Origin of the sequence: Sinomonas sp. ASV486 (assembly GCF_030908215.1) — a bacterium.
Taxonomy (GTDB): domain Bacteria; phylum Actinomycetota; class Actinomycetes; order Actinomycetales; family Micrococcaceae; genus Sinomonas; species Sinomonas puerhi.
On the sequence record NZ_JAVFJK010000015.1, the window covers coordinates 1 to 55917 of the forward strand.

General features: G+C 70.0%; 57 protein-coding genes (1 of these 57 only partly in view). 45 read left to right on the forward strand and 12 right to left on the reverse strand.

Annotation, left to right across the window (positions count from 1 at the left end):
• The first annotated feature begins 144 nt into the window (after positions 1–144).
• The 8 genes from truB (at position 145) to RBS60_RS18145 (ending at position 7853) form a co-directional block, all read left to right on the forward strand.
• On the forward strand, positions 145–1032 hold the full coding sequence (gene truB, locus RBS60_RS18110; protein ID WP_307958942.1) for a tRNA pseudouridine(55) synthase TruB: 888 nt from the start codon (positions 145–147) through the stop codon (positions 1030–1032).
• Positions 1033–1034: 2 nt separating this feature from the next.
• Complete coding sequence (locus RBS60_RS18115; protein ID WP_374049309.1) at positions 1035–1403, forward strand: hypothetical protein; 369 nt, start codon at positions 1035–1037, stop codon at positions 1401–1403.
• The gene (locus RBS60_RS18120) at positions 1400–1840 is read left to right on the forward strand and encodes a hypothetical protein (protein WP_307958943.1); all 441 of its coding nucleotides are present in this window, start codon (positions 1400–1402) and stop codon (positions 1838–1840) included. Before RBS60_RS18115 ends, RBS60_RS18120 begins: the two co-directional genes overlap by 4 nt.
• A 63-nt stretch (positions 1841–1903) precedes the next feature.
• A complete protein-coding gene (locus RBS60_RS18125; protein ID WP_307958944.1) occupies positions 1904–2953 on the forward strand; it encodes a bifunctional riboflavin kinase/FAD synthetase in 1050 nt (349 codons plus the stop codon).
• A 10-nt stretch (positions 2954–2963) separates the two neighbouring features.
• On the forward strand, positions 2964–3578 hold the full coding sequence (locus RBS60_RS18130; protein ID WP_307958945.1) for a hypothetical protein: 615 nt from the start codon (positions 2964–2966) through the stop codon (positions 3576–3578).
• A gap of 155 nt (positions 3579–3733) precedes the next feature.
• Positions 3734–4003, forward strand: a complete 270-nt coding sequence (gene rpsO / locus RBS60_RS18135; RefSeq protein WP_307958946.1) for a 30S ribosomal protein S15 — start codon at positions 3734–3736, stop codon at positions 4001–4003.
• A gap of 231 nt (positions 4004–4234) precedes the next feature.
• Positions 4235–6487: a polyribonucleotide nucleotidyltransferase gene (locus tag RBS60_RS18140; protein WP_307958947.1), complete on the forward strand. Its 2253-nt coding sequence runs from the start codon at positions 4235–4237 to the stop codon at positions 6485–6487.
• A gap of 4 nt (positions 6488–6491) precedes the next feature.
• A complete protein-coding gene (locus RBS60_RS18145; RefSeq protein ID WP_307958948.1) occupies positions 6492–7853 on the forward strand; it encodes a pitrilysin family protein in 1362 nt (453 codons plus the stop codon).
• 81 nt (positions 7854–7934) lie between these two features.
• On the opposite strand, the gene RBS60_RS18150 is transcribed toward RBS60_RS18145, so the two are convergent.
• The 5 genes from RBS60_RS18150 to moaA form a co-directional block, all read right to left on the reverse strand.
• The gene (locus tag RBS60_RS18150; RefSeq protein ID WP_307958949.1) at positions 7935–8780 is read right to left on the reverse strand and encodes an ABC transporter permease; all 846 of its coding nucleotides are present in this window, start codon (positions 8778–8780) and stop codon (positions 7935–7937) included.
• Positions 8767–9780: an ATP-binding cassette domain-containing protein gene (locus RBS60_RS18155; RefSeq protein ID WP_307958950.1), complete on the reverse strand. Its 1014-nt coding sequence runs from the start codon at positions 9778–9780 to the stop codon at positions 8767–8769. The genes RBS60_RS18150 and RBS60_RS18155 overlap by 14 nt, the downstream gene beginning before the upstream one ends.
• Positions 9781–9810: 30 nt before the next feature.
• On the reverse strand, positions 9811–10917 hold the full coding sequence (locus RBS60_RS18160; RefSeq protein ID WP_307958951.1) for a DUF2092 domain-containing protein: 1107 nt from the start codon (positions 10915–10917) through the stop codon (positions 9811–9813).
• 96 nt (positions 10918–11013) lie between these two features.
• The gene (locus RBS60_RS18165; protein WP_307959029.1) at positions 11014–11295 is read right to left on the reverse strand and encodes a MoaD/ThiS family protein; all 282 of its coding nucleotides are present in this window, start codon (positions 11293–11295) and stop codon (positions 11014–11016) included.
• A gap of 52 nt (positions 11296–11347) precedes the next feature.
• Positions 11348–12490, reverse strand: coding sequence for a GTP 3',8-cyclase MoaA (moaA, locus tag RBS60_RS18170; RefSeq protein ID WP_307958952.1), 1143 nt, complete (start codon positions 12488–12490; stop codon positions 11348–11350).
• A gap of 120 nt (positions 12491–12610) precedes the next feature.
• On the opposite strand from moaA, the gene RBS60_RS18175 reads away from it, so the two are divergent.
• From RBS60_RS18175 to RBS60_RS18205, 7 genes are all read left to right on the forward strand, one after another.
• Entirely contained in the window at positions 12611–14323 is a 1713-nt protein-coding gene (locus RBS60_RS18175) for a molybdopterin-dependent oxidoreductase (RefSeq protein ID WP_307958953.1), read from the forward strand.
• Positions 14320–15654, forward strand: coding sequence for a gephyrin-like molybdotransferase Glp (gene glp / locus RBS60_RS18180; RefSeq protein ID WP_307958954.1), 1335 nt, complete (start codon positions 14320–14322; stop codon positions 15652–15654). The genes RBS60_RS18175 and glp overlap by 4 nt, the downstream gene beginning before the upstream one ends.
• An 83-nt stretch (positions 15655–15737) precedes the next feature.
• Positions 15738–16175 (forward strand): cyclic pyranopterin monophosphate synthase MoaC, encoded by a 438-nt coding sequence (moaC, locus tag RBS60_RS18185; RefSeq protein WP_374049314.1) that lies wholly within the window; start codon positions 15738–15740, stop codon positions 16173–16175.
• Positions 16172–16669 carry a MogA/MoaB family molybdenum cofactor biosynthesis protein gene (locus tag RBS60_RS18190; RefSeq protein WP_307958956.1) on the forward strand — a complete coding sequence of 166 codons (498 nt, stop codon included), beginning with the start codon at positions 16172–16174 and terminating at the stop codon, positions 16667–16669. Before moaC ends, RBS60_RS18190 begins: the two co-directional genes overlap by 4 nt.
• On the forward strand, positions 16653–17222 hold the full coding sequence (locus tag RBS60_RS18195; RefSeq protein WP_307958957.1) for a molybdenum cofactor biosynthesis protein MoaE: 570 nt from the start codon (positions 16653–16655) through the stop codon (positions 17220–17222). Before RBS60_RS18190 ends, RBS60_RS18195 begins: the two co-directional genes overlap by 17 nt.
• A 17-nt stretch (positions 17223–17239) precedes the next feature.
• Positions 17240–17998, forward strand: coding sequence for a 4-hydroxy-tetrahydrodipicolinate reductase (gene dapB / locus RBS60_RS18200; RefSeq protein ID WP_307958958.1), 759 nt, complete (start codon positions 17240–17242; stop codon positions 17996–17998).
• Between the two features lie 26 nt (positions 17999–18024).
• A complete protein-coding gene (locus RBS60_RS18205; protein ID WP_307959030.1) occupies positions 18025–18489 on the forward strand; it encodes a tetratricopeptide repeat protein in 465 nt (154 codons plus the stop codon).
• 33 nt (positions 18490–18522) lie between these two features.
• On the opposite strand, the gene RBS60_RS18210 is transcribed toward RBS60_RS18205, so the two are convergent.
• Entirely contained in the window at positions 18523–19773 is a 1251-nt protein-coding gene (locus tag RBS60_RS18210; RefSeq protein ID WP_307958959.1) for a heparan-alpha-glucosaminide N-acetyltransferase domain-containing protein, read from the reverse strand.
• 832 nt (positions 19774–20605) lie between these two features.
• On the opposite strand from RBS60_RS18210, the gene RBS60_RS18215 reads away from it, so the two are divergent.
• From RBS60_RS18215 to RBS60_RS18245, 7 genes are all read left to right on the forward strand, one after another.
• On the forward strand, positions 20606–21361 hold the full coding sequence (locus RBS60_RS18215) for a carbon-nitrogen hydrolase family protein (protein WP_307958960.1): 756 nt from the start codon (positions 20606–20608) through the stop codon (positions 21359–21361).
• Positions 21362–21405: 44 nt separating this feature from the next.
• Complete coding sequence (gene dapA / locus RBS60_RS18220) at positions 21406–22317, forward strand: 4-hydroxy-tetrahydrodipicolinate synthase (RefSeq protein WP_307958961.1); 912 nt, start codon at positions 21406–21408, stop codon at positions 22315–22317.
• A gap of 13 nt (positions 22318–22330) precedes the next feature.
• Positions 22331–24022, forward strand: a complete 1692-nt coding sequence (locus RBS60_RS18225) for a ribonuclease J (RefSeq protein WP_307958962.1) — start codon at positions 22331–22333, stop codon at positions 24020–24022.
• Between the two features lie 83 nt (positions 24023–24105).
• The gene (locus tag RBS60_RS18230; protein ID WP_307958963.1) at positions 24106–27057 is read left to right on the forward strand and encodes a DNA translocase FtsK; all 2952 of its coding nucleotides are present in this window, start codon (positions 24106–24108) and stop codon (positions 27055–27057) included.
• A gap of 9 nt (positions 27058–27066) precedes the next feature.
• Positions 27067–27660 (forward strand): CDP-diacylglycerol--glycerol-3-phosphate 3-phosphatidyltransferase, encoded by a 594-nt coding sequence (gene pgsA / locus RBS60_RS18235; RefSeq protein WP_307958964.1) that lies wholly within the window; start codon positions 27067–27069, stop codon positions 27658–27660.
• 5 nt (positions 27661–27665) lie between these two features.
• A complete protein-coding gene (locus RBS60_RS18240; protein WP_307958965.1) occupies positions 27666–28166 on the forward strand; it encodes a CinA family protein in 501 nt (166 codons plus the stop codon).
• 154 nt (positions 28167–28320) lie between these two features.
• Positions 28321–28746: a helix-turn-helix transcriptional regulator gene (locus tag RBS60_RS18245; RefSeq protein ID WP_307958966.1), complete on the forward strand. Its 426-nt coding sequence runs from the start codon at positions 28321–28323 to the stop codon at positions 28744–28746.
• A 91-nt stretch (positions 28747–28837) separates the two neighbouring features.
• Here RBS60_RS18245 and RBS60_RS18250 read toward each other — a convergent pair whose 3' ends face one another.
• A complete protein-coding gene (locus RBS60_RS18250; RefSeq protein WP_307958967.1) occupies positions 28838–29302 on the reverse strand; it encodes a MarR family transcriptional regulator in 465 nt (154 codons plus the stop codon).
• A gap of 61 nt (positions 29303–29363) precedes the next feature.
• On the opposite strand from RBS60_RS18250, the gene RBS60_RS18255 reads away from it, so the two are divergent.
• From RBS60_RS18255 to dapF, 7 genes are all read left to right on the forward strand, one after another.
• The gene (locus RBS60_RS18255) at positions 29364–29585 is read left to right on the forward strand and encodes a DUF3046 domain-containing protein (protein WP_307958968.1); all 222 of its coding nucleotides are present in this window, start codon (positions 29364–29366) and stop codon (positions 29583–29585) included.
• Positions 29586–29797: 212 nt separating this feature from the next.
• The gene (gene recA, locus RBS60_RS18260) at positions 29798–30853 is read left to right on the forward strand and encodes a recombinase RecA (RefSeq protein ID WP_307958969.1); all 1056 of its coding nucleotides are present in this window, start codon (positions 29798–29800) and stop codon (positions 30851–30853) included.
• Positions 30854–31414: a regulatory protein RecX gene (locus RBS60_RS18265; RefSeq protein WP_307958970.1), complete on the forward strand. Its 561-nt coding sequence runs from the start codon at positions 30854–30856 to the stop codon at positions 31412–31414. It abuts the gene before it with no gap.
• Between the two features lie 77 nt (positions 31415–31491).
• On the forward strand, positions 31492–32853 hold the full coding sequence (locus tag RBS60_RS18270) for a lytic transglycosylase domain-containing protein (protein WP_307958971.1): 1362 nt from the start codon (positions 31492–31494) through the stop codon (positions 32851–32853).
• Positions 32854–32934: 81 nt separating this feature from the next.
• Entirely contained in the window at positions 32935–34470 is a 1536-nt protein-coding gene (miaB, locus tag RBS60_RS18275; protein ID WP_307958972.1) for a tRNA (N6-isopentenyl adenosine(37)-C2)-methylthiotransferase MiaB, read from the forward strand.
• Positions 34471–34536: 66 nt separating this feature from the next.
• Positions 34537–35499 carry a tRNA (adenosine(37)-N6)-dimethylallyltransferase MiaA gene (gene miaA / locus RBS60_RS18280; protein WP_307959031.1) on the forward strand — a complete coding sequence of 321 codons (963 nt, stop codon included), beginning with the start codon at positions 34537–34539 and terminating at the stop codon, positions 35497–35499.
• The gene (dapF, locus tag RBS60_RS18285; RefSeq protein ID WP_307958973.1) at positions 35496–36437 is read left to right on the forward strand and encodes a diaminopimelate epimerase; all 942 of its coding nucleotides are present in this window, start codon (positions 35496–35498) and stop codon (positions 36435–36437) included. The genes miaA and dapF overlap by 4 nt, the downstream gene beginning before the upstream one ends.
• Before the next feature lie 40 nt (positions 36438–36477).
• Here the strand turns inward: dapF and RBS60_RS18290 are convergent, their stop codons facing one another.
• Entirely contained in the window at positions 36478–37089 is a 612-nt protein-coding gene (locus tag RBS60_RS18290; RefSeq protein WP_307958974.1) for a methyltransferase, read from the reverse strand.
• A gap of 347 nt (positions 37090–37436) precedes the next feature.
• Here RBS60_RS18290 and hflX point away from each other — a divergent pair, with 347 nt between their 5' ends.
• Together hflX and RBS60_RS18300 are read left to right on the forward strand one after the other, a co-directional pair.
• Positions 37437–39098: a GTPase HflX gene (gene hflX, locus RBS60_RS18295; protein ID WP_307958975.1), complete on the forward strand. Its 1662-nt coding sequence runs from the start codon at positions 37437–37439 to the stop codon at positions 39096–39098.
• Complete coding sequence (locus RBS60_RS18300; RefSeq protein ID WP_307958976.1) at positions 39091–41286, forward strand: ATP-dependent DNA helicase; 2196 nt, start codon at positions 39091–39093, stop codon at positions 41284–41286. The genes hflX and RBS60_RS18300 overlap by 8 nt, the downstream gene beginning before the upstream one ends.
• Before the next feature lie 13 nt (positions 41287–41299).
• On the opposite strand, the gene lexA is transcribed toward RBS60_RS18300, so the two are convergent.
• Entirely contained in the window at positions 41300–42007 is a 708-nt protein-coding gene (gene lexA / locus RBS60_RS18305) for a transcriptional repressor LexA (protein WP_374049310.1), read from the reverse strand.
• Between the two features lie 349 nt (positions 42008–42356).
• Between lexA and RBS60_RS18310 the strand changes: the two genes are divergently transcribed.
• From RBS60_RS18310 to RBS60_RS18345, 8 genes are all read left to right on the forward strand, one after another.
• Complete coding sequence (locus RBS60_RS18310) at positions 42357–42728, forward strand: LysM peptidoglycan-binding domain-containing protein (protein ID WP_307958977.1); 372 nt, start codon at positions 42357–42359, stop codon at positions 42726–42728.
• Positions 42729–42887: 159 nt separating this feature from the next.
• The gene (locus tag RBS60_RS18315; protein ID WP_307958978.1) at positions 42888–44009 is read left to right on the forward strand and encodes a histidinol-phosphate transaminase; all 1122 of its coding nucleotides are present in this window, start codon (positions 42888–42890) and stop codon (positions 44007–44009) included.
• A 48-nt stretch (positions 44010–44057) separates the two neighbouring features.
• Positions 44058–44690 carry an imidazoleglycerol-phosphate dehydratase HisB gene (gene hisB, locus RBS60_RS18320; protein ID WP_307958979.1) on the forward strand — a complete coding sequence of 211 codons (633 nt, stop codon included), beginning with the start codon at positions 44058–44060 and terminating at the stop codon, positions 44688–44690.
• 56 nt (positions 44691–44746) lie between these two features.
• Entirely contained in the window at positions 44747–45463 is a 717-nt protein-coding gene (gene hisH, locus RBS60_RS18325) for an imidazole glycerol phosphate synthase subunit HisH (protein WP_307959032.1), read from the forward strand.
• A gap of 3 nt (positions 45464–45466) precedes the next feature.
• Positions 45467–45625: a hypothetical protein gene (locus RBS60_RS18330; RefSeq protein WP_307958980.1), complete on the forward strand. Its 159-nt coding sequence runs from the start codon at positions 45467–45469 to the stop codon at positions 45623–45625.
• 103 nt (positions 45626–45728) lie between these two features.
• A complete protein-coding gene (priA, locus tag RBS60_RS18335) occupies positions 45729–46469 on the forward strand; it encodes a bifunctional 1-(5-phosphoribosyl)-5-((5-phosphoribosylamino)methylideneamino)imidazole-4-carboxamide isomerase/phosphoribosylanthranilate isomerase PriA (protein ID WP_374049311.1) in 741 nt (246 codons plus the stop codon).
• A complete protein-coding gene (locus tag RBS60_RS18340) occupies positions 46470–47390 on the forward strand; it encodes an SseB family protein (RefSeq protein ID WP_307958981.1) in 921 nt (306 codons plus the stop codon).
• A gap of 44 nt (positions 47391–47434) precedes the next feature.
• Positions 47435–48742, forward strand: a complete 1308-nt coding sequence (locus tag RBS60_RS18345; protein ID WP_307958982.1) for an MFS transporter — start codon at positions 47435–47437, stop codon at positions 48740–48742.
• 66 nt (positions 48743–48808) lie between these two features.
• On the opposite strand, the gene RBS60_RS18350 is transcribed toward RBS60_RS18345, so the two are convergent.
• Positions 48809–49216 carry a DUF1844 domain-containing protein gene (locus RBS60_RS18350; protein ID WP_307958983.1) on the reverse strand — a complete coding sequence of 136 codons (408 nt, stop codon included), beginning with the start codon at positions 49214–49216 and terminating at the stop codon, positions 48809–48811.
• Between the two features lie 274 nt (positions 49217–49490).
• Here RBS60_RS18350 and infC point away from each other — a divergent pair, with 274 nt between their 5' ends.
• The 5 genes from infC (at position 49491) to RBS60_RS18375 (ending at position 53661) form a co-directional block, all read left to right on the forward strand.
• Complete coding sequence (infC, locus tag RBS60_RS18355) at positions 49491–50747, forward strand: translation initiation factor IF-3 (RefSeq protein ID WP_307958984.1); 1257 nt, start codon at positions 49491–49493, stop codon at positions 50745–50747.
• 173 nt (positions 50748–50920) lie between these two features.
• Positions 50921–51115 carry a 50S ribosomal protein L35 gene (gene rpmI, locus RBS60_RS18360; protein ID WP_307958985.1) on the forward strand — a complete coding sequence of 65 codons (195 nt, stop codon included), beginning with the start codon at positions 50921–50923 and terminating at the stop codon, positions 51113–51115.
• 98 nt (positions 51116–51213) lie between these two features.
• Positions 51214–51597 (forward strand): 50S ribosomal protein L20, encoded by a 384-nt coding sequence (gene rplT / locus RBS60_RS18365; protein WP_307958986.1) that lies wholly within the window; start codon positions 51214–51216, stop codon positions 51595–51597.
• Between the two features lie 144 nt (positions 51598–51741).
• Positions 51742–52638 carry an RNA methyltransferase gene (locus RBS60_RS18370; protein ID WP_307959034.1) on the forward strand — a complete coding sequence of 299 codons (897 nt, stop codon included), beginning with the start codon at positions 51742–51744 and terminating at the stop codon, positions 52636–52638.
• A gap of 102 nt (positions 52639–52740) precedes the next feature.
• Entirely contained in the window at positions 52741–53661 is a 921-nt protein-coding gene (locus tag RBS60_RS18375; RefSeq protein ID WP_307958987.1) for a cation diffusion facilitator family transporter, read from the forward strand.
• A gap of 4 nt (positions 53662–53665) precedes the next feature.
• Here RBS60_RS18375 and RBS60_RS18380 read toward each other — a convergent pair whose 3' ends face one another.
• Positions 53666–54808: an MFS transporter gene (locus RBS60_RS18380; protein ID WP_307959035.1), complete on the reverse strand. Its 1143-nt coding sequence runs from the start codon at positions 54806–54808 to the stop codon at positions 53666–53668.
• Positions 54809–55072: 264 nt separating this feature from the next.
• On the opposite strand from RBS60_RS18380, the gene RBS60_RS18385 reads away from it, so the two are divergent.
• On the forward strand, positions 55073–55534 hold the full coding sequence (locus RBS60_RS18385) for a (deoxy)nucleoside triphosphate pyrophosphohydrolase (RefSeq protein ID WP_307958988.1): 462 nt from the start codon (positions 55073–55075) through the stop codon (positions 55532–55534).
• A gap of 114 nt (positions 55535–55648) precedes the next feature.
• Here the strand turns inward: RBS60_RS18385 and RBS60_RS18390 are convergent, their stop codons facing one another.
• Positions 55649–55917, reverse strand: the final stretch of a protein-coding gene (locus RBS60_RS18390; RefSeq protein WP_307958989.1) for an Rv2578c family radical SAM protein. Its footprint extends 862 nt past the window's final position; only the last 269 of its 1131 coding nucleotides appear in the window; its start codon lies off the right edge, out of view; the stop codon is at positions 55649–55651.

Below are 55917 nucleotides of genomic sequence, written 5' to 3' on the forward strand. Positions count from 1 at the left end.
CCGCCCTTCGTCATGCCGGTCACGCGCGTCCAGATCCCCACGCAGCTCCGCCCGTTCGAGGCCTGGACGGCCTTCGCGGCCCGTGTGGAGTACTGAGCGGTGAGAACGCCCGGCGGCCTCCCGCGGCTTCATATACTGGGAGGCGTGCTTTCTGGACTGGTGATCGTTGACAAACCGCGCGGGTGGACGAGCCACGACGTCGTGGGGAGGGTCCGCCGGCTCGCCGGCACCCGCAAGGTGGGCCACGCGGGGACCCTCGATCCCATGGCCACGGGCGTCCTCGTCGTCGGCATCAACAAGGCCACCCGTCTGCTCTCCCACATCGTGGGTACCGAGAAGACGTACACCGCCACGATCCGCCTGGGCCAGTCCACGGTCACCGATGACGCCGAGGGGGAGATCCTCAAGGAGCGCATCGCGGCTGCGGTCACGGAGCAGCAGATCCGCGAGGCCGCGGCCCAGCTCACGGGCCGCATCCTCCAGGTGCCGAGCAGCGTGAGCGCGATCAAGGTCGCCGGCGAGCGCTCCTATGCGCGTGTCCGCGCTGGGGAGGAGGTCGCTCTCGCGCCGCGTCCCGTGACCATCTTCGCGTTCGACGTCCACGGCATCCGGCGTGAACGGGGCGGGAAGGTCCAGGACGTCGACGTCACCGTACGGTGCTCGTCCGGCACGTACGTGCGTGCCCTCGCCCGCGACCTCGGCGCTGCCCTCGGAGTGGGTGGACACCTCACGGCACTGCGCCGCACGCAGGTCGGGCCCTACGGGATCGAGCAGGCCCGCACCCTCGAGCAGCTCGCCGAAGACTTCGCACTCCTTCCCCTCTCCGTCGCCGCGCGCTCGCTCCTGCCCGTGCGCGAGCTCAGCGGCGAGGAGACGGTCGAGCTCTCCTTCGGCCGTCGCATCCCGGCGACAGGCTCGGAGGAGCTCACCGCCGCGTTTGCGCCCGACGGCGCGCTGGTCGCCCTCCTGAAGGACGTCGCCGGCCAGGCCAAGCCGGAGCTCGTGTTCGCCGCCCACGGAGAGGACGCCTGAGCGTGGACCCGTTCTTCCTCGTCGGGACAGTCCTGTGCGCGCTCTCGCTCATCCTGTGCGTCGCCGCGGTGATCACCAAGACCTATCCCGGGGACGCGGCGATCGTGTCCGTCGCCGTCGTCGAGCTGTTCCTCGTCGTCTTCGGCATCGCCGCCGGGATCCGCCAAGCGGGGGGAGAGCCGGTCCGTGGCGAGGTGTGGGAGTTCTGGGGCTATCTCGCGACCGCGCTCATCCTGCCGATCGTGGCCTTCTGGTGGGCCATCGCGGACAAGACCCGCTGGAGCAACGCGGTGCTCGGCGCCGTCCCCCTGACGATCTTTGTGATGCTGTTCCGGATGGAACAGATCTGGAACGGAGCCCCCTTCTCATGACCCCTGACACCTCCGCGCAGAAGCCCGAGCACTCGCCCCGGACCCGCAGCACCGGGCTCGGCCGCATCCTCGTGGCCGTCTACGGCGTCTTCGCGATCTCGGCGACGGCGCGCGCCGGATACCAGATCGCCACCAAGTTCTCCGATGCGCCGCTGGCGTACCTGCTGAGCGCAGTGGCAGCCGTCGTCTACATCGTCGCGACGGTCGCTATGGCCCGCCGGGGAGTGACGAGCTGGTACGTGACGCTCGGCGCGATCCTCGTCGAGCTCATCGGCATCCTCGCCGTCGGCGCGGCCAGCGTGGTCGACTCCGCAGCCTTCCCGCACGACACGGTGTGGAGCGGGTTCGGGCGCGGGTACGGGTACGTGCCGCTCATCCTGCCGTTCCTCGGGCTCGCATGGCTCTTCTACAACAGGCCGCGCAGGGCGCAGGCGTGAGCGGGTGTGCCGGGTCAAGCCGGTAGTCTTATCAGGCACACACAGGGCAACGAGGCGAGGACGATGGTCTTGATCTGGCACGGAGTGGACGAGATTCCCACGGATTTCGGGCCAACGGCCGTCACCATCGGCAACTTCGACGGCGTGCACCGCGGCCACCAGCAGGTCCTCGCCACACTGAAGTCCACCGCGCGCCACAGCGGCAGCCGTTCCGTGGCCGTCACCTTCGACCCCCACCCTGCGCAGGTCCACCGTCCCGATACCGCACCGGATCTCATCATGGGCATCGAGGACCGGTTGGCCGCCATCGCCGCCCACGGGGTCGACGCGATCCTCGTCCTCCACTACACCCTCGCATTCGCCCAGCAGAGCGCCGAGGAGTTCGTGCGCGGGATCTTCGTCGACGCGCTGCGCGCCTCGCACGTGGTGGTGGGACACGATGTCCGCTTCGGACGTGGCAACTCCGGTGATCTCGCCACGATGGAGGAGCTCGGCGCGCGGTTCGGTTTCGAGGTCGTCGTCGTCGAGGAGTTCACGGAGCAGGCGCCGGCCGCAGAGGCACGCGCCGGGACGTCGCTCGCCGACGGCGCCGCGCACCCCGCGCACGACCCGGACGACGACGCCGAGCGGCGCCGCTGCTCGTCCACCTGGGTGCGGGAGGCTCTCGATGCGGGTGACGTCCGGACGGCCTCCGAGATCCTCGGGCGGACGCACATGATGCACGGCGAGGTGGTCCACGGCGCCGCACGCGGCCGCGCCCTGGGTTTCCCGACCGCCAATCTGGCCCACGATTCGGTGGGCCACATCCCTGCCGATGGGATCTACGCGGGCTGGCTCGTCGACCAGTCCGGGACGCGCTGGCCAGCCGCGATCTCGGTCGGCTCGAACCCGACGTTCGCTGGGGTAGCACGGCAGGTCGAGGCGCACGTGATCGACCGGCCGGATGAGGCCCCCGAGGCTTTCGACCTGTACGGGCAGAGGGTCGCCGTCGAGTTCGTTGACCGCCTCCGCGGCATGGTCGCGTACCGCGGACCGGAGGCCCTCGTCGACCAGATGAAGCTCGACGTCGATCAGGCCCGCCGAGTTCTGGCCGGGGTCGGCTCAGGGGCTTAAACTTCGCGGCATGAGTGACAACTCAGCCTCCAGCAGTCCCGCGAGCCGGACCTGGTTCCGGTGGGCGGCTTTCGCCATGATTGTGGGCGGCGCCGCCATGTTCGTCCTCCAGGCCGGGGTGCTCTTCGCCTCGAGCCAGTCAGGCTATTTCGCCGTCGTGGCCCCCGCGATCGGCGTCGCCCAGCTCCTCATCGCCTTCGGCTGTGTCGGTCTCTGGTCAGACCACGCGTTCGGCGGCGGCATCATCGCGCGGACCGGTCTCGCCCTCGCGATCCTCGGTCTCGTGTTCCTCGCCATCGGCAACATCCTGACGCCATTCGGCGACCTTGCAGTGTTCTACATGGTCGCCACCGTCGCGCTCCCCGTGGGATTCCTCCTCGCCGGTGTCGCGGCGCTTCGCGGACACGCCTGGCACGGCTGGGAGCGCTACATCCCGCTCGGGGTCGGCCTGCTGCCATTCGTCCTGCTGTTCGCCTACCTCGGCGGAAGCCGGCTCGGTGAATTCGCGGTGGGCGTCTGGGGGCTTGCGTTCGTGGTGCTCGGGTGGGCCGAGCTGCGAGAGCCGCCGCTTGAGCCGGTGCGCGTCAGGGAACGCATTTCGACACGCAGGCACCGGAACCGATAGAATCCTCTGTGGCCCTCGCTGCAGTCCGTGGCGGCCTGGGCCGCACCGGGCTCTCCTTCGGGCTGATTCGAACGGATCACTCGAGCGAAGACGTTCCGGTGTTCCCCGGGGACGCGGTGTCCAGCGGGCCGCACGGCACGAAACGAGGAGTTCCAATGGCTTTGGATCCCGCCGTCAAGCAGGAAATCATCAAGGAATACGCGACGAAGGAAGGCGACACCGGGTCTCCCGAGGTCCAGATCGCCGTCCTGACCAAGCGGATCAAGGACTTGACTGAGCACATGAAGCAGCACAAGCACGACTTCCACACCCAGCGCGGCCTCCTCGCGCTCGTGGGTCGCCGCAAGCGCATGCTCTCCTACCTGCACGACACGGATATCGCCCGCTACCGTTCGCTCATCGAGCGTCTCGGCCTGCGCCGATAGTCTGAAGGAGCGGCCCGTCCTTTCGCACGGAAGGCACGGGCCGCTCCGCATCCGGGCCCCGCACTGTGCTGGGCCCGACAATTGAAACACCACCCTTTAGGGGGCACCGGCAGCCTGCGGTCCTCGGTAGTGGCTCTTGAGGGCGCCCGCAGCGGCGGGCGTGCCAAGAGCCTCGATCGAAGACCGGGTTCCGGGAAGCCTCCACCAACACGGAAACGGAGGTGCTCTCCCATGGAGGGTCCCGAGATCCAGTTCTCAGAGGCCGTTATCGACAACGGCCGATTCGGCCAGCGCGTCGTGCGCTTCGAGACGGGCCGTCTGGCCAAGCAGGCCGCCGGCGCTGCGATGGTCTACATCGACGACGACACCGCCCTGCTCTCGGCCACGACGGCCGGCAAGTCCCCGCGTGAGGGATTCGACTTCTTCCCCCTGACGGTGGACGTCGAGGAGCGCATGTACGCCGCGGGCCGCATCCCCGGCTCGTTCTTCCGCCGCGAGGGCCGCCCCTCGACCGAGGCGATCCTCGCGTGCCGCCTCATGGACCGCCCGCTGCGCCCCGCGTTCGTCAAGGGCCTGCGCAACGAGGTCCAGGTCGTCGTAACCGTCCTCGCCGTCAACCCGGATGAGCTGTACGACGCCGTCGCGATCAACGCCGCGTCGATGTCCACCCAGCTCGGCGGACTCCCGTTCTCCGGCCCGATCGGCGGCGTGCGCGTTGCGCTCGTCCACGACGAGAACGGTGCCCAGTGGGTCGCGTTCCCCAAGCACTCCCAGCTGGCCCACGCGACCTTCTCGATGGTCGTAGCGGGCCGTATCGTGGCTGATGACATTGCCATCATGATGGTCGAGGCCGAGGCCACCGACCACGCGTGGACCCTCATCAAGGACGAGGGCGCGACCGCCCCGACCGAGGAGGTCGTGGCTGAGGGCCTCGAGGCCGCCAAGCCGTTCATCCGCGCCCTCTGCGAGGCCCAGCAGGACCTCGCGGACCGTGCGGCGAAGCCCACCACGGAATTCCCGATCTTCCTCGACTACGAGGCAGATGCGTACGACGCCGTCGAGGCAGCCGCCGCCTCCAGGCTCGCCGAGGTCTTCCAGATCGCCGACAAGCAGGCGCGCGACGCGGCGTCGGACGCTCTCAAGGATGAGGTCACCTCCCAGCTCGCGGGCCAGTTCGAGGGCCGCGAGAAGGAGCTCTCCGCTGCGTTCCGTTCGGTGACCAAGAAGGTCGTGCGCCAGCGCATCCTCAAGGACCAGATCCGCATCGACGGCCGCGGACTGACGGACATCCGCCAGCTCACTGCCGAGGTCGAGGTGCTGCCGCGCGTCCACGGCTCCGCGATCTTCGAGCGGGGCGAGACCCAGATCATGGGCGTCACGACGCTGAACATGCTCAAGATGGAGCAGCAGATCGACTCGCTCTCCCCGGTCACGCACAAGCGCTACATGCACAACTACAACTTCCCGCCGTACTCCACCGGTGAGACTGGCCGCGTCGGTTCGCCGAAGCGCCGCGAGATCGGCCACGGCGCCCTCGCCGAGCGCGCCCTCGTGCCGGTGCTCCCGTCCCGCGAGGAGTTCCCGTACGCGATCCGCCAGGTGTCCGAGGCCCTCGGCTCCAACGGCTCGACGTCGATGGGCTCCGTGTGCGCCTCGACCCTGTCGATGCTCAACGCCGGTGTGCCGCTCAAGGCACCGGTGGCCGGCATCGCGATGGGCCTCGTCTCCGACGAGGTCGACGGTCAGACCCGCTACGCGGCCCTGACGGACATCCTCGGTGCCGAGGACGCGTTCGGCGACATGGACTTCAAGGTGGCCGGCACCTCCGAGTTCGTTACCGCGATCCAGCTCGACACGAAGCTCGACGGCATCCCGGCATCGGTCCTCGCCGCCGCGCTCAAGCAGGCCCGTGAGGCCCGCCTGCACATCCTCTCCGTGATCAACGCCGCGATCGATCGCCCGGACGAGCTCTCCGAGTACGCCCCGCGCATCATCGCGATCAAGATCCCCGTGGACAAGATCGGCGAGGTCATCGGCCCCAAGGGCAAGATGATCAACCAGATCCAGGAGGACACGGGAGCCGACATCTCGATCGAGGACGACGGCACCGTGCTCATCGGCGCGACCGACGGCTCCTCGGCCGAGGCGGCCCGGGCGGCGGTCAATGCGATCGCGAACCCGCAGCTGCCTGAGGTCGGCGAGCGCTACCTCGGCACCGTCGTGAAGCTCACGACCTTCGGCGCCTTCGTGTCGCTCACCCCGGGCAAGGACGGCCTGCTGCACATCTCCGAGCTGCGCAAGCTCGCGGGCGGCAAGCGCGTGGACAACGTCGAGGACGTCGTCTCCGTGGGCCAGAAGGTCCAGGTCGAGATCACGAAGATCGACGATCGCGGCAAGCTCTCGCTTGCTCCGGTCGTGGCCGAGGACGAGGCCACGTCGGCCGCCGAGCCGGCCGAGCCGGCGACCGAATCGGCTGACGCGTAGCCGCATGCCCATAGTCGAATTGCCGCTGACCTCAGGCCAGCTCGTGGACGGCGCCCCGGCGTCCACCACGATCTTCGGGAAGGAGGGCGGCGCCGTCGTGCGCCGTTCCATCCTCCCCGGGGGCGTGCGCGTCCTCACGGAGGCCATGCCCGGCCAGAGGTCGGCGTCGATCGGCTTCTGGGTCGGTGTGGGATCCCGTGACGAGGCCGCAGGCCAGCATGGGTCAACACACTTCCTCGAGCATCTGCTCTTCAAGGGAACCCAGCGTCGTACTGCCCTCGAGATCGCCTCGGCGTTCGACGAGGTGGGCGGCGAGTCGAACGCCGCGACGGCCAAGGAGAGCACGTGCTACTACGCACGCGTGCTCGACACGGACCTGCCGATGGCTATCGACGTCATTGCGGACATGATCACGTCCGCGGTCCTCGACTCCGAGGAGCTCGAGCAGGAGCGCGACGTCATCCTCGAGGAGATCGCCATGGACGGCGACGACCCGACGGACGTCGCCCATGAGCATTTTGTCGCCGCCGTCCTCGGTGAGCACCCGCTCGGGCGCCCCATCGGCGGCACGCCCGAGGCGATCAAGGCCGTCCCGCGCGAGTCGGTATGGGACCACTACCGCCGCTACTACCGCCCGGATGAGCTCGTGATCACCGTCGCGGGCGGTCTCGAGCACGACGTCGTGTGCTCGCTCGTGCTCGACGCGCTGCGGACCGCGGGCTGGACCCTCGCCGAGGGTGCGGCCCCCGTGGCGCGGCGCACGACGTCGCCCGCGGCCATCACGGGCAAGCCCGGACTGAGCGTGGTCAGGCGGCAGGTCGAGCAGGCGAATGTGATCATGGGCTGCCCGTCGATCACGGCCACCGACTCGCGCCGGTACGTCATGAGCGTGCTCAACGCGGTGCTCGGCGGCGGCATGTCGTCGCGACTGTTCCAGGAGATCCGCGAGAAGCGCGGCCTCGTGTACTCGACGTACTCGTTCGCCTCGGCCTACGCGGACGCCGGATACTTCGGGATCTACGGGGGCTGCTCGCCCGCGAAGGTACCGCAGGTCCTCGCACTCATGGCGGCCGAGCTCGAGAAGCTCGCCGAGCACGGCATCACCGACGACGAACTGCGGAAGGCCGTGGGCCAGCTATCCGGCGGGATCGTCCTCGCCCTCGAGGACACCGGTTCGCGCATGTCCCGCCTCGGTCGCGCCGAGCTCGTCTCGGGTGAGTTCCAGGACATCGAGGAGACGCTCGCCCAGATCGCGGCCGTCTCCGCGCACGACGTCCAGGAACTCGCACGGGTCCTCGCCGCCGCGCCGCGCACCACCACGGTGGTTGGCCCGTTCGACGAGACGGAGACCTTCGGGCTCGCCTGAGACCTGACCCCGCACCGTTGAGACCTGACCCGCATCGGAAGATCCAGATGCGGGGTCAGGTCTCACGTTTGCGGGGTCACCTCAGGCGAGGATGTCCTTCGTGGTGAACCTGCCGTAGGCGAGGGCCCCGAAGAACGCGACGTAGCCGAGCTGGAGCCAGGCGTTCTGCCCGAAGGAGTCCCACGAGATCGGGTCGCGCAGGAAGTCCGCAATCCCGAGCCAGTGGTCCGTGAAGAGCCATGGATGCAGCCAGTCGAGCTGGTCGAGCGCACCGAGGATCTGCGAGACCACAGCGAGCACGGCGGTCGCGGCCATCGCCCCGACCGGCACACCAGTGAGCGTCGAGGCGAACAGCCCGATCGCAGCGAGGCCCAACAGCGAGACGGTCACGTAGGCTGCCATGAGCAGGAGCCGGACCAGCGATTCGCCGGGCCCGATCTGCGCCCCCGACAAGAGCGTGGCCTGTCCGAGTGGGAACAGCACGACGCCCACAAGAACCCCTCCCAGCACGACGGCGAGTCCCGCCGCCGCACAGAACACGGCGGAGCTGAGGTACTTCACCACGAGCAGCCTGATGCGCCCGACAGGAGCTACGAGCAGATAGCGCAGGGTTCCCAGGCCCGATTCGCCCGCGATCGCATCCCCCGCGACGACGCTGACGGTCAGCGGCAGGAAGAGGGGGGTGCACACGACCAGCCCCACGACCCCGGCGAAGAGCCCGTTGTTGGTAATCTGGTCCAGGAACACGGGGCCCCGCCCGCTCGGGGGCCGTCCAGGGGCGAAGCGAACGGCGAGCCCGATGACCACTGGCACGGCGGCGAGGGCCGCAAGCATCGTCCACGTCCGCCAGCGCCCGAACAGGACGAGCAGCTCGGAGGCGAGCAGCCTTGCGGTGTGCGAGCCGCGGGCGGTGTCAGCCTCCGACATCGAATCCCTCTCCCGTGAGCTCGACGAACCGTTCCTCCAGAGTCGTGGCCTCCGCTCTGAACCCGCGTACGCGTACGCCGGCGGCGACGAGCGCCGCGACGACCGCCTCGGGGGCTGCAGGGGCAGCGGCCCGCGAGGATGCGCCGTCGCCCGCCTCTGCGGCGGGAAGCCCGACCACGGTTCCGGGCCCAGCGGGCTCGATCTCGAGCCCGAGTCCGCGCAGCACCCCGGCCGCCTCAGATGTATCCGGGGTGAGGACCTCTAGCCGGGGCCGTGCGGCGCCACGGAGCTCGTCCAGCGTGCCCTGAGCCATGAGACGCCCCGAGCGCAGCACCGCAGCGTGCGAGCAGATCTGCTCGACCTCGGCGAGGAGGTGGCTCGAGATGAAGACGGTGGTGCCGTCGTCGGCGAGGGAACGGATGAGGCTTCGGACCTCGCGCGTGCCCTGCGGGTCGAGGCCGTTCGTCGGTTCGTCGAGGACGAGGAGGGCGCGCGGTGACAGGAGCGCCGCCGCGAGGCCCAGTCGCTGCTTCATGCCCAACGAGTAGGCGTGCACCTTCTTGCCGGCCGCGTGGGAGAGGCCGACGCGCTCGAGCGCTGACCCCACGCGGGCGCGTCGGGTGCGGGCTGGGGCAAGGGGATCCGCAGTGTCGAGACGGGCGAGGTTCGCCGTGCCGCTCAGGAACGGGTAGAACGCCGGCCCCTCGACGAGAGCCCCCACCCGCGGAAGGACACCGCCCGCCGCGCGCGGCATGGGCAATCCGAGGACCTCGGCCTGCCCGGCAGTCGGGGACACGAGGCCGAGCAGCATCCGGATCGTGGTGGTCTTGCCTGAGCCGTTCGGCCCGAGGAACCCGAACACCGACCCTCTCGGCACAGTCAGGCTCAGGTCATCGACGGCGGCGTGAGCGCCGAACCGCTTCGTGAGACCGTGCGTCCGGATCGCCGCAGCGCCCTCGCCGTCACCCACGACGCCGTCACCCACGACGCCGTCATCCATGACGCCGCTCTCGGCGGCCCGCAGTCGCCGTCACTTCGCAGTGGTGCCCGAGGCCTTGGCCTCGAGCGTCGACGCCGGGACCGCCCCGGCGAGGACCCGACCGTCGTTCGCGAGGAAGACCGTGAACAGCGACGACGAGATCACCCGTCCGCCGGCGGCGGGGGTGGACAGCTGCTTCACGAGGGGCTGATCGGTGAAGCCCGCCGGAACCTTGTCCTTCGGGATCACGACGACGGCGTCCCACCCCTGAGGCGTGCCGGCGGCCGGCTTCTGCGACGGGTCCTTTTGCGGGTGGTCCTTCTGCGCCTGACTCGCCGCACCCGGCGACGCGGGCAGCCGCTGTTCAGTGATCTTCGCGCCGGGCGGCGGACTGAACGCGAACACCGAAGCGTCCGGCGCCTTGAGGTCCAGCTGGGTGTAGGCGGCATGGAATGCGGGCGCCTGCTGGCCCTTGGCGAAGACGTCGACGGCCAGGGGGAGCCCGGTCTGGGCCTCGACTGCGATCTTCACCCGGGCAATGAGCGTTCCGGAGGCCTTGGGCGTCAGGACGAGGGTGTAGGAGCTGTGCCCCGCCACCGCCGTCGGTGCGCCGAGCGAGACGTCGGTGCTCGCATCCGCTGCGGCGAGGAACCGCTGGGCGAGCTGCTCAGGGGTCATCGCCGGCGTGCCCGGCGCTGTCTCGGCCGATCCGGCCGGGAGAGTCACGTGGGTCACGGTGTTCGCCGAGGAATCATAGGTCCAGGCGTCCGAGCCGTTGCGGATGGCATCGCGCTCGGCGAGCTGGTCCATGACCTGGACGCGGATCCTGGCAGGCCCGTCTGCGTAGACCTTCGCGGTGTGCGGCACCGTGAGGAGCTCGAGGAGCGCGGCTTCGGAGCCGAGGGTCGAGCTGCCTTTCGCTGCGCCGAGCGCCTGGCCGGGGATCGACGGCAGGCCGAGGTCTGCGGTCTCCTCGAGCGTTCCGGAGAACTGCCGGGCGGTGTGGCCCGCGGCGAGGGCAAGGACCTGCGCGGGGGTGGCAGGAGGCGGCGGGGACACCGCGGTCGCCCCTGATGCGAGCAGCCCCATGGCCACGACGGCCGGGACCGCGGCGGCCGGGATCCAACGGACCCAACGGCGGTTCACAGTGACCTGCATGACGACCTCCCCGATGACTCTGCTTCAACGCTACGCCGCCTGCACGCACGTGTCGTCATCCTCGAGAGGGATCTGACGTCGGTGCCGTCTGGCCCGTCAGCCCCCGGCGAAGGGCGGAAGCACGTCCACGACGTCGCCGTCCGCGAGCCCGCGGGAGCGGTCCTTCGCCGCGACCTCGTTGACCAGGAACGAGCACCTCCGCAGCACGTCGGCGAGCGCCGGCGCGGTGGTCGGGGTGCCCGCCCCACCAGCCGGAACGCGGACGACGGCGAGCGCTGCTTCGAGCGCGTCGCCCAGGGTCGCGCCGTCGGGCGCCTCGAGGGGCTCCTCGCCGACGCCGGCGGCGGCCTGGGCCGCGGCGTAGTACCGCAGGGTGATTTGCACTGCTGCTCCTCAAGATGCCGAAAGATGCCGAGGGGTTCGGGCCCCGTCAGCCGCCGATCGCGGACATCGACCGGTCGGGCTGGACAAAATCATCGGCGCCGAGCCCCGTGTGGCCCATGCCGTGTGCCTTGGGCTTGAGCCACATGGCCTCCTGCCACCGCTGCGCGACCTCCTCGTCGGTCGCGCCGGAGCGCAGGAGTCCGCGGAGGTCCACCTCCTCGTGGGAGAAGAGGCAGCTCATGACCTTGCCCTCGGCCGTGATGCGCGTGCGCTTGCAGTCCGAGCAGAACGGCTCGGTGACGGAGGCGATGATGCCTACCGTCCCGAGCGCCGGGCCCTGACCGCCCGAGGAGGGCGCGCCGTCGCGCGTCTCGCCGTCCAGGGGGCGGACCTCGAACCGCTCCGCGGGCGCGCCGTCACGGGCCCGCGGGTCGGGGGAGAGGCGGAAGCGCGTCGAGAGGACCTCGCGGACCTCGCCGGCGGTGACCATTCCCCGTCGGGTCCAGCCGTGGTCCGCGTCGAGCGGCATCTGTTCGATGAACCGCAGCTCGTATCCGCGCTCGAGGCACCACGCCAAGAGCTCCGGCGCATCGGCATCGTTGATGCCGCGCATGAGGACCGCGTTGATCTTGACCGGCCCGAGTCCAGCGGCGGCGGCCGCCTCGATGCCCGCGAGAACGCGGTCGAAGAACGGCCGGCGGGCCAGCTGGGCGAAGGTCTCGGGGTGCAGCGTGTCGAGCGAGACGTTGATGCGCGACAGGCCGGCCTCCTTGAGCGGCGCGGCCTTCGCGTCAAGGCCCACGGCGTTCGTGGTCAGGGCGATCGGCAGGTCCGGATGGGCTGCGCGCAGGGCGGCGACGATGTCCACCAGATCCGCGCGGACGAGCGGCTCGCCGCCCGTGAGCCGGAGCTCGCGCACCCCCAGCAGGCGGACGCCGATTCCCACGACACGTGTGATCTCGTCCGCGGAGAGGACCGCGTCCTTGGCGAGCCACGGCAGCCCCTCGGCCGGCATGCAGTACGAGCAGCGCAGGTTGCATTTGTCCGTGAGGGAGAGCCGCATATCCGTAGCGACCCGCCCGAACCGGTCTACGAGGCTGGGAAAGCCGTCAGGCCTGTCCGCCGCGCGCGGGTCCGCACGCGGCGCGTCCGAGGCACGCAGTCGCGGGATGCCGAGCTCAACAGTCATGCATCTACGGTACGCCAGTGGGACGGGCCACGTGCTGGACAGCGCGTTACCCGGTGGGGCGTCACCGTGACGTAAGGAATCGGCCGGAGTGGCGGTGCCTCGCACACCTATTCTGGACACATGAGCCTCGAGCCCCGTCCTGCCGCGCCCCCCGGGCGGTCCGCGACGCGGGGCCGCACGGTGTTCGCGGCCCTCGCCGGTGTGCTTGCGGCGGCCGCGGGGGTGCTTGCGGGTGAGCTGGGCGCGGCCCTCGTGAGCCCGTCGCTGAGCCCGGTCTCCGCTGTGGGAGGCGCCGTCGTCGACTTCGCCCCGCCCGCAGCGAAGGACTGGGCCATCCAGGCCTTCGGCACCGGGGACAAGGCGTTCCTCGTCACCGTCATCGCGATCGTCATCGCGCTCTTGGGGGCCGCTGCGGGTTTGCTCGAACTGCGCCGCGCGGGGTTGGGGGTGGGGCTCGCTGGCCTGATCGGGCTCGTGGGCCTGGCCGCGGTGGCGACGCGTTCACTCTCCTCGGCACCCGCGTGGGTGTGCGCGCTGATCGCCGGGGCCGTCGCGATGTCGTTGGTGCGCTGGCTCGTGGGCCGGCTGCGGCGCGAAGCGACGGCGGGCACAGCGCACGACGCCGCCGGCGCGCGGCCCGCGTCGATGGAGCCTTCCGCGTCGGTGGAGTCTCCCGCGTCGGTGGAGCCTCCAAGTTCGGCGGAGTTTCCCACGTCGGCGCGGCCGACAGGTCCAGTGCCGGAGGGCTGGGGGACTGCCCGATTCCCACGCCGCGGCTTCCTGCGGGCCTTTGCCGGGACGGCCGTCGTCGTCGCGCTGGGAGGTGCGGTCACCGCCGTCGTGCGCGGGGCCTCGCTGGCCGCAGCCGCCGCGCGCGAGGCGCTCCGCCTCCCGACGCCCGCGGATCCGGCCCCGGCGATCCCCACAGGCGCCGAGGTCGGTGTGCACGGCGTGTCGCCCCTGGTGACCGCCAACCCGGACTTCTACCGGATCGACACGGCCTTCGTGGTCCCCTCCGTGGACGCCACCGGCTGGCGGCTCGCGGTCACCGGCCTCGTCGACCATCCGCTGACGATCACGTGGCAGGAACTCCTCGCGCAGCCGCTCGTGGAGCGTTACGTGACGCTCACGTGCGTGTCTAACGAGGTGGGGGGCACGCTCATCGGCAACGCGCGATGGCTCGGATGGCCCGTCCGCGAGCTGCTCGCGAGGGCCCAGCCCCAGTCCGGGGCGGACATGGTGCTCTCCCGCAGCGTCGACGGTTTCACCGCCGGCACCCCGCTCGAGGCCCTCACCGACCCCGGACGGGACGCGCTCCTCGCCGTCGCGATGAACGGAGAGCCGCTCCCGCCCGAGCACGGCTTCCCCGTTCGCCTCGTGGTGCCGGGACTGTACGGCTACGTGTCCGCCACGAAATGGGTGACTGAGCTCAAGGTCACCACCTTCGCGGCAGACACGGCCTACTGGAGCACGCGCGGCTGGAGCGAGAAGGGCCCCGTCAAGACCGCGTCGCGCATCGACGTCCCGCGCCGGGGAACGCGTGTCGCAGCGGGGGATGTCACGGTGGCCGGGGTTGCCTGGGCGCAGCATCGCGGCATCGCCCTCGTCGAGGTGAAGGTGGACGACGGCGCGTGGCAGCCCGCGCGGCTCGGCACCGGGATATCCCGGGATACTTGGTACCAATGGGCCGCATCGGTCCGGCTCGCGCCCGGCCAGCACCGGGTCGCCGTCCGTGCGACCGACGGCGACGGCCAGGTCCAGACCCCCAACGTAGCCCCGCCCGCCCCGGACGGCGCGACGGGCTACGACATCATTGAGCTGGAGGCCACATGACAGAGCCCGCGGCGGGCACCGGCCCCGCGCACGTCCACAACCATCTGGAGACCGGGACGGGCAAGGGCGTCCACGAGAACGCCGGGGCAGGGCACCGGAGCGCACAGGAGCGCCGGAGCGTCCAAGAGCACCGCGCACGGATCGCCGCACTGATCGCGCCGCTGGCTGCGCGGCCACTCGAGCGGCTGCCGCTCCGTGCGGCGCTGGGCACGGCTCTGGGCTCCGACCTCGTGGCGCCCGTGGACCTGCCCCCGTTCGACAATTCGCAGATGGACGGTTTCGCGGTCCGGTCCGTTGACTTCGAGGGGACTGTAGGCGGGGGAGTACGGGAGTTCACGGTCGGGGCAGCCATTCCTGCAGGTGCGGTGCCTGTGCCGCTCGCCCCGGGGCACGCTGCGCCCATCATGACCGGGGCGATGATGCCCGAGGGTGCGGACGCCGTAGTACCCGTCGAGCGGGCCGAGCCGCCCAAGTTCCCCGAGGAGGGCGCAACGGTGTCCCTCCCCTCCGTGGAGGCGGGCACCTACGTGCGGCGCACCGGGAGCGACGTGGCCGCGGGCGCCGTCGTGCTCGCGGCCGGCACCGCGATGGGGGCTCCCCAGATCGGCCTCGCCGCCGGCCTCGGCCTCTCAACGGTGCCTGTGCGCCGTCCGGTGCGGATCACGCTCCTGAGCACCGGTGCCGAGCTGGCTACCGCCGGCGCGCGGCTGGCGCCCGGACAGATCTATGACGCGAACGGGATGCTCCTGTGGGCCGCCCTGCGCGAGGCAGGGATTGCGGCCGCGAACGTGGCTGTGCGCAGCGACGATCCCGATGAGCTGCGGCGCGAACTCGAGAGGCTCGCGGGGCTCGAGGGGGAGGCGCGGCCGGACGTCGTCATCACCACGGGAGGCGTCTCGAAGGGCGCGTTCGAGGCGACCAAGCTCGCCCTCGACGGGCACGACGTTGAGTTCGCCCACCTCGCGATGCAGCCCGGCGGTCCGCAGGGCCTCGGGACCTTCGAGGGACTGCCGGTCGTCGCCTTCCCCGGGAATCCCGTGAGCTGCTGGATCTCGTGGGAAGTGCTCCTGCGCCCCGTCCTCGCCGAGCTCTTCGGTGCGCCGCGGGGCCGGCGCCGCCTGAGGGCGCCGCTGGCCGAGGCGCTCACGTCGCCGCCCGGGAAGCTCCAGGTGCGGCGCGCCAGGCTGCGCGCCGACGGATGCGTCGAACTCGTCGGGGGGCCGGGCTCGCACCTCCTCGGCGCCCTCGCGGCCTCGGACGCCCTCGCCATGGTGCCCGATGGCGTCACCGAGCTCGAGGTCGGCGCCGAGGTGGAAGTATGGCTCACGTGAATGACACCCCGCAGAATCCGCCCACTCCGCCGCGAGGCTCCGGTCCCCGGCTCACCCACGTGCGCGCGGACGGCAGTGCACACATGGTCGATGTGAGCGGCAAGCTGGAAACCACGCGCGAGGCCACGGCCCAGGCGGTCCTGACAACCACGCCCGAGGTCATGGCGCTCCTCACGGAGGGCGGCCTGCCCAAGGGCGATGCGTTCGCGGTGGCTCGGGTCGCAGGCATCATGGCGGCCAAGAAGACCCCTGAACTCATCCCGCTGTGCCATCCGCTGCCGCTCACCAAGGTCACGGTCGACTTCGAGTCGGGCTCCACCTCGGTGACCGTGCTCGCGACCGTCAAGACCCGTGGCGTGACGGGGGTAGAGATGGAGGCCCTCACCGCCGCGTCGATTGCGGCCCTCGGTGTCTACGACATGGTCAAGGCGGTCGACAAACACGCGGTCATCTCCGAAGTCAAGGTCCTCGCGAAGTCCGGGGGCAAGAGCGGGGACTGGACGCTCGGGGAGACCCGATGAGCCCGCTCAGGCGCGCAGGAATCATCATTGCCTCGACGCGCGCGGCGACGGGCGTGTACGAGGACCGGACGGGTCCGGTCATTGCCGACTGGCTCGCAGAGCATAGCTTCGAGGTCATCCCGGCCGCCGTGGTTCCGGACGGCCCCAGCGTCGGGGCGGCCCTGCGGGCGCTGCTCGCGCTCGAGCCCGCGCTCATCGTCACGAGCGGGGGCACCGGCCTGAGCCCCGACGACGTCACGCCTGAGGAGACGCTGCCCCTGCTCGACCGCGAGGTCCCGGGCCTTATGGAGGCCATTCGGGCCGCCGGACTGGACAAGACGCCGCTTGCCGCTCTGTCCCGCGGGTACGCGGGCATCGCGGGGGGGACCTTTGTGGTGAACCTTCCCGGCTCGCCGTCGGGTGTCATGGACGGGCTGTCCGTTCTCGACCCGATCATTGGACACGTCTGCGACCAGGTCGCGGGAAGGGGAGGCAGCCATGACCATGCCGAGTGAGGGCCTGCCAGCCGAGGGTATGGCCGGCGCAGCCCCTGGCGGCTCCATTTCCGACGCTCGAGCCGGTGGCGCCCTTGCCGACGATGCGGCCAGTGCGGACGCCTCAGTCGAGGTGGTCCACGCTGCGGTGACCTCCGAGCCGCTCGACGAGGCCGCTGCGCGCGCCGCCGTCGACGCCGCCGACGCGGGCGCCGTCGTGCTGTTCTCCGGCGTGGTCCGCAACCATGACGACGGCCGCGGCGTCACGCGGCTGACGTACACCGCCCACCCGACGGCTGAGGCGACGCTGCGAGGCGTCGTCGAGACTGTCATCGCCGAACACGGGCAGGCCCACGGCGCGTCCGAGCGCGCGATGCGGGTGTGGATCGCGCACCGGATCGGGGAACTCGCGGTGGGCGACGCCGCGTTCGTGTGTGCCGTCTCGGCGGCGCACCGGGGCGAGGCCTTCCGGCTCTGCTCCGACCTCGTGGACCGGGTCAAGGCCGAGGTGCCGGTCTGGAAGGAGCAGTTCTTCGAGGGCGGCGGGAGCGAATGGGTGGCCGCCCTCGGCTGACCAGTAGGCTTGGGCGCATGGCAGAACGACTTCCCGTAGCAGTGCTGGGCGCGAACGGGCGCATGGGTTCCGAGGCAGTGAAGGCAGTCAACGCTGCGGATGACCTGGAGGTCGTCGCGGCGCTCGGCCGGGGCGACTCGCTCGATGATCTCGTCGATGCCGGAGCGCGCTACATCGTAGACCTCTCGATCCCCGACGCGACCGAGGCGAATGTGCGCTTCGCGGTCGAGCACGGCATGCATGCCGTCGTGGGGACGACGGGGTGGGACACCCCCCGGCTCGACTCGCTCGCGGCGCTCCTGGGCGAGCACCCCGGCGTCGGGGTGCTCATCGCCCCCAACTTCGCGCTCGGTTCAGTGCTCGCCTCGGCGTTCGCCGCGAAGGCCGCGCGGTACTTCGAATCCGTCGAGATCGTGGAGCTCCACCATCCGGACAAGGTGGATGCACCGTCCGGCACCGCAATCCGCACCGCGCAGCTCATCGCGGCAGCGCGCGCCGAGGCCGGCGTCGGCCCCTCGCCCGACGCCACCACGAAGCAGCTCGACGGCGCGCGCGGTGCCGACGTCGACGGCGTGCGCGTCCACGCGGTGCGCCTCCGCGGGCTCGTCGCGCACGAGGAGGTGCTCCTCGGCGGCGTTGGCGAGCAGCTGACCATACGGCACGACTCATTCGACCGTGTGTCCTTCATGCCCGGCGTCATCCTTGGCCTGCGCACGGTGGCCGACCACCCCGGGCTGACCGTGGGCCTGGACGGCTACCTGGACCTCGGGCTGTGAGCTCGGTGGACGCGCCGAAGGCGAGCATGGCCTGGGGCTGGATCCGGGCGAACAAGGTCAAGATCGGTGTCGCTGCCGTGACCCTCCTGCTCGTCTTCTACCTCATCGTCACGTTTGACCGGGCCCGGATCCTCCTCATGGACCCGCAGCCGGTGGCCAAGGGCATCGGGCTCGCCTACCTCGTGCTGCCGGTCGTCGGTGCCTGGGCTCTTGTGCGCGAGCTGTCCTTCGGCGCGAGGCTCGAACGCATGGCCAAGGAGCTGGACGCCGAGGGCGGACTCCCCGAGGACAACCTGCCGCGCACCGCCGCCGGTCGGATCGTCCGCACTGCAGCCGACGCCGAGTTCGAGCAGTACCGCGCAGAGGCCGAGGCGGCACCGGACGATTGGCGCTCCTGGTACCGGCTGGGCCTCGCCTATGACGCCTCCGGGGACCGAAAGCAGGCTCGTTCCTCGATGCGCCGGGCGATCTCGCTCTACCGCGCCCCGTAGCGGCAACGCGGTGCCCGCTGCCGCCCCGGCTCCTCAGCGTCTGGCGGGGCGCCGGGCAGCGGCGTCCTCGCCTGTCCGCGCGGCCAGCCCCAGCCGGGTCGCGGCGTGTGAGATGGCCTCGAGCGGGCCGCGCCACCCATTGGCCCGCACGAACAGGCCGATCGCGAGTGCGGCGGCGATGTGAACGGCCAAGAGCGACTCAGGGGTGAGGTGGGCTGCCTCGGCGAAGGGGGTGGAGAGCGCCCACACGTGCGCCGTGTAGAGCGTGAGGGTCATGGCGCCTGCGCCGGCGAGCGGCAGGAGGATTCCGCTGCGGGCTAGCGGCCCGATCCTCGCCACGAGCAGGAACGCGCCAATCGCGGCAGCGGACGTCGCCGACGTATGCAGGAGATCGAGCGTCGTGCCCGAGTGCGGAGACGCCGTCGTGAGCCACCACCACGTCCCGGTCTGCTCGACGCCGGCCAGATTGGCCTCGAGCATGGCCTGAAGTGGCCAAAGCCGGGCCTGGCCGGTCGCGAGCAGGGCGTTGATGCCCCCGAGGGGTATGAGCAATGCCCAAGCGCTGGCCTTGGCGACGACGGCGACCGCGGCGCCGCCCACGAGCATCCACACCTGGGTTGCGGCGCGCGTGAGATCGGCCTGCCCGATCCACAGCCCCACGAGAAGATAGCCGAACCACTGCAGCACGGGGTAGTAGCCAGTCACCATGAGGTCTGCGAGGAGGCGTGCTGGGTCGGCGACGTCGGCCCACACGGGATTGTGCCCGAGCTGCATCCGAACAGGCCCGTCGAGGAGAACGGGCCGTACGAGGTAGGCCACGACCGGCGCGATGAGGATCCACGCTGCCGCGAGCAGCCCGAGGGCCTGGCGGCGCAGGGCCAAGACAGGGAGCGCGCACCAGAACAGTACGGCGTACTGGACCAGGATCACGGCGACATCGACCTTGACGAGACCCACCGTGAGCCCGATCGCGGCCACCACTGCCGCGCGGAGGGCGAGGCCCAGCCGATTCCGGACCGCGGGAACCCGCCCCAGTGCGAGGGAGATGCCTGCGAGCACGGCGAACAGCGCAGCTGCGCGGCCCGAGAACACCAGTCCCACCCAGGTGGCGGCCCACTGCTGGGTGGCGTTGCTCTGTTCCAAAGTGGGCAGGATGTGGGTCGCGATCATCGCGAGCAGCGCGGCGCCCCGGGCCATGTCGATTCCGTCGAGCCTCGACACCCGTGCCGTCGGCGTTCGCGGCCTGTGGCCAGCGGCCCGAGGGGAAGCCGATCGTCCGCCCATGGGACCGATCGTCTCACGCCCGCCTCATCCGCGGCCGATTCCCTGTGGCGGCCGATTCTCTGCGACGGCCGATTCTCTGCGGCGGCCGATTCGCTGGGACGGCCGGAACCCCGTGAGCTGCCGCCCGAAGTGCGGGGTGATCCAAGGACACCTCGTGAGTTTCGGTGCGAATGATTGCACCTCGAAGATATGTTCGATTAGCATGGGCTCATGAGCGGGGCGAGCGACCAGCAGGCGGGTGAGACGAGGACCGGTGAGGCGAGCACCGGTGACATCAGGATCAGTGAGTTCACGGCCAGTGAATTCAAGCCTGGCACTGTCAGAACCGGCGACCTCAGAACCAGTGATCTCCCCACCGGTGATTCCCAGGCTGGTGGTCTCGAGGCATCCCGGCAACGTCAGCCTCCGCGGAGTCCGCTGCCCGCTCAGCAGCTTCCCACCGCCCCGTTCCTGTCCCCCGGGGCGGTGGGATACCTCTCCCGGCAGCTGGTGGAGAGGGTGGTAGGGCGGGACCCCTCGGTTCACGCGTGGCGTGCCGGGGGTCCGGTCCTGCTGGGGGACCCTCCGCCCGGCGAACTTGCACGCAGGCTGTCGGAGGCGGACATCGCGTTCCTCACGAAGGGCGAATTGGAGGCATTCCTTCGTGCGTGTGGCACTCTTCAACGCTGGGTGACCGTGCGGGCACGGGCGGCGGGTTCGGAGCTCGGCGCCCGGGGCCGGGCCGGCGCGTGAGGCGTCCCGCCGAGCGTGGGGTGCGGCCGACGGGGAAGCCATGGCCGTAGGCGGTGATCGGCGTTCTGTGCTGCCTGCGGGGGTGACCTAGGATGGCGTTATGTCCGCCGAGCTGACCGTCGCTGCCGTGCAGTCTGTGGCCCTACCCGGCGGGGTGAGCGCGAACGTCGACGAGCACATCCGGCTGCTCGAGGACGCAGACGGGCACGGGGCGAGGCTCGCAGTGTTCCCCGAGCTGTCTCTCACCGGATACGACCTCGACCTCCTGGCAGACGAATCGGCCTGGCTCACGAGCCCATCGGCGCAGCTCGGGGAGCTCCAAGCGGCGTGCGAGGACATGGGTATCGCGGCCGCGGTGGGAGCGGCCGTCCGCGAGCCCGATGGCACGCCGCGGCTCGCAACCATCCTGGTCCGTCCCGGCACGGCGCCGCTCATTGCCCCCAAGATGCACCTCCATGGGGCGGAGAAGGACCTGTTCGAACCGGGGAGCCGGCCAACCGTCGTCGACATCGACGGCTGGAACGTGGCCTTCGCGGTGTGCTTCGACGCCGCCCATCCGAGCCACGCGGAGCAGGCGGCGGCCGCGGGCGCCGACCTCTATGCGGCGTCGGCCGTCTACGTCGTGGGGGAGGAGCGCCGGCTGGACCTCCACTTCGGGGCCCGCGCCATGGAGAGCCGGTTCTTCGCGCTGCTGGCAAATGCCGGAGGCGCGAGCACCCTCGGAGAATCGTGTGGGCTCAGCGGCATCTGGGGGCCGGATGGGCACCGGATGGTGACGGCAGCGGGGACCGGCTCAGAGGTTGTGCCCGCTGTCCTGTTCCGCTCGGCGCTCACGAGGTACCGCCACCCGTCCTGACCTGCGTTGCCCAAAGCACCAGTGCACACGGTAACGTTCTGTGCATGGCTTCAACGGATTCCCCGACGCGTACTTTCGGCACCCTCCTCACTGCCATGGTGACTCCGTTCACCACTGACGGCGAGGTTGATTACGATGCTGCGGGCAATCTGGCGGCCAAGCTCGTCGACGATGGCTGCGATGGCCTCGTGGTGACGGGCACGACGGGCGAGACCTCGACCCTCACCGACGAAGAGAACCTGGGCATGTTCAAGGCGGTCCTCGAGGCCGTTGGCGGTCGGGCCAAGGTGATCGCCGGGACCGGCACGAATGACACTCGTCACTCCGTGAACCTTTCGCGCAGGGCCGCCGAGCTCGGCGTCGATGGCCTCCTCCTGGTCACGCCGTACTACAACAAGCCCAGCCAGGAGGGCGTCCAGGCCCACTTCGAGGCCATCGCCTCCGCCACCGACCTCCCGGTGATGCTCTACGACATCCCGGGCCGCAGCGCGATCCCGATCGCGACGGAGACCATCTTCCGGCTCGCAGAGCACCCCAACATCAAGGGCCTCAAGGATGCCAAGGCAGACTTCGGTGGGCTCACCCGCGTGCTTGCCGCGACGGACCTCGCCGTCTACTCGGGCGACGACGGTCTCACGCTGCCGTGGATGGCCGCGGGCGCGCTCGGCGTCGTCTCCGTCACGGCGCACGTCGCCACGAAGCAGTTCCGATCGCTCGTCGACTCGGCCCTCGCGGGCGACTTCGCGACCGCCCGCCGGATCCATTTCGAGCTCGACCCGGTGATCCGCGGCGTCATGACCCGAGTCCAGGGTGCCGTCGCGGCCAAGCAGATTCTCAAGTGGCAGGGAGTCCTGCCCAACTCCGTGGTCCGTCTCCCCCTCGTGGAGCCGGGCGACTCGGAGCTGACCCTCATCCGCAACGACCTTGGCGAAGCCGGAATGGACTTCGCCGCCTAGGAGCAGCACAAGCATGACCCAACGAGCCCTGTCCGTCCTCACCACTCCGCCCCGGCTCCCGTCGGGGACACTGCGGGTTGTCCCGCTCGGCGGACTTGGTGAGGTCGGGCGGAACATGGCCGTCTTCGAGATCGAGGGCAAGCTCCTCGTCGTCGACTGCGGCGTCCTCTTCCCCGAGGAGACGCAGCCCGGCGTCGACCTCATCCTCCCGGACTTCTCGTACATCGAGGACCGCATCGACGACATCCTCGCCGTCGTGCTGACCCACGGCCACGAGGACCACATCGGCGGCGTGCCGTACCTCCTGCGCCGCCGCCGGAACATCCCCCTCGTCGGTTCGCAGCTCACGCTCGCGCTCGTCGAGGCGAAGCTCGCCGAGCACCGCATCACTCCCGTGCTGCGCATCGTCGAGGAAGGGCAGGTCCTCGACTTCGGCCCGTTCCAGACCGAGTTCGTGGCAGTGAACCACTCGATCCCGGATGCGCTCGCGGTGTTCATCCGCACCGCGGGCGGGACCGTGCTCCACACTGGCGACTTCAAGATGGACCAGCTGCCGCTCGACGGTCGTATTACCGACCTGCGCCACTTCGCTCGCCTGGGCGAGGAAGGCGTGGACCTGTTCATGGCCGACTCGACGAATGCGGACGTCCCCGGCTTCACCACCGCGGAGAAGGAGATCGGCCCCACGCTGGACCGCCTCTTCGGGCAGGCCCGCAAGCGCATCATCGTGGCGAGCTTCTCCTCGCACGTCCACCGCGTGCAGCAGGTGCTCGACGCCGCGCACCACCACGGCCGCAAGGTTGCCTTCGTGGGTCGGTCGATGGTGCGCAACATGGGCATCGCCTCGAAGCTGGGCTACCTCGACGTGCCCCCGGGCATCCTTGTCGACGTCAAGGCGATCGACAGCATCCCGGACCACCGCCTCGTGCTCATGTCGACCGGATCGCAGGGCGAGCCGATGGCAGCCCTGTCACGGATGGCGAATGGCGACCACCGCGTCCAGGTGGGTGAGGGCGACATGGTGATCCTCGCGTCGTCGCTCATCCCGGGCAACGAGAACGCCGTCTTCCGCGTGATCAACGGCCTCCTCAAGCTCGGCGCGGCCGTGATCCACAAGGGGATGGCCAAGGTGCACGTCTCGGGCCACGCGGCGGCCGGCGAGCTCCTCTACTGCTACAACATCGTGGAGCCCCTCAACGCGATGCCCGTGCATGGCGAGACCCGCCATCTCATCGCCAACGGCAACCTCGCGCTCGAGACGGGCATGGAGCCTGAGAGTGTCATCCTTGCGGACAACGGCACGGTGGTGGACCTCGCCGACGGCGTCGCGAAGATCGTCGGCCAGGTCGAGGTCGGCTTCGTCTACGTCGACGGCAGCAGCGTCGGAGAGATCACCGACGTCGACCTCAAGGACCGCCGCATCCTCGGCGAGGAGGGGTTCATCTCGGTCATCACCGTGGTGAACCGCTCGACGGGCAAGGTCGTCTCGGGTCCCGAGATCCACGCCCGCGGTGTGGCCGAGGATGATTCGGTGTTCGACGAGATCATCCCGAAGATCAACCAGGCCCTCGAGGAGGCCATCCTCGCCAAGTCGGACCACACGGCCCACCAGCTGCAGCAGGTGGTTCGCCGCGTGATCGGCACCTGGGTCGCCCGCAAGCTGCGCCGCAAACCGATGATCATCCCCGTGATCCTCGAGGCCTGATCCAGCAGGATCGGGCGAGCTCAAGGCCGCCGCTCCCGTGGATATCCGCGGAGGCGGCGGCCTTTCGCGATACGGTGGCCAATATGGCGACTCGTACCTCTCCCACGCCACCGACCCGGTCGAACCCCTCACGGCCGGCCCCGCGGTCGAACCAGGCCACCGGCGCAAAGGCGGGCGGCCGGTCCGGCGGCGCGGCAACCCGGGGCAAGACGGGCAGGGGAAGCACGACGTCGCGCGGGGTCACCACGACCGACACAGGCCAGCCGTGGCTCGCCCGCGTGATCGGCGGCGCGTGGGGTGCCCTCGCCCACGCCGTCGGGGGAGGGGCGCGCCGCATCGGGACCGATGTGAGTGACATCGACCCCAGTGAACGCCGCGACGGCGCGGCACTGTTCAACCTGGTCCTCGCCGTGTTCGTGGCCACCTTCGCCTGGTGGGGCTGGACGGGCTGGTTCCCGGACGCGGTCTACGCGGTGGTCAACGGGACCTTCGGGTGGGTCTCACTGCTCCTGCCGCTCATGCTCGGTGTGTGTGCGTTCCGGCTGTTCCGCAAGCCGGAGGACCACCGGGGCAACAACCGCGTGGGCATTGGGTTCCTCGTCATGACGTTCGCCGCGACTGGCCTCGCGCACGTGTTCGGCGGCCTCCCCTCGGCGGTCAACGGCTTTGACGGACTCCGTGCGGCCGGCGGCATGCTCGGTTTCCTCGCCGCCTCCCTGCTCGCAGCGATCCATCCCGCGGTTCCCGTCGTCATCTACTCCGTGCTCGTGTTCATCTCGGTCCTCATCGTCACCGCAACTCCGTTCGCCGCGATACCGAGGCGCATCCGTTCCTCGTGGGAGCACCTCATGGGGCTCGACCTGCCCCCCGAGGAGCAGGACGGGCATGACCGCAGCTACCTGTACGACTCGGAGCGCCGAGCCAAGGACGCCCGCGAGAAGCCCAAGAGGCGTCGCCTGTTCGGGAAGGACCGGGACGACCAGGACGGGCGCCCCGAGGGATTCGCCGGGGACGAGCCCTACGAGCGGGCCGTCGTCGAGGACGCGGACGCGACAGCGCCAACGGCCGCGATGCCTGCCCCCGGGCGGTCCCAGGCCGAGGCCGCCATCCAGAAGATCCGGGCCGCGCAGGGGCGCGGCAACGCCGCGGCCTCCAGCGCAGGGACCGCCGGTGATGGCGCTGTCGGAGACGTCACCGAAGCGATCCCCACCGTGGGACTGCCGACGCCGAACCCAGGAGCATCGACGGGCGCCCCGCAGATCCACGTGCCCTCGACGCCCGTGGCACCGACGCCCCCGCCGACGCCGATCCCGCAGCGCACCGAACAGCTCCAGCTCTCGGGCGACGTCGCGTATACCCTGCCGCAGTCCGACTTCCTGGTCCAGGGGTCCGCGCCGAAGGAACGGACCGAGGCCAACGACGTCGTCGTCGCGGCCCTGACCGACACGCTGACGCAATTCAACGTCGACGCAGAGGTGACGGGCTTCTCGCGCGGCCCGACAGTGACGCGCTACGAGATCGAGCTCTCGCCCGGCACGAAGGTCGAGAAGGTCACGGCACTGAGCAAGAACATCGCGTATGCCGTGGCAAGCTCTGACGTGCGCATCCTGAGCCCGATCCCAGGCAAGAGCGCGATCGGCATCGAGATCCCGAACGCGGACCGCGAGACGGTCTCGCTGGGGGACGTCCTGCGAAGTCAGAACGCCCGCCGCACAGAGCATCCCATGGTGATGGGCGTGGGCAAGGACGTCGAGGGCGGCTACGTCGTCGCGAACCTCGCCAAGATGCCCCACCTCCTCGTCGCCGGCGCGACCGGAGCCGGCAAGTCCTCGTTCGTGAACTCCATGATCACCTCGATCCTCATGCGCTCCACTCCGGATGAGGTGCGCATGGTCATGGTCGATCCCAAGCGCGTCGAGCTCACCGCCTACGAGGGCGTCCCGCACCTCATCACCCCGATCATCACGAACCCGAAGAAGGCCGCAGAGGCCCTCCAATGGGTGGTGCGCGAGATGGACGCACGCTACGACGATCTGGCCAACTACGGCTTCAAGCACATCGACGACTTCAACAAGGCCGTGCGGGCGGGCAAGGTCATTCCGCCGGCGGGGTCCGAGCGGAAGGTGCGCCCGTACCCGTACCTGCTGATCATCGTCGATGAGCTCGCGGACCTCATGATGGTCGCCCCCCGGGACGTCGAGGACTCGATCGTCCGCATCACGCAGCTTGCCCGAGCGGCCGGCATCCACCTCGTCCTGGCGACCCAGCGGCCCTCGGTCGACGTCGTGACTGGCCTCATCAAGGCCAATGTGCCCTCGCGCATGGCGTTCGCCACCTCCTCGGTCACGGACTCCCGCGTCGTCCTCGACCAGCCGGGCGCCGAGAAGCTCATCGGCCAGGGTGACGCGCTCTTCCTCCCGATGGGCGCGTCGAAGCCCATGCGCGTCCAAGGCGCGTGGGTGTCCGAGTCCGAGATCCACAAGGTCGTCGAACACGTCAAGGGCCAGCTCAAGGTCACGTACCGCGACGACGTTGCGGTCGAGGCCGAGAAGAAGCAGATCGATGAGGAAATCGGAGACGACCTCGAAGTGCTCCTCCAGGCCACTGAACTCGTCGTGACCAGCCAGTTCGGGTCGACGTCCATGCTGCAGCGCAAGCTCCGCGTGGGCTTCGCGAAGGCCGGACGGCTCATGGACCTCCTCGAGAGCCGAGGCGTCGTCGGTCCGTCCGAGGGCTCCAAGGCCCGCGACGTGCTCGTCAAGCCCGACGACCTGCCCGCCGTGCTGGCCGCGCTGCGGGGCCAGGACGCGCCGTCGTCCGCGGAGGACCCAGCGGCGAGCCATTCCGCGCACGCGCTGGCCGACAACGCCAGCGCCAACCACCACACGGGTGAGTACGAGGTCGCCTCGCCCTACGCCGAGGACCTCGTTGCGAAAGACCTCGACGCGCGCACCGAGGCGATCGACTACCACGACGGTTCGGACGGCGACGATGACGACGGCGGCGAAGACGCATGGCACCTCACCGGACGCTAGGCTGAGACGGTGACCAGCCCGACGTCGGCATCCTCCCCGCAGTTGTGGAACGTGCCGAACATCCTCACCATGCTCCGGATCGTCCTCGTCCCCTTCTTCATCTGGTCCTTCCTGGCCGACAGCTCGCAGCATGGGGTCCTGCGTTGGATCGCGTTCATCCTGTTCGCTGTGGCCATCTACACGGACCAGTTGGACGGGGCGATCGCCCGAAAGCGCAACCTCATCACCGACTTCGGCAAGATCGCCGATCCCATTGCCGACAAGCTCCTCACCGGATCCGCGCTCGTGCTGCTCTCGGTGCTGGGCGAACTGCCGTGGTGGATCACTGTGCTGATCCTCGTGCGCGAGTGGGGGATCACCGCATTGCGGTTCGTCGTGATCCGGTACGGGGTGATGCCGGCCTCGCAGGGCGGGAAGCTCAAGACCGTGCTCCAGACCGTCGGCATCCTGCTGTACCTCTTCCCCCTCACCCCGGGGACGCCGGTGCTGTCCGCGATCGCGTTCTGGATCATGGTGCTCGCCCTGGCCGTGACCGTGCTGACGGGGCTCGACTACGTCGTCAAGGCGGTCCGGCTCCGTGCTAGCGCCCTCCGTGGCCAGTGACGCACATGGAACCGGAGGCGAGCACGACGGCGCGTGAGGTCGTCGAGGCGTTCATCGCACGGGGCTCGACGGCGGCCACCGCCGAATCGCTCACGGCGGGACTTGTCGTGGCAGGCCTGGCAGACATCCCGGGCGCATCCGCGATGCTGCGCGGCGGCGTCGTGAGCTACGCGAGCGGGGTGAAGGCAGATGTCCTGGGGGTGTCCCGCGATCTCCTCGCGGAGGCGGGGTCCGTGGATGCCGAGGTCGCCCGGCAGATGGCCGACGGCGCGCGGCGGGTGTGCGGCGCGGACTACGCCGTGGCCACCACCGGCGCGGCGGGCCCTGAGCCGCATGACGGCAAGCCGGTCGGGACGGTGTTCGTGGCGGTATCGGGTCCGCGGGGCACCACCGTGGAGGGCTACGCGTTCGACGGCGACCGGCAGGCCATCCGGGCGGCCGCGACCCGGGCGGCCTTCGCCCGGCTGCTGGCATCATTTCGCGCGGACGGCAAAAACTCGGAGTGAGCTGTGAATTCGCTGGGGCGAACGGCAGGCGGGGAACAATGCGCTGTGCCCAAGAGTTGTGAATAGTGTCGTCAACCGTAGGCGGCACCACTAGGATGTTTCACACGGAGCCCCGGAGAGCGGGGAGCCCGAGCCAAGGAGCGCATCGATACACATGGTAAAGCAGCCCGTATCCGTCAACGGCGTCGTGCGCTGGCGTGATGTGGGCGTGGCTGGCATCGGCAAGCAGGAACAGAAGGAGCGCAAGATGGTTGTTCTGCGTCATGAGATCGGAGACGTCCTCCGCGACGTCCGTCAGCGCCAGGGCCGTACGCTCCGTGAAGTCTCGCACAACGCGCGTGTGTCTCTCGGCTACCTGAGCGAGGTTGAGCGCGGCCAGAAGGAAGCCTCGTCTGAGCTGCTCTCGTCCATCTGCTCGGCACTCGATGTGCCGCTCTCGGTGATGCTTCGCGAGGTGAGCGACCGGGTCGCTGTCGCCGAGGGCATCACCATCCCCGACACCGTGCCGCAGGAGTTCGCCCAGCGGTACGGACGGGACATCAACACGGATTTCGACGCCGAGCTGTCCAAGATCGGCTGACGTCACCCTGATCGGGGAGGGCCGGGCGCGCAGCGCCCGGCCCTTTCTGCCTGCCGGGACCTTTCTGCGTGCCGGGCCAGGAGGCGCCCGGTCAACGGCGGGGGCTGAAGGCCTCATTGAGCCGGCGGAGATAGCGGGCGAGCTCGGCGAGCTCATCCGGCTCCCACGATGCGAGCCGGTCGGCGAAGAACTCGTGGCGGCGCCCCTTGAGCTCCTCGATGTGACTCCGACCAGTGGGCGTGAGGGTGACCTGCTGGGCGCGGCCGTCGCGGGGATCGGCATCCTTGGCCACAAGTCCGATCTCCTCCAACAAGGCGATCTGCCGGCTCACAGTGGGCTTCCCAACGCCCACGGTCGCGGCAAGGTCCGTCACGCGCTGCGGGCCCTCCCGGTCGAGGATGGTCAGCAGCCCGTACGCCGCGGGGTCGAGGTCAGGATGCAGATCGCGGGAGAGGCCGAGAGAGGCCGCGCGGCTTCGCCGCCAGAAGACGCCGAGCTGCTGTTCGACGTCGCCGAGGGCATCATCGAACTCACCGGACACGCGTGGGGCGGGCATGCCTTCATCTTAGGGCGCACCTCAGGGCAGCGGCCGCTGAGGGATGGGGGACAATAGACGGGTGCGGAACAGTGACTTCTGGCGGCTCATGGATGACGAATTCGGCTCGGGCTATGCCCACGTGCTCGCGTCCTCCGCCGTCTTGGCAGCGGTCGGAGGCCGTACCGCTGAGGAAGCACTCAAGGCGGGCGTCCACCCGCGCAGCGTGTGGCTCGCGGTGTGCGATCTCCAGGATGTCCCGGCAGAGCGCCGTCTCGGCCAGGACCGGCCCCTCAAGGATTGAAACGGCAGCGACACGCCGCAAGGGATTCGAAGATGTGTTCGGAACAGCGGTAATCTCTTCCATAGAGGGCTCCACGTGCGAAGTGCGCCGAATTGTCCACATAGGACGGTCCAAGGCTTCTACTGTCGGTGGGCCTCGGTAGCGTGAGCGGCATGGAGACGCGGCAGGCAGGACAGGGCGCTGCCGCGAAGGACCAGACCCGGAGGTAGACCATGGCAGCATCATCGACGCCGGAGCGCCAGAAGGCACTCGAGGCGGCACTCGCCCAGATCGACAAGCAGTTCGGCAAGGGCTCGATCATGCGTCTCGGGGATGACACCCGCGCGCCGATCGAGGTCATCCCCACCGGCTCCATCGCGCTCGACGTCGCGCTCGGCATCGGGGGCCTCCCGCGAGGCCGCGTCGTCGAGATCTATGGACCTGAATCTTCGGGTAAGACGACCGTCGCGCTCCATGCGGTGGCCAATGCGCAGCGGGCCGGCGGGATCGCGGCCTTCATCGACGCCGAGCACGCCCTTGATCCGGAGTACGCGGCCAAGCTCGGCGTGGACACCGATGCGCTGCTCGTCTCCCAGCCGGACACAGGTGAGCAGGCGCTCGAGATCATGGACATGCTGGTGGGCTCTGGCTCTATCGACATCGTCGTGATCGACTCCGTGGCGGCCCTCGTGCCACGCGCCGAGATCGAGGGCGAGATGGGGGACAGCCACGTCGGCCTTCAGGCCCGGCTCATGAGCCAGGCCCTCCGCAAGGTCACAGGCCGGCTCAACCAGACCAAGACCACCGCGATCTTCATCAACCAGCTCCGCGAGAAGATCGGCGTCTTCTTCGGCTCCCCGGAGACCACGACCGGCGGCAAGGCGCTCAAGTTCTACGCCTCAGTCCGCATCGACGTCCGCCGGATCCAGACGCTCAAGGAAGGCGCCGACTCGGTCGGCAACCGCACCAAGGCCAAGATCGTCAAGAACAAGATGGCCCCGCCCTTCAAGGTGGCGGAGTTCGACATCATCTACGGCCAGGGGATCTCCCGCGAGGGGGGCATCATCGACATGGGCGTCGAGCACGGCATCATCAAGAAGTCCGGCTCGTGGTTCACGTACGACGGCGACCAGCTCGGTCAGGGCATGGAGAACTCCCGCCGCTTCCTGCGTGACAACCCTGAGCTCGCTGAGGAGCTCGAACGGCTCATCAAGGAGAAGCTCGGTGTGGGGGTCCACAAGGAAGCCGACGAGGAGAAGCCGCGCCTGAAGGCTGTCGACGGGGAATAGGTGGCAGAGCGACGGCGCCGTCAGGCGGCCCCACCGCCCGAGCAGGATCCCGAGGCCAACCCAGAGTCCGTGGCCCGGGCCATCCTGCTCCGGCAACTCACTCTCGGCCCGCGCAGCCGTCTCCAGCTGGAGCGCAAGCTGCGCGAGCGAAATGTGCCGGACGAGGTCTCCGCCACGTTGCTCGAGCGGTTCGAAGACGTCGGACTCGTGGACGATGCCGAATTTGCACGGATGTGGGTGCGCTCGCGCGGAGAGATGAAGTCGCTCGGCCGTGGTGCGCTGCGACGGGAGCTGAACGAGAAGGGCATCAAGGGCGACGTGGCCGAGGATGCCCTCGACGAGCTGACCCCCGAAGCTGAGGAGGCGGCTGCGAGGAGTCTTCTGGCCCGGCGGGCCCGTCCGTTCGACCGACGGGATCCTGCCGCGCGCGACAAGGAGCTCCGCCGGCTCGTGGGCATGCTGGCCAGGAAGGGCCATGCCCCCGGTTTCGCGTTCCGGCTGGCGGCCGAGGCGCTCGACGCGGACGCCGACGGCGACGACGCTGGGCCGTCTCCTGGGTGAGTCTGGCGTGTCTGCGTGTTTCCTGAGAATCTTGTGACTAGAGTGACAAATGCGATTACTGCGGTATTCTCGGAGCTGTGCGATCTGGGCGGAAGTTCGTGGTGGGCCGGCGTTTCGGCTCTATCCGCTCTGCGCTGGTCGTAGCTGTTTCACTCGCATGCGTTGCCCCCGCCGGGCTGTCGACTGCCGTCGCCGACGATGGTCCGCCCTCGGGCTACCCGACGTGGGCCGACGTCCAGGCGGCCAAGGCCAGCGTTGACTCCACCAAGGCGGAGACGGACAAGATCGGCTCTCTCCTGACAGCGGTCGAGACGACCGCCTCGGACGCCTCGGCCAAGGCAGTCGCTGCTGGAGCGGCCTCGGCAAAGGCGGCACAGGCGGTGAAGGACCAGGAACACGTCGTCGCCGTGCTCGATCAGGAAGCGGCCAAGCGTGCCGGGGAGCGGGACGTCGCCCAGCGCGCCGCCGGGCAGCTTGCTGCTGACTCCTACATGGGCGGAGCGCCCACCGGCCCTATAGAAACCCTCGCCATCCTGGGCCAGCAGGACGGCCTGGGCCGGCTCCAGACCCTTCAGGTCCTCGGCGACCAGACGGCTCAAGCCGTGACCGACTACCGCGTTGCGGCGAATGCGGCTACGGCGGCCGAGCACACGGCGAAGGCCGCCAAGGATGCGCTGGACGACCTCGCCGCAGCCGCTGCCCAGCGTCTCAGTGAAGCCCGGGATGCGCAGAAGCATGCCCAAGATGTCGTGGCCCAGACCCAACAGCATGAGGACACGCTTCTGGCCCAGCTGGCCGACCTCAAGGGAAGCTCGGCATCGGTCGAGCAGGGTTTCCGGGAGGGCCAGGCCGCGCAGGCTGCCTATGAAGCGGCCCAGGAAGCGAAACGGCGCGCCGCCGAGGAGGCCGCAGCGCTGCGCGCCCAGCAACTCGCCCAGCAGCAGCAACAGGCGCTCGCACAGCAGCAGGAAGCGGCCCGGCAGCGTGCTCAGGCGCCCGCGCAGCGCACTGGTGCCGCAGGGGCGGCCAGTTCTGTCGCGGCGGCCCCTGCCGCCCCAGTGGCGGCGCCTGTGGTGGCGCCTCTGGCCGCTGCGCCGCTTCCCGCTGTGAGCCCCGGTGCCGGTGTCGTCAATGACCCGGCCGGGGCACGGGCCTACGCTTCGGGCCAGCTAGGGGGGTACGGCTGGGGCAGCGGAGAGTATGGGTGCCTCGTCAAGCTCTGGAACCAGGAGTCGAGCTGGATGACGGACGCTACCAATCCGTCCAGCGGCGCCTACGGAATCGCCCAGGCGCTTCCGCCCTCCAAGTACTCGACGGCCGGCAGCGATTGGCTCACGAACTATCGCACCCAGATCAACTGGGGCCTGGGCTACATCGCGAACCGCTATGGCAGCCCGTGCAACGCGTGGGCGCACGAAGTCTCGTACAACTGGTACTGAGAACTGGCCGACTGAGACCTCACCGCAGGTTCAAGCGCAAGGTGCGCGACCGCCGTCGGCCGCTACCGGTACCCTTGATGGGTGAGTTCCCCCCTTTCCACTGAGGCGTCTGAGACAGCCGAGGCCACGCCCGAGCCGCGCTCCTATGAGGTGCGCACGTTCGGCTGCCAGATGAACGTCCACGACTCGGAGCGCATGTCCGGCCTCCTCGAAGCCGCCGGCTATGTGCGGGCGCAGGACGGCGCCGATGCGGACGTCGTCGTCTTCAACACGTGCGCGGTGCGCGAGAACGCGGACAACCGCCTCTACGGGAACCTCGGCCAGCTCCGCCCAGTCAAGGAGCGGAACCCGGGCATGCAGATTGCGGTCGGCGGCTGCCTTGCCCAGAAGGACCGCGACACGATTCTGGCGAAGGCGCCTTGGGTCGATGCGGTGTTCGGGACCCACAACGTCGGCGCCCTGCCCGCCCTTCTCGAGCGGGCCCGGCACAACGAGGAGGCCCAGCTGGAGATCCTCGAGTCGCTCGAGGTCTTCCCCTCGACGCTGCCCACCAAGCGCGATTCCGTCTACAGCAGCTGGGTCTCCATCTCGGTGGGCTGCAACAACACCTGCACGTTCTGCATCGTGCCGAGTCTGCGCGGCAAGGAGCGGGACCGACGCCCGGGCGAGATCCTCGCCGAAGTCCAGGCCCTCGTGGACGACGGCGCGATCGAGGTCACGCTCCTGGGCCAGAACGTCAACTCCTACGGCGTCGAGTTCGGCGACCGCCTCGCGTTCGGCAAGCTCCTGCGCGCGTGCGGGCAGATCGAGGGGCTCGAGCGCGTCCGTTTCACGAGTCCCCACCCGGCGGCCTTCACGGACGACGTCATCGAGTCGATGGCCGAGACGCCGAACATCATGCCCCAGCTCCACATGCCTCTCCAGTCGGGCTCGGACAGGGTACTGCGCGAGATGCGCCGGTCCTACCGCAGCGCCAAGTTCCTCGGCATCCTGGACAAGGTCCGCGAACGCATCCCGCACGCGGCGATCACGACCGACATCATCGTGGGCTTCCCGGGCGAGACGGAGGAGGACTTCCAGGCGACGCTGGACGTGGTCGAGCGGGCGAGGTTCTCCAACGCGTTCACGTTCCAGTACTCCCAGCGTCCCGGGACGCCCGCCGCCACGCTGCCCGACCAGCTCCCCAAGGCCGTGGTCCAGGAGCGCTACGAGCGGCTCATCGCCCTCCAGGACCGCATCGCGGCCGAGGAGAACGCGCAGCAGGTGGGCCGGACGATCGAGGTCATGGCAACCGCCCAGGCGGGCCGCAAGGCGGAGGAGACGCATCGCCTCTCGGGCCGCGCGCGCGATAACCGACTCGTGCACTTCTCCGTCCCGGAGGGGGCTCAGGCGCCGCGCCCGGGCGACCTCGTGACGGTGACCGTGACGTCTGCAGCCCCGTTCCACCTCATCGCCGACCCTGCCTCGGCCGCCGACTATGCCCTTCGGCGCTCGCGCGCTGGGGACGCGTGGGACCGTTCGCAGGCCGACTCGTGCGGCGTCCCCTCACCGGGGGCCGGTGGTGCCGGGCCAGCTGTGAGCCTGGGCATGCCGTCGATTCCCCTCCGTTCGGCGTAGCCGGTGCCGCCGAGCGAGGGCGGAGACCAAGGCGCTGCGTACGACGCCGGCCGCGCGCCCGCCGTCGTGCCCGCACCGTCCGTAGGCGGCGCTCCCGCCGTCATCGCGATCGTCGGGCCGACGGGGTCCGGCAAGTCGGACCTCGCGGTCGAGCTGGCCCTCGCGCTCGACGGCGAGGTCGTGAATGCCGACGCCCTCCAGTTCTACCGCGGCATGGACATCGGCACGGCCAAAATCACCCCCGCGGAGCGTCGCGGCGTTCCGCACCACCTCCTCGACGTCCTCGATGTGACGGAGGAGGCGTCCGTGTCGCGATTCCAGGCGTGGGCGCGCGGGGCCATCGCCGACATCCATGCGCGTGGCCGCCGGGCGATCCTCGTGGGCGGCTCGGGCCTGTACGTGCGGGCGGCGCTCGATGTCCTCGAGTTCCCGGGCACCGACCCCACCGTGCGTGCGCGCCTCGAGGCCGAGGCTGAGCGGGACGGCATCGCGCCGCTGCGCGACCGCCTCCGCGCCGTCGACCCCGTCTCGGCCGGGAGGCTCGGCGACACCCGCCGCGTGATCCGTGCCCTCGAGGTCCACGAGCTCACCGGGCGCCCCTTCAGCTCCTTCATGCCCGACCGCCAGTACGCGGCCCCTGCCGTGCAGATCGGCCTCGATCTCGAGCGCGCCGTGCTCCACGAGCGGCTCGCCGCACGCGTCCACCGCATGGCCGACGCCGGCCTCGTCGCCGAGGTGGAACGGCTCGCCTCCGCGGGACTCAGGGAGGGCAGGACGGCATCGCGCGCGCTCGGCTATGGCCAGTTCCTCAGGGTCCTCGACGGGGAGTCCACCCCCGAGCAGGCGGTGGAGGAGACGATTGTCGCGACGCGCCAGTTCGCCCGCCGCCAGCTCACATGGTTCCGCGCCGACCCCCGCGTCCACTGGCTCGACGCCCTGGCCCGAGACGTGGTGGAGCAGGCGCTCGCCCTCGTGCGGGCCGCAGACAAGGGCGACGACCGTGAGGCCGCCGGTAGGCTGGAGCCATGACCGTCTCAGCCCAGTCCGCCCCTGACGTCCTCCACAGCCTCGTCGGCCTGCCTTTCGCGAAGGGCCACGGCACCGGCAACGATTTCGTCCTCGTGGCCGACCCGGCGGGGGACAGGCATCTGGCCGAGGCCGAGGCGGCGGCCCTGTGCGACCGCCACCAAGGGATCGGCGCCGACGGGCTCATCCGCGCCATCCGGTGCCGCGAGCTCCCCGAGGGCGCAGCCATCCTTGCCGAGGAGCCCGCGGCGGAATGGTTCATGGACTACCGCAACGCGGACGGGTCGCTGTCGGAGATGTGCGGCAACGGCGTCCGCGTCTTTGTCGCGTTCCTCCTCGACCAGGGGCTCGTCGAGCTCGCGCCGGGCGAGGTGCTCCCCATCGGAACCCGGGCCGGGGTCAAGCGGGTCGAGCGGCGCGAGGGCGGGTTCGCCGTCGACATGGGGCCGTGGGCCTTCATCGACCCGCAGCAGGCCGAGGCGGTCGCGAGCGACGCGACGGTCGAGGCCGTGGGCCTCGACGTTGCCAGGCCGGCCCTGAGCGTGACGATGGGCAACCCGCACACCGTCGTGGCCCTCGCCGAGCCTGCTGAACTCGAGGCGCTTGGCCTGTATTCGGCGCCTGTGGTCGAGCCCGTGCCGCCGCACGGCACCAATGTTGAGTTCGTCGTTCCCGCCGAGCCACTCGTGAGCGGCGGGGTCGGCAGCATCTCGATGAGGGTGCACGAACGTGGGGTCGGCGAGACCCAGTCGTGCGGAACTGGCGCGTGCGCGGCCGCTGTGGCGATCCGCTACTGGGCAGGTGTCGGCGCCCCCAACCGGTGGGAGGTCGCAGTTCCGGGCGGTACGGTCGGCGTCGCGTTCATCCCCGGCAGCGACGGCCGCGAGCATGTCGAGCTCTCGGGGCCCGCGGTGATCGTGGCCCACGGGCTTCTGGGTTAGAGATAAGAAGGGCGCCGCCCGCAGTTCGAAGCCCGCAGCCTCAGCGGGTGCGGGTGACCACGAGCACCCGGAAGCCTTTCGACGTCGCCGCCCGTGCGACGTCGTACGCGTCACCGAGCTCCTGGGCGAGCCACAGGGCAAGGGAGTCGGAGCCGAGGTTCTTCTGCACCACGAGCCAGGCCTCGCCGCCCACGATGAGCCGCGGCAGCCACGTCGTGAGCAGCTCGTGGAGCGCGGCCTTGCCGATGCGGATCGGTGGATTGGACCAGATGGTCCCGAAACGCACCTCCGGGCCGACGGCTTCGGGCAGCTCAGGGGCAACGTTGTCCAGGCCCAGGAGCGCGGCGTTCTCGCCCGTGAGGGACAGGCTGCGGGTGTTGACGTCCACGGCGTGGACGGTCGCGGCCGGGGAACGGAGGGCCATCGTGAGCGCAATCGGGCCCCATCCGCAGCCGATGTCCAGCAGATGGCCCTCGGCCGCGGGGGCGGGCGCCTCCGCCAAGAGGACCGCGGTGCCCTTGTCGATCCCGTCGGGACTGAAGATGCCGCCCGCGGTGCGCAGTGTCACCTCGCGGCCGTCGAGCACCACGCGGAGCGGCCGGCGTACGTCCGGCACGCCCGGTTCGGCAGTGAAGTAGTGGGCCTGGTCCATAGGCATCCAGCGTAGCGCCAGCGCAGCGTCGAACCGGCCCGGGCAGATGCCTCCACGGCGGGACCTGCCCCTTGGCGCGTCCGCTACAATGGATGGCATGCTGTTCTTCAACTGACGCCGTGTGCACTCCGCCGCCGATGCCGCCCTGAGGGGCCGCAGGGGCCGCACCCAGCGATCCAGCCTGCGCCGATGTCCATTCCGGCCGGGACCATGAGCAGACATTCCAAGGAGCTTCAGTGCCACCCGAGCACCGCTCGGGGACCTCTCCGCAGGCCCCCATCCCCACCCCCGACACCGCTGGCACTACCTGCCCGCACTATTCTGGAACTGCATCCGCAAAGGAGACCATGACCCACAACCAGCACTCCGCCGGACCGGCGAGCGAGAAGTCAGCCCGCGAACGCGCCCAGCACACCCCCGACGGCCATACCCCCGACGGTGCCGCGGCTGACGGCGGCGGCCAGCAGGACTTGAGCCCGGCCGACATCCAGGCCGTGATCGACAGGATTCTCGCCAAGGAAGAGGCCGCCAAGGCCAAGGGCGCAGCCCGCGGGGCCGACCCGGCTACCCGCAATGCCCTCGGAGACGGCAAGGCGCTGGCCATCTCGGACCTCGTGACCGAGCATGGGGACTACGACGGCGACCAGCAGGACCTCGCGGAACGCCGAGCCCTGCGCCGCGTCGCTGGCCTGTCCACCGAGCTCGAGGACGTCACGGAGGTCGAGTACCGGCAGCTCCGCCTCGAGCGGGTGGTCCTTGCGGGGCTCTGGTCCGAGGGCACGCTCGAGGACGCGGAGAATTCGCTCCGCGAGCTCTCCGCCCTCGCCGAGACCGCCGGGTCCGAGGTCCTCGACGGAGTCGTCCAGCGTCGGCAGAAGCCCGACGCCGGAACGTTCCTCGGCTCCGGCAAGGCGCTCGAACTGCGGGACATCGTCGCTGCGACCGGCGCGGACACCGTGGTGGTCGACTCCGAGCTCTCGCCGTCCCAGCGCCGTGGCCTCGAGGACATCGTCAAGGTCAAGGTCATTGACCGGACCGCTCTCATCCTGGACATCTTCGCGCAGCACGCGAAGAGCCGCGAGGGCAAGGCACAGGTCGAGCTCGCCCAGCTCGAGTACCTGCTCCCGCGCCTGCGTGGCTGGGGCGAGTCGATGTCCCGGCAGGCAGGTGGCCGAGTGGGCGCCGCCGGCGGCGGCATCGGCTCCCGTGGTCCCGGTGAGACGAAGATCGAACTCGACCGACGGCGCATCCGCACGCGCATGGCCAAGCTCCGCCGGGAGATCGCGGGCATGAAGCCCGCCCGCGAGACGAAGCGGGCCAACCGCAAGCGCAACGAGATCCCGTCCGTCGCGATCGCCGGCTACACGAACGCGGGCAAGTCCTCCCTCCTGAACCGTCTCACCGACGCTGGGGTCCTCGTGCAGAACGCCCTGTTCGCGACCCTCGACCCCACGGTGCGCAAGGCCGAGACCCCGGACGGGCTCCCGTACACGCTCGCCGACACGGTCGGATTCGTCCGGTCCCTTCCGACGCAGCTGGTCGAGGCCTTCCGCTCCACGCTCGAGGAGGTCGCCGACGCGGATCTCATCCTCCACGTCGTGGACGCCTCTCACCCGGATCCCGAGGGCCAGATCGCTGCCGTCCGCCAGGTCCTGAACGACGTGGACGCGCGCAAGGTGCCCGAGATCATCGTCCTGAACAAGGCCGACGCCGCCGACCCCTTCGTCCTCGAGCGGCTGCGGCAGCGCGAGCCGCGGCACGTCATCGTCTCAGCCCGAACGGGGCTGGGGATCGACGAGCTGAAGGAGGCCATCAGCGACGCCATTCCGCGGCCCGACGTGGTGCTCACGCTCCTCGTGCCGTACAGCCGCGGTGACATCCTCAGCCGGCTCCACACCTCGAGCGCGGAGATCCGGTCGCTCGAGCACGTCGAGGCCGGAACCCGCGTCGACGCCGTGGTCCGGGAGGAGTTCGCGGCCGAGCTGGCGCCGTTCGTGGTCCATGACTGATCCGGCCCGGGCTGATCTGTCGCTGACTGTTCGGTCAGCTGCTCTGCCCTCACCGGCTGTTCCGTCGCCAGCTGGTCCGTCATCCGGGGGAGCGGACGACGGCGGGTACGCCCCCGCCGTCGTCCGCTCACCGTCCAGCCCTGAGCGCTCACCGTCCGGCACGGAGACACCAGCGGACGCTCCGGAGGGCGCGGCGCTCGCGCTGCTGGACACCGCCGTCGCGGCGATGGGCGGGCAGCAGCGCGAGGGGCAGCACGAGATGGCGCGGCAGGTCACGAGGGCCATCGAGGAGGGCCATCATCTCCTCGTCCAAGCGGGCACGGGCACAGGCAAGTCGCTCGCGTACCTTGTGCCGCTCATAGCGCACGCCCAGACAAGCGAGAGGCCGGCTGTGGTGGCCACAGCGACGCTCGCCCTGCAGGCCCAGATCGTGGGCCGCGACCTGCCGCGGCTGCTCGAGGCGATCACGCCCGAGCTCGAAAGGCCCGTCGATGTGGCCCTCGTCAAGGGGCGGTCGAACTATCTGTGCCGGCACAAGCTCGAAGGGGGTTTCCCGACCGAGGAGCCCGCCGAGGGCCAGCTCTTCGCGGTCGGCGAGGATACCGCCGTCGTGCATCCAGGCACGGGGCCGACGACTCAGCTGGGCCGCGAGGTCCAACGTCTGCGCGAGTGGGCCGGCGAGACGGAGACGGGCGACCGCGACGATCTCGTTCCCGGCGTGACCGACCGTGCGTGGCGGCAGGTCTCGGTGACCGCCCTCGAGTGCATCGGCGCCCAGAAGTGTCCCTTCGCCGCCGAGTGCTTCAGCGAGCTCGCGCGGCAGCACGGCGCCGAGGCGGACATCGTCGTGACGAACCACGCCATGCTTGCGATCAACGCGTTCGAGGGGCTCAACGTGCTGCCCGAGTACGACGTCGTGGTGGTCGACGAGGCGCATGAGCTCGCCGACCGGGTCACCGGTGCGGTGAGTGCCCAGCTGTCCGCACAGATGATCCAGGCCGCCGCGTCGAGCGCGCGGAGGCACTGCGCGATTTCCGTCGACGCGCTCCACTCGGCTGCGACCGCCCTCGAACTGTCCCTCACCTCGGCACCGACCGGGCTTCTTCCCCGCGGCCTCAATGAGGAGCAGTCCCAGGATGTGGGCCTTGTCCGGGACGCGTGCCGCGTGGCACTTTCCGAGTCGAAGCCCGGCGACGGGCAGTCGGCCGACGGCGGCCGTCAGATCGCGCGCTCGAGGCTCCTCGAAGTCCTCGAGGTGTGCGAGCGGATCCTCGATGCCGAGGTGAATCGCGAAGTCGTGTGGGTCACGCGCATGGGCGCTCCGGATCCGATCACCGGCTATGCGGCCGCGGACGACAATGGGCCCGCGATGCTGCATATCGCCCCGCTCAACGTCGGGGGGCGCCTGCGCGATGGGCTCTTCGACGGGCACACCGTTGTCCTGACGAGCGCGACCCTTGCGATCGGCTCGGCGTTCGAGCCGACTGCAGGAGGCCTCGGGCTCCTCGGCGCGGGCGCGCCATCCTGGACGGGCGTCGACGTCGGATCACCGTTCGACTACCCCAAGCAGGGCATGCTGTACGTGGCCAGACATCTCCCCAAGCCCGGGCGCGGCGTCTCGCCCGAGGCCCTCGACGAGCTCGCGGCGCTCCTGACGGCCTCTCATGGCGGGGCGCTGTGCCTGTTCTCGTCGCGGCGCGCCGCAGAGGACGCGGCCGAGCAGCTGCGCGCGCGGCTCGGAATGACGATCCTGTGCCAGGGCGAGTCGTCGATGAGCGCCCTCGTGCGGCAGTTCTCCGCCGAGCCGGACACGTGCCTGTTCGGCACGATGTCCCTCTGGCAGGGCGTCGACGTCCCCGGCCAGTCCTGCAGGCTCGTCGTGATCGACCGCATCCCGTTCCCGCGGCCAGACGATCCGCTCATGACGGCGCGCTCGCGCGCAGTCGCCCAAGCGGGCGGGAACGGCTTCATGAGTGTCTCCGCGACCCATGCCGCCGTCAGGCTCGCTCAGGGCGCGGGTCGGCTCATCCGCTCGACGGCGGACCGCGGCGTCGTCGCGGTGCTCGACTCGCGCCTCGCCACCGAACGCTACGGCGCGTTCCTGCGCAGTGCACTGCCGCCGCTGTGGGGAACGACGGACCGGCGCGTCGTCCTCGACGCGCTCGCGCGGCTCGCCCAGGCCGGCTGACGCCCGACGGCGCTTAGACGGACCGGAGGACCGAGACGACCCTGCCCATGACCGTGGCCTGGTCGCCGAGGATGGGCTCGTACTGCGTGTTCTGCGGCAGAAGCCACGTGTGTCCGTCGCGTTGACGGAACGTCTTGACCGTGGCCTCGTCGTCGAGGAGGGCCGCGACGATGTCTCCGTTCTCGGCGCTGTTCTGACGGCGGACGACGACCCAGTCGCCGTCGCAGATCGCGGCGTCGATCATCGAATCGCCCTTGACCTTGAGCATGAAGAGCTCGCCGTAGCCCACGAGCTGCCGGGGGAGGGGCATGACGTCTTCGACGGACTGGTCGGCGAGGATCGGTCCACCGGCGGCGATACGTCCCACGAGCGGAACCATTGCCGTGTCCGCCGCGCTTGCCATGCTCTCGAGCGTCGCGCCGCCCGCTCCGACCAGGGAAGCCGCGCCATCTTCGCTCACGCTCAGCTCGCCCTCGTCGAGGGTCAGCGGCATGAGCACCTCCATGGCACGCGGGCGCTTGGGGTCCCGCCGGAGGTAGCCGAGCTTCTCGAGCTGGCTGAGCTGGTGGGTGACGCTCGAGAGGCTTGCGAGGCCGACCGTGTCGCCGATCTCGCGCATCGACGGCGGATAGCCCTTGACCTGAACCGACCGCTGGATCGTCTCGAGGATCCGCTTCTGGCGCGCGGTCAGTCCCTTCGCTGAGTTGGTCCGTGGTGCCATGCCGCCCCTGCCCCTTCGTCGCAGCCGCCGCGTCCGACGGCGTGCTGGTGGTCTCCGGACCAGAACTGTCGGACCCCCTCGGCACCATGCCTTCATGGCCTTCAAGGGGAACAGCGCTGGATCCGGGTTCGGGCCCGTGCCCGGTGTTGTTCCCACCGTAGGGCAGTTCCGTGCACCTTTCAAACATTTGTTCGAGCGAGTCTGGACATCGCTCGCCGACAGATGCTAAGAAGTATCTAAACGATTCGAAAGTTCATTCGAAAATCGATTGGCTGCAGGGCCCAAAGCTTCGTATAGCTTCGAACCGTCTGGTTCGTCGGGTCGGCGGCAGAGTAGGGGAAGGCACACCATGGCACACACAATCGTCCTCGGCGGGCGTCTCGTTCTGCGGCCGGCCCGGTCCAAGCAGCCGCCCCTGCGGCTCACCCGGCGCGGCCGGATCGTTCTCGTGGTGCTGCCGATGTTCGTGGCCACCCTCGCTCTGCTCGTCGCATGGGCAGGGTTCGCAGCCCCCGCCCGCGCAGGAAGCGAGCATCTCGTGGGGCCGGGAACGGCCGTCACGGTCACCGTCCAGCCGGGAGACTCCCTCTGGACCATCGCGGCGCACCGGGTGCCCGATCAGGACCCGCGGGTGACCATCAGCCAAATCCGCGAGCTCAATGACCTCAGGGGATCGCGGGTGCTGCCGGGCGAGCAGATCATGGTTCCCGTCACCAGCTGATCCGCCCGGTCGGCGCCGCCCAGCTATGCCCCGGGGCGCAGAACGTGGGGGCGCCCGCGGACGTGTCACGAAGAGATCCACCACTATCGATCTACCACTATCGATCCACCACTAAGGTGCGAATGCGGGCCGTTGCTGGCGCTGGCGTAGGCTGGACCGGTGGATGAACGGCTCGAACGACTGAATAGGCTCCCCCTCCGCGAGGACCTCCGCGGACTGCATCCGTACGGCGCTCCGCAGCTGGACGTCCCTATCCAGTTGAATGTCAACGAGAACACCCACGGCGTTCCGCAGGACGTTCAGGATGCGATTGTCGAGGCTGTGCGCGGCGCAGCCGCGGGCCTCAACCGCTACCCCGACAGGGAATTCACGGAGCTGCGCGCATCGCTCGCAGACTACCTAGGTCACGGCCTGACCGTAGAGCAGCTCTGGGCAGCCAATGGCTCAAACGAGGTCCTCCAGCAAGTCCTGCAGGCTTTCGGCGGCCCAGGCCGGTCCGCACTCGGATTCCCGCCCACGTACTCGATGTACCCGCTGCTCGCCTCGGGCACGGGCACCGCCTACCTCAAGGGCATCCGCGCCGAGGACTACGGCCTCTCGGCAGAGTCGGCCGCACAGCAGGTACGGGAGCTGGCGCCCAGCATCGTGTTCCTGTGCTCGCCGAACAACCCCACGGGTACGGCGCTGGGCCTGGACGTCGTCGAAGCGGTCTACGAGGCCGGTGAAGCGAGCCAGACCATCGTCATCGTGGACGAGGCCTACGCGGAGTTCGCGCACCTCGGGACGGAGAGCGCGCTGGCGCTCCTGCCGGGGCGCCCGCGCCTGATCGTCACCCGCACCATGAGCAAGGCATTTGCCCTCGCGGGCGCACGGCTCGGCTACCTTGCGGCGGCGCCCGAGATCGTCGACGCACTCCGCCTCGTGCGGCTCCCGTATCACCTGTCGGCCGTCACCCAGGCCACGGCCCTCGCAGCGCTCCATCACCGGGCTTCCCTCATGGCAGAGGTCGAGGAGATCAAGCACCAGCGTGATCGCATCGTCAAGGAACTCGATCGGATGGGGCTCAGGCCGGCGGCATCCGATTCGAACTTCGTCTTCTTCACGGGACTCCGCGATGCCCAGAGGATCTGGCGCGGCCTGCTCGAGGCTGGCGTCATCGTCCGTGACGTCGGGATCCCGGGCAGCCTCCGCGTCACCGCTGGCACCGAGTCGGAGACCACGGCGTTCCTTACGCGTCTCGAGGAGCTCCTCAGCCAGGAAGGGCAGGGGTCTGCCGCCTAGAATGGACGCAGACCCCTGCCAGAATCCTTACCAGAAGGACAACTATCCATGAGCACCGAGCTGCAGACCGCCCTCGTGACCCAGCGCACGGCGCGGATGGAGCGGACCACGAGCGAATCGTCTGTTCTCGTCGAGATCAATCTCGACGGAACGGGCCGTGCGGACATCTCAAGCAGCGTCCCGTTCTACGACCACATGCTCACGGCGCTATGCAAGCATTCGCTCATTGACCTCACGGTCAAGGCGACAGGGGACACCCACATCGACGTGCACCACACGGTCGAGGACATCGCCATCACGTTCGGCGAGGTGCTCAAGCAGGCGCTCGGGACGAAGGCCGGAATCCGGCGGTTCGGCGAGGCATCGATTCCCCTCGACGAGGCCCTCGCCCACGCAGTCGTCGACGTCTCGGGTAGGCCCTACCTCGTCCACTCCGGCGAGCCCGCCGGGCAGGAATACCACCTCATCGGCGGCCACTTCACGGGCTCGCTCACGCGCCACGTCTTCGAGGCCATCACGCTCCACGCGGGCATCTGCCTCCACATGACCGTGCTTGCCGGCCGCGATCCGCACCACATCGTGGAGGCCCAGTTCAAGGCGTTCGCGCGCGCACTCAGGGCCGCAGTCGAGCCTGATCCGCGCATCGGTGACGCGATCCCCTCCACCAAGGGCGCCCTGTGACTGGGGCGCCCGACGCGCTCCCGGACGCCCCTGACGGCACTGAGGGGGCCGTCGTCGTGGATCCGCGCCACGTGAGCGAGAAGGAGCCGGACCCGCAGGGGCGACCGACCGTCGTCGTGCTCGACTACGGTTCCGGAAACGTCCGATCCGCGGTGCGCGCGCTCGAACGGGCCGGCGCCGCCGTGACGCTGAGCGCCAAGCCGGAGGATGCGCTCCACGCGGACGGCCTCGTGGTCCCCGGCGTGGGCGCGTTCGCGACGGTCATGGAGGAGCTCAAGTCGGTCGACGCCCTGCGGATCATCGGACGGCGGGTGGCCGGCGGGCGGCCCGTGCTCGCGATCTGCGTCGGGCTCCAAGTCATGTTCGAGAAGGGCATCGAGCACGGCGTCGAGGCCGAGGGCCTCGGCGAATGGCCCGGAACCGTCGAACTGCTGCCCGCAACGGTGGTCCCGCACATGGGCTGGAACACCGTGACCGTGCCCGAGGGGTCGAAGCTCTTCGCCGGCGTCGAGAACGAGCGCTTCTATTTCGTGCACTCGTACGGCGTCCAGAGCTGGGACTTCGAGGTGGCACAACCGCTCATGGCTCCGCCGCTCGTCACGTGGAGCGAGCATGGGGCCCCGTTCATCGCCGCGGTCGAAAACGGCCCGCTGTGCGCAACCCAGTTCCACCCCGAGAAGTCGGGCGACGCCGGGGCACGCCTCCTGCGGAACTGGGTCGATTCGCTCAGGAAGCCTGCCACGCCCGTGGCGTCTGGCACAGAGGCGTCCTGACGCATGTGGTCAGTACTGCTCTTCGGCCTTGCGGGGCTGCTCGTGGGCGGCGCATTGTCCTTCCGCAAGCAGGGCCTGCCGAACTGGACCTGGATCGCCTTCGGTGTGCTCGCCGCCGCCGCACTCGTGGCGGCGTATCTGCTGACACTGCCGTCCGCGTGAGCCGCGGCCGCAGAAGCCTGAAGCCGCAGGCACCCGGCGCCGCAGGCATCTGACGCCGCCGAGACCGTGCCTGCTGGGAATCGTGACATGTGAGGGAGACATCATGACCGCTGAGGAGCCGATCCTCGAACTGCTGCCCGCCGTCGATATCGTTGACGGCCAGGCCGTCCGGCTCGTGCAGGGCGAAGCCGGGAGCGAGACCGGCTACGGGTCCCCGCTCGACGCCGCGCACGCGTGGCAGGACGCCGGTGCCGAATGGGTCCACCTCGTGGACCTCGACGCCGCGTTCGGCCGGGGGGACAACCGGGCCCTCATCGCCGAGGTCGTCTCGAGCCTTTCGCTCAAGGTCGAGCTCTCCGGCGGCCTCCGCGACGATGCGTCCCTCGAGGAGGCGCTCGGCCTCGGTGTCGCCCGCGTGAACCTCGGCACGGCGGCCATCGAGAACCCCGAGTGGACCGCGAGGGCCATCGCGCGCCACGGCGACCGGATCGCCGTCGGGCTCGACGTGCGGGGTACAACCCTCGCGGGCCGAGGCTGGACCAAGGAGGGCGGCAACCTGTGGGACGTGCTGGCCCAGCTCGAGGACGCCGACTGCGCGCGCTACGTGGTCACCGATGTGACGAAGGACGGCACCCTGCGGGGCCCGAACGTCGAGCTCCTCAAGGAGATGTGCGCGCGCACCGACCGGCCCGTCGTCGCCTCGGGCGGCATCTCGAGCCTCGATGACCTTCGCGCACTCCGCGACCTCGTGCCGCTCGGCGTCGAGGGCGCCATCGTCGGCAAGGCCCTCTACTCGGGCCAGTTCACGCTCCCGGAGGCGCTCGATATCGCCGGGCGGCGCTAGGTGCCGCACGAAGACGGACAAGCGCACGAGCACCCTCACGCGCACGACGGCGCGGGGTCGCCCAGTGGGCAGCGGCACCTCCCCGGGCACATCGCCGCAGCCCTTGCGCGCGCTGGAAGCCCCTCAGATTCGGCCGGCCAGTCGTGGTCAGGCCGCGACCTGAGCGGCGAGGGCAACCCCCTGCACCAGTTCGACACGGATGACGGGACCGCCGACCAGGCGGTGGCCGAGGCCCTCGCAAGGCTCGTGGTGGGCACCGACGACGAGGTGGGCGTCCACCGCGCGCTCGCAGCGGCGCGCGTGTTCGTTGCCGTCGTCGCGAGCCTCGCTGAGGGTGGGATGGGCGAGCATGGCTTCGCCCAGGACAAGGAGGCGGACATGGCGCTCGTCACCCTCTCCGCCCCGGACGGCCGGAAGGCCCTCCCGGTCTTCACATCGGTTGAGCGACTCGAGGCGTGGCACCGCGAGGCGAGGCCGGTGGCCGTGTTCGCGCCGCGCGCCGCTCTCTCGGCAGTCTCCGAGGGCGCAGAGCTGCTCGTGCTTGACCCCGGCGCGGCCTTCACGTTCGTACTTCGCCGCCCCGCGGTGTGGGCGCTCGCCCAGCAGCGCGAGTGGAGGCCGTCGTACGCGGACCCCTCACTCGTGGCGGACGTGGAGCGGGCCGTGGAGGGGCTTGCTCCTGTCCGTGGCATCGAGATCGGACCGGGCGCGGGCGTCGCCTCGAGGGACGCCTCCGGTCGGGTAGTCGCGGGCGGGGGCCCCGGTCCTGAGCTGCGTCTCACCCTCGCGCTCGCTCCCGGTTTGCCAGCCGAGACGGTGCGTGAGACGGTGTCAGAGCTGAACAGCAGACTCGCTGGCAGCCCGCGGTTCGCGGAGTCCGTGGACTCGATCGAGCTCAAGGTCCGCTCCGCCCCCAGCTGAGTTCCGCCCAGCATCCCGGGCGGCGCACATCACGAGGAAGACTCATGGATTTCGCCCAGTACGGGCAGCTCTGGCGACGGAAGGAAGTACGCCGCCTGCTGCTCGTGGCGATGGTCGCGAGGCTCCCGCATTCGGCCGCCGGCGTCCTCCTGACGCTGCACGTGGTCCAGACGCTCAACCTCGGGTACGGCGCCGCGGGCGCGGTCGCTGCGGTCCTGACGATCGGGATCGCCCTCGGAGCGCCCTGGCGGGGGCGGCGCGTGGACACCGCCGGCCTGCGGTCCGCCCTCATCCCGTCGGTTGTGGCCGAGGCCGTCGTGTGGGGGGTGGCTCCACATCTGGACTACCCCTGGCTGCTTGTTGCCGCCCTCGTCGGAGGCCTCTTTGCGCTGCCGATCTTCTCCGTGGTCCGGCAGTCCCTCGGCGTCATGACCCACGCCGCGCAGCGCCGCACCGCGTTCGCGCTGGACTCGATCTGCACCGAGGTCACGTTCATGGTCGGGCCCGCGCTGGCAGCCGTCGTCGCCGTCAACGTCTCCACGGTGTGGGGGATCACTGCGGTGGGCGTGTCGGCGGCCCTCGCGGGCCTTGCGCTCATGTGGTTCAACCCACCGACGCGTTCGGGCCAGCCGGGCGCGGTGACGGGCATCGGCGAGGTCCTCGACGGCGCGGACCTGCCCTCGGGCAGCGCTTCGGCGGAGTCGCCCGCACCGACCGAGATCGCGTCGGGCCAAGCTGACGGCTCGTCCGGCCTGCGCCTCCTGCTGGGCAGGACCCGCGGGGGAGTCGCCTGGGTGAGCGTCGCCGTCGTCGTGGTCATGGCCGTCGCGGCCGGTGCCGGGATGGTCCTGTCGGGGACCGACGTGGGTATCGTCGCCCTCCTGCGCGGGCACGGAGAGGGCGTGCAGCTCGGCGTCGTGTTCTTCTTCTGGTGCGCCGCCTCGCTCGTGGGCGGGGTGCTGTACGGGGCCGTGCACCGGGCGGTGTCACCGCTCGTGCTGCTCACGGCCATGAGCGTGCTGACCATCCCGTTGGGCTTCGCCTACGACACGATGAGCCTGAGCCTGCTCTCGATCCTCCCGGGGCTGCTCTGCGCGCCGACCCTGTCCGCGGCGTCGGAGCGGGTGGCCGAGCTCGTCTCCGAGGATCGGCGGGGTGAGGCCATGGGCTGGTACGGCTCCGCGTTGACGGCGGGGACGGCTCTCGGCTCGCCGCTCACCGGCACGCTGATCGACTCGATCGGCCCCTGGGCCGGGTTCGTGGGCATCGGTGCTGCCGGAACCCTGCTGTGCGCCGCGGGGATCGTGGCGCAGGGCGTGCGACGGCGCCGCTCGCCTCAGGCTGCAGCGTGAGGCGAGCTGGCCCGAGGGGCCAGTTGACCCCGAGGTGCCAGTTGACTCCCAACTGACTCCGAGCTGTCAGTTGACGGGGCCCGTGTACTTCTCGCCCGGGCCCTTGCCCGGCGCATCCTGGATCGTGGACGCCTCGCGGAACGCGAGCTGGAGTGACCGGAGGCCATCGCGCAACGGCCCTGCGTGCTGCGAGCCGATCTCGGGGGCTGCCGCCGTGACGAGTCCGGCGAGGGCCGTGATGAGCTTGCGGGCCTCGTCGAGGTCCTTGAGGTTCTCGGCATCCGCCCCGGCCGCCAACCCACACTTGACCGCCGCCGCGCTCATGAGGTGAACCGCCGTCGTCGTGATGACTTCAACGGCCGCGACCTCGGCGATGTCGCGCACTTCGGCGCTAACGTCGGTGGCGTCGGCGGGCTGGTCGTCGGCGAAGCTGTGGCGGTGCTGCTCCGCGGGGGAGGAGGGGCTGGTGGTCATGCTGATAAGCTTGGCACAGACCGACTGGAAGTCGTTACACAGTTGACGAAGCCCACACGGCAGGCCTCCGAGATCACTCGATGGCACTGTTGCGGGTTTTGCTGCGTTCACCCTGTATACTCGACTGATAGTTTGCAAGCGGAGATCACCTCCCACCTGTCGGCGTCCGAGCCTCACGGCCGGAAAGCTGCCGGGTACTCAGGTTGGCCGGGGCGGCATTGCCGTTCCGAGCAGGCTCGCCCCGTGAGGGCGTGCTCCCATCCGAGGCCTCCGATTGCACCGGCAATCGGGGGCCTTCCTTGTTGCCGGGGCACGTCCGTCAAAGTACAGGAGCCTGAACATTAGCGATCCACGCATCAATGATCGAATCCGCGTCCCCGAGGTTCGCCTCGTCGGCCCTGCGGGCGAGCAGGTGGGTATCGTGCGCATCGAGGATGCGCTGCGACTGGCAGCAGAGTCAGATCTCGACCTGGTCGAGGTGGCGCCGCAGGCCAAGCCCCCGGTATGCAAGCTGATGGACTTCGGCAAGTACAAGTACGAGGCTGCGGTCAAGGCGCGCGAGGCCCGTAAGAACCAGACGAACACGGTTCTCAAGGAAATCCGCTTCCGCCTCAAGATCGACAAGCACGACTACGAGACAAAGACGGGCCACGCCCTGCGCTTCCTCGGCGCCGGCGACAAGGTCAAGGCCATGATCCAGTTCCGCGGCCGTGAGCAGCAGCGTCCCGAGATGGGCATCCGCCTGCTTCAGCGCTTCGCTGAGGACGTCGCCGAGGTGGGCACGATCGAGTCCACCCCGCGCATCGACGGCCGCAACATGGTCATGGTCATCGGCCCGCTCAAGAACAAGGCCGAGGCCAAGGCGGAGGCCCGCCGTGCTGCCCAGCGTGCAGCGGACAAGGCCAAGGCAGAGGCGGCGAAGGCCGCTCCCGTCACTGAGGGCCAGTCGTCGATGACGCAGTCGATCGGCGATGCGCTCCCGCCCGAATTCCTCGAGGCCGCGCGGGCCCGCGAGGCCGCCGTCGAGCGGGAAGCGGCTGCCGCGGCACAGGCATCTGCAGACGAGGCATCGGCTGTTGAGAGTGGCGCAGCGGCCCTTGAGGTTGATGCGTCGGCCATCGAGGTCGAGGAGCCCGCGGCCGAGGTCGAGGAGTCCGAGGTCGAGGAGTCCGCGGCCGAGGCTGAGGCCCCGAAGGCGGAGGCACCCGTGGAAGCCGAGCCTGTGGAGGCCGAGGCACATGCCGCTGCGGAAGCCGAGCCTGTGAAGGCCGAGGTGCCCGCCCCCAAGGCGCAGGCACCGAAGGCCCCGGCACCCAAGGCGCAGGCGCCGGCCGCAGCTGCGGCGAGGCCCGCAACGCCGGCGGCCCCCGCGCCGTCGGCCGCACGGCCTGCGGCTCCGCGTCCGGCGGCACCGGCCGCTGGCGCGCCGAAGCCGGCCGTTCCTAAGCCGGGGGCTCCGCGCCCGGCAGCACCGAAGCCCTCCGCCCCGAAGCCGACGGCACCCCGGCCGTCCGGCCGGCGGGGCAACTAGCCAGACCCGGTCCGGGCCGTCTCTGTTCGTCAGAGCGGGGGGACCGGCCCATCGAGTCCTCCGGCCGCCGGTCACGCACCGGCGGGCGGTAGCAACCAGTCGGCCTGCGCGAGCAGGCCGCGAGAGAAATCCGCGGCCACCGTGCCGCGGGAAGCAAAAGGAGATCGGTTCCCATGCCGAAGATGAAGACGCACAGCGGCGCCAAGAAGCGCTTCAAGCTGACCGGTTCCGGCAAGCTCAAGCGCCAGCAGGCCAACCGCCGCCACTACCTCGAGCACAAGCCGTCGACGCTCACTCGCCGCCTTGCGGGCGACAAGATCGTCACGGGCGGCAACGCCAAGGTCATCAAGCGGATGCTCGGCATCTAGTTTCTTCCACCCACCGGTCCTGATCCAGGGGCCAACAGCCATCCCCGGCCGGACGCACTGCGTCTGGGTGTCTGGGAGAGATTCAAAGGAGTACGCACGTGGCACGTGTGAAGCGGGCAGTCAACGCCCTCAAGAAGCGCCGTACCGTCCTCGAGCGGGCGTCCGGCTACCGTGGTCAGCGCTCGCGCCTGTACCGCAAGGCCAAAGAGCAGCTGCTGCACTCGTTCGTGTACAGCTACCAGGACCGTCACAAGCGCAAGGGCGACTTCCGCCGCCTGTGGATCCAGCGCATCAACGCTGCGTCCCGCGCCAACGGCCTGACCTACAACCGCCTCATCCAGGGCCTCAAGGCCGCTGAGGTCGAGGTTGACCGCCGTATGCTCGCCGAGCTCGCCGTCTCCGACGCGGCCGCGTTCTCGGCCCTCGTCGAGGTTGCCAAGAAGGCCCTCCCGGCCGACGTAAACGCCCCGGCCGCCAAGTAGCATCCGCGGGGCCGACCGGTCCCCAGCGGACCAGGCCCGTCGCGTTCCACAGCGCCCGCACAGCCCCCCAGCTGCGCGGGCGCTGTTGCGTCCCCGGGGCATTCCGCGCCGTCGGCCCGAAGCCCTCGCTAGAGTTGGTCCGTGATGCCGAGCGAGACCATGACCAACCCCCGAGCCGACCGTGTCCGCGACGTGGCCAAGCTGGCCACCCGAACGGCCAGGAACCGACGCCGGCAGTTCCTGGCGGAGGGCCCGCAGGCCGTCCGCGAGGCGCTTCGCCTCGACGCTGCGCGGCGCGCGGACGGCAAGGAGCCGGCCGTCGTCGAGCTCTACGCGAGCGAGGCCTGCCTCTCGCGGTATCCCGAGATCGCACATCTCGCCGAGGGGACGGGCCTCCTCCGGCTGGCCGACGATGACGTGCTTGCGGCGATGGCGGACACCGTGAGCCCCCAGGGAATCGTCGCGGTGTGCCCGATGCTCGATGTTCCGCTCGATGCCGTCCTCGCCGCCCGCCCGAGGCTTATCGCCGTCATGTGTCGCGTCCAGGATCCCGGGAACGCCGGGACGATCCTCCGGGCCGCCGACTCGGCGGGCGCCGACGCGGTAGTCCTCACCTCCGGCAGCGTAGACATCTACAACCCCAAGGCGGTCCGCAGCACGGCGGGCTCACTCTTCCACGTCCCCGTGGTGCTCGCCGCTGAGACTGCGGCCCTCGTCGACGCGGCACGCGCCGCTGGTCACGGGGTCCTCGCAGCCGACGGCGCAGGTCCCCTCGATCTCGACATCCTCCAGGACGAGTCAGCGGCACGGCGGGCGGGTGGCGTCCAAGCATCCGACGCGGCCGCAGCGGGCAGCGGGTACCGGCTCGAGGGGCCAACGGCCTGGCTCTTCGGCAACGAGGCGCAGGGCCTGAACGAGGCCGAGAAGGCCCTCGCGGACCACCGGGTCGCGGTGCCGCTGTACGGCCGGGCCGAGAGCCTCAACGTCGGCACCGCGGCCACAGTCTGCCTGTACGCGAGCGCGCGGAGCCAGCGGCGCTGACCCTCACGGATGGCGTACGCCAGCTACCCAGCTCAGCCGGTAGCTTGGTCTTCGTACGGCGCCGCACGCACCCGCGGGGCCGATCACTCGAAAGGAATCTTCATGGCTTCTGGCGGTGGGACCAAGGCCGTTGTCGCGGCGCTGTCTGCGAATCTGGCCATCGCGGTGATGAAGTTCGTCGCCTTCGCACTGACCGCGTCGTCATCCATGCTGGCCGAGGCGATCCACTCGGTCGCCGACTCGGGGAACCAGGTGCTCCTGCTCGTGGGAGGGAAGCGCTCACGGAAGAAGCCGAATCCGGAGCACCCTTTCGGTTACGGGCGCGAGCGGTACATCTACGCGTTCATCGTCTCGATCGTGCTCTTCAGCGTGGGCGGACTCTTTGCCCTGTACGAGGCGTGGCAGAAGTTCCAGCACCCGCACGGCATCGAGGGCGGCTGGTGGTGGGTACCTATCGCGGTCCTCGTCGGAGCGGTCATCGCAGAGGGCTTGTCCTTCCGCACGGCCATCAAGGAGGCCAGCCATACGAGGGGCACCCAGTCCTGGGTCTCGTACATCCGGAATGCGAAGCAGCCCGAGCTGCCGGTGGTCCTCCTCGAGGACTTCGGCGCCCTCGTCGGCCTCGTCTTCGCGCTGTTCGGCGTCTCCCTGACGGTCGCGACAGGGAACGGACTGTGGGATGCCGCCGGCACCGCGATGATCGGTGTGCTCCTCGTGGCCATCGCCGTCATCCTCGCGGTCGAGACAAGCTCGCTGCTTCTCGGGGAATCAGCCACGGCGGCGGATGTCGCCAAGATCGAGGCGGCCCTTGCCGGCGACGGGACCCGGGTCATTCACCTCCGGACTATGCACCTCGGACCTGAGGACCTCCTCGTCGGAGCGAAGATCAGCGTCACGAGGGGTGCCACGGGTGAGCAGATCGCCCGCTCGATCGACGACGCCGAGGCCCGCGTCCGCGCGGCCGTCCCCAGTGCGCGCCTCATCTACCTCGAGCCCGACATCCCGCGCGGGGACGCGTCCTAGCTCGTCAGGTGAGCGGCCGGCGGCGTTCGAGGACACCGCTGGCGAAGACGATCCCCAGGCCGAGTACGGCCAGGACCGCGCCCACATATGCCGGGGCGACAAAGCCCCAGCCCGCCGCGATGACCGCACCGCCCAGGAACGCACCGAGCGCGTTGGCCACGTTGAGGGCGGAGTGGCTCAATGACGTGGCCAGGGTCGCGGCACCCGGAGCGGTGTCGAGCAGGCGGGCCTGCAGGGCGGGGATCAGGATCGAGCCGGAGCCGCCGACCACGAACACCATGACCAGCGCGAGCGGCCAGATAGGTGCGGCGAGCCCGTAGAGGACCATCACCACCGCCACGGCGGCCAGCGCCCAGTAGATCGTGCCCATGACCGAGCGGTCGGCGAGCCGGCCTCCGACGATGTTGCCCGCGACCATGCCGAGCCCGTAGAGCGCGACGACCACCGGCATGAGAGATTCTGGCAGGCCGGCAACGCCGGTCATCGTGTGCGCGATGTAGGTGTAGGTGGCGAAGAAGCCGCCGAATCCGACGACGCCGACAGCGAGGGCCAGCCAGAGCTGCACCCTCTTGAGGGCCGAGAGCTCGCGCCTGATGCTCGCCTCGGGGTGGGGCGGCTCATAGGGGACGAACCGTGCCACCATGGCGACGCACACGACGGCGATCACGCCCGTGACGACGAACAGGAGCCGCCATCCGAGCGACTGCCCAAGCCACGTGGCAGCGGGGACCCCGAGCACGTTGGCGATGGTGAGGCCGGACATGACCGTGGCGATGGCCCACCCGCGCTTCGTCGGCGCCACGAGTGAGGCGGCGATGACGGCGGCCGTGCCGAAGTATGCGCCGTGGGGGAGGCCCGCTGCGAAGCGTGAGACGAGCATCGCCCCGTAGTCGGCGGCCACGAACGAGGACAGGTTCGCGATCCCGTAGAAGGCCATGAGGCCGAGCACGAGTGCCTTGCGGGGCAGTCGTGCGCCGAAGGCCGCGAGGAGGGGAGCGCCCACGACGACCCCGAGCGCGTACGCGGAGATGAGCTGTCCGGCCTCGGGCGTGCTGATGGCGAGACCGCGCTCGATCTCCTTGAGAAGGCCCATCGTCGCGAACTCGACAGTGCCGATGGCGAATCCGCCCAGACCGAGGGCGAGCATGGCCCAGAACAGCGGGCGCGGGGCGAGCAGCGTCGAGGGGCGGTGGGTGCGCGGAGCGACCGCGTCCGCGGGCTGCTCGAGTAGTGACTGCTCGGGTCGTGTCTGGTGGGGTGGGGCCGAGTCGGCCAGGGGACGTTCGGGCGTTGGCACGGCGTTGTTCCTCGGGTGGCATGGGCGAAGGTGGAGGAACAGCGTTGGCCCTCGGTCCTTGCCAACTCTACGGCGCGCAGGGTCATTCCATGGGCCCTGCCTAGACTGTGACTCGTGCAGACGCAGACTGAGGGCAGCGCGGAACCCGCGGACAACGGAGGGCTCCTGCAGGTCGTGGGCGGCGCGATCGTCGACTCGCTCGAGCGGCCCGTGCGGCTCCTCGTGGCACGGCGGACGGCGCCCGAGGCCTTCGCGGGGATGTGGGAGTTCCCGGGCGGCAAGGTCGAGGCGGGAGAGGCGCCCGAGGACGGACTCCGCCGGGAGCTGCGCGAAGAACTCGGTGTGAGCGTGGTCCTGGGTGACGAGATCCCCGGTCCGCTGGTGCAGGGCTGGCCGCTCAGCGGGGCGGCCGCGATGCGGGTATGGGTTGCGGCGGTGCACGATGGGGCGCCGGCTCCACTCGAGGACCACGACGAGCTTCGTTGGGTCGAGCTCGACGGCGACCGGATCATGGACCTGCCCTGGATACCCGCGGACCTCCCGATCGTCGACGCGCTCCGCAGACACTTGGCTTAGACGCGGGCAGCCGTGTCGACCTGTGCCGCGCCGGGACTCACCGGCTCAGAAGGCGGGCTGTCCTGGAACAAGGCGCTGCCCTAGAAGAGGGCGCCGTCCTAAGAGAGCACTGTCCTAGAACAGGGCATCCTGCAGCGGGGGGCTTTCCTGATGCCGGGGGTTCTCAGAGCCGCCGCGCCGAGCGTGGCCGCCGCCGCGGTGTGCTCCTTCGCCACTGAGCGGGCGTTCGGCGTGGGCTGTGGCATCCCGATGTCCAAAGGCCTCATCGCGCTCGAAACCTCGCCCGAACCCATGCCGCGCTTTGGCCGCAGCAACTCGCTTCCCCAGCCACGAGCGATACTCAGCCGGAGCGTAGGCGCCCTTCGCGTAGAGGCTGCGGTACC

Coding starts and splice junctions, on each gene's coding strand:
- RBS60_RS18120 (WP_307958943.1), top strand. CDS start 1,400: ATGACCCCTGACACCTCCGCGCAGAAGCCCGAGCACTCGCCCCGGACC.
- RBS60_RS18125 (WP_307958944.1), top strand. CDS start 1,904: ATGGTCTTGATCTGGCACGGAGTGGACGAGATTCCCACGGATTTCGGG.
- RBS60_RS18130 (WP_307958945.1), top strand. CDS start 2,964: ATGAGTGACAACTCAGCCTCCAGCAGTCCCGCGAGCCGGACCTGGTTC.
- rpsO (WP_307958946.1), top strand. CDS start 3,734: ATGGCTTTGGATCCCGCCGTCAAGCAGGAAATCATCAAGGAATACGCG.
- RBS60_RS18140 (WP_307958947.1), top strand. CDS start 4,235: ATGGAGGGTCCCGAGATCCAGTTCTCAGAGGCCGTTATCGACAACGGC.
- RBS60_RS18145 (WP_307958948.1), top strand. CDS start 6,492: ATGCCCATAGTCGAATTGCCGCTGACCTCAGGCCAGCTCGTGGACGGC.
- RBS60_RS18150 (WP_307958949.1), bottom strand. CDS start 8,780: ATGTCGGAGGCTGACACCGCCCGCGGCTCGCACACCGCAAGGCTGCTC.
- RBS60_RS18155 (WP_307958950.1), bottom strand. CDS start 9,780: ATGGATGACGGCGTCGTGGGTGACGGCGTCGTGGGTGACGGCGAGGGC.
- RBS60_RS18160 (WP_307958951.1), bottom strand. CDS start 10,917: ATGCAGGTCACTGTGAACCGCCGTTGGGTCCGTTGGATCCCGGCCGCC.
- moaA (WP_307958952.1), bottom strand. CDS start 12,490: ATGACTGTTGAGCTCGGCATCCCGCGACTGCGTGCCTCGGACGCGCCG.
- RBS60_RS18175 (WP_307958953.1), top strand. CDS start 12,611: ATGAGCCTCGAGCCCCGTCCTGCCGCGCCCCCCGGGCGGTCCGCGACG.
- glp (WP_307958954.1), top strand. CDS start 14,320: ATGACAGAGCCCGCGGCGGGCACCGGCCCCGCGCACGTCCACAACCAT.
- moaC (WP_374049314.1), top strand. CDS start 15,738: ATGGTCGATGTGAGCGGCAAGCTGGAAACCACGCGCGAGGCCACGGCC.
- RBS60_RS18190 (WP_307958956.1), top strand. CDS start 16,172: ATGAGCCCGCTCAGGCGCGCAGGAATCATCATTGCCTCGACGCGCGCG.
- RBS60_RS18195 (WP_307958957.1), top strand. CDS start 16,653: ATGACCATGCCGAGTGAGGGCCTGCCAGCCGAGGGTATGGCCGGCGCA.
- dapB (WP_307958958.1), top strand. CDS start 17,240: ATGGCAGAACGACTTCCCGTAGCAGTGCTGGGCGCGAACGGGCGCATG.
- RBS60_RS18205 (WP_307959030.1), top strand. CDS start 18,025: ATGGCCTGGGGCTGGATCCGGGCGAACAAGGTCAAGATCGGTGTCGCT.
- RBS60_RS18210 (WP_307958959.1), bottom strand. CDS start 19,773: ATGGGCGGACGATCGGCTTCCCCTCGGGCCGCTGGCCACAGGCCGCGA.
- RBS60_RS18215 (WP_307958960.1), top strand. CDS start 20,606: ATGTCCGCCGAGCTGACCGTCGCTGCCGTGCAGTCTGTGGCCCTACCC.
- dapA (WP_307958961.1), top strand. CDS start 21,406: ATGGCTTCAACGGATTCCCCGACGCGTACTTTCGGCACCCTCCTCACT.
- RBS60_RS18225 (WP_307958962.1), top strand. CDS start 22,331: ATGACCCAACGAGCCCTGTCCGTCCTCACCACTCCGCCCCGGCTCCCG.
- RBS60_RS18230 (WP_307958963.1), top strand. CDS start 24,106: ATGGCGACTCGTACCTCTCCCACGCCACCGACCCGGTCGAACCCCTCA.
- RBS60_RS18240 (WP_307958965.1), top strand. CDS start 27,666: ATGGAACCGGAGGCGAGCACGACGGCGCGTGAGGTCGTCGAGGCGTTC.
- RBS60_RS18245 (WP_307958966.1), top strand. CDS start 28,321: ATGGTAAAGCAGCCCGTATCCGTCAACGGCGTCGTGCGCTGGCGTGAT.
- RBS60_RS18250 (WP_307958967.1), bottom strand. CDS start 29,302: ATGCCCGCCCCACGCGTGTCCGGTGAGTTCGATGATGCCCTCGGCGAC.
- recA (WP_307958969.1), top strand. CDS start 29,798: ATGGCAGCATCATCGACGCCGGAGCGCCAGAAGGCACTCGAGGCGGCA.
- dapF (WP_307958973.1), top strand. CDS start 35,496: ATGACCGTCTCAGCCCAGTCCGCCCCTGACGTCCTCCACAGCCTCGTC.
- RBS60_RS18290 (WP_307958974.1), bottom strand. CDS start 37,089: ATGGACCAGGCCCACTACTTCACTGCCGAACCGGGCGTGCCGGACGTA.
- hflX (WP_307958975.1), top strand. CDS start 37,437: ATGACCCACAACCAGCACTCCGCCGGACCGGCGAGCGAGAAGTCAGCC.
- RBS60_RS18300 (WP_307958976.1), top strand. CDS start 39,091: ATGACTGATCCGGCCCGGGCTGATCTGTCGCTGACTGTTCGGTCAGCT.
- lexA (WP_374049310.1), bottom strand. CDS start 42,007: ATGGCACCACGGACCAACTCAGCGAAGGGACTGACCGCGCGCCAGAAG.
- RBS60_RS18310 (WP_307958977.1), top strand. CDS start 42,357: ATGGCACACACAATCGTCCTCGGCGGGCGTCTCGTTCTGCGGCCGGCC.
- hisB (WP_307958979.1), top strand. CDS start 44,058: ATGAGCACCGAGCTGCAGACCGCCCTCGTGACCCAGCGCACGGCGCGG.
- RBS60_RS18330 (WP_307958980.1), top strand. CDS start 45,467: ATGTGGTCAGTACTGCTCTTCGGCCTTGCGGGGCTGCTCGTGGGCGGC.
- priA (WP_374049311.1), top strand. CDS start 45,729: ATGACCGCTGAGGAGCCGATCCTCGAACTGCTGCCCGCCGTCGATATC.
- RBS60_RS18345 (WP_307958982.1), top strand. CDS start 47,435: ATGGATTTCGCCCAGTACGGGCAGCTCTGGCGACGGAAGGAAGTACGC.
- RBS60_RS18350 (WP_307958983.1), bottom strand. CDS start 49,216: ATGACCACCAGCCCCTCCTCCCCCGCGGAGCAGCACCGCCACAGCTTC.
- rpmI (WP_307958985.1), top strand. CDS start 50,921: ATGCCGAAGATGAAGACGCACAGCGGCGCCAAGAAGCGCTTCAAGCTG.
- RBS60_RS18370 (WP_307959034.1), top strand. CDS start 51,742: ATGCCGAGCGAGACCATGACCAACCCCCGAGCCGACCGTGTCCGCGAC.
- RBS60_RS18375 (WP_307958987.1), top strand. CDS start 52,741: ATGGCTTCTGGCGGTGGGACCAAGGCCGTTGTCGCGGCGCTGTCTGCG.
- RBS60_RS18380 (WP_307959035.1), bottom strand. CDS start 54,808: ATGCTCGCCCTCGGTCTGGGCGGATTCGCCATCGGCACTGTCGAGTTC.